This is a genomic window from Rhizobium sp. CNPSo 3670, assembly GCF_057784555.1.
Map to the genome: position 1 here is coordinate 55,693 of NZ_JBXSOL010000017.1, position 57,671 is coordinate 113,363.

Sequence of the window (57,671 nt, forward strand, 5' to 3'; positions counted from 1 at the left end):
CGGCACGTTGGCATCGCCATTGATCGTGGAGACCACGGCGGTCTTCTTGCCGGCCGAGCCGAATTCCTTGATCTTGGCGACCTCGGTCTGCCAGTCGGAGAAGCCGAACGGCGTGTAGTTGACGAGAATGTCTTCCTTCGGAATGCCCTTGGATTCGAGATACGCTGCCAGGATCTTGTTGGTCGTGCGCGGATAGACATAGTCGGTGCCTTCGAGCACGAAGCGCTTCACGCCTTCGGTCTTCATCAGATAGTCGACAGCCGGGATCGCCTGCTGGTTCGGAGCCGCACCGGTATAGAAGATGTTGCGCGAGGATTCCTCGCCTTCATACTGCACAGGGTAGAAGAGCAGCGAGTTCAGCTCTTCGAAAACCGGCAGGACGGACTTGCGCGAGGACGACGTCCAGCAGCCGAAGACCGCGGCGACCTTGTCCTTTTCGATCAGCTCACGCGCCTTTTCGGCAAAGAGCGGCCAATCGGACGCCGGATCGACGACGACAGCTTCGAGCTTCTTGCCGAGAAGGCCGCCCTTCTTGTTCTGCTCGTCGATGAGCATCAGCATGGCGTCTTTCAGCGTGGTTTCGGAAATTGCCATCGTGCCCGAGAGCGAATGCAGCACGCCGACCTTGATCGTATCGTCGGCGGCAATCGCGCTGCTGAAGGCAGCCGAAGCTGTCATGATGGCGCCGAGCGCGGCACCCGTAATCGTGGATTTGAGATTCATATGGTTGATCCCCTCTCTTGTTCCGCAACAGGCCGGAAACGGAGTTAACTGTTGCCGAGAGGACTATCGGGTGCTGCAGCGCAAAAACACATACGCAAAATGACGTAGGCGCGGGGGTCGAATGCGCAGTCATGACGAGGAGGGCATCCCCGCCGCAGGGGTGCCCGGTCGGTTCGATATTAGCCGTCGATCGTCAAGGTGACCGAGCTCGGGCCGTAAGACAGGGTCGCCCCGTGGCCGGAGATGGTGAACTTGCCGAAGGTGCCGGTAATGGCGGCAGCCTTCAGGATTTCGATCTTCGTTCCCGGCGCCGGCGCAAAGCCATGGGCGAGCGCCACGTCAAGATCGCCGGCAAGCGTCGCCTTGCCTGCAACGACCAGCGTGCCGGCGCCATTCGCGCCGAGAGTCGGCTTCGCCGTCGCACTGGCGAGCTGCTGATAGTCGCCGCCCACGGCTAAGGGCCTGTCGGCGGCCACGATGAGCGAACCGCCATTGACCATCAACCCGCCGGCGCCGAGGGCCGAGGGAGAGCCGGCAACCAGCACGCCCTCTTCCAGGACGGTGCCGCCGGCATAGCTGTTGGCGCCGGAAAGACCGAGAATGCCGCTGCCGCGCTTCACCAGTCTGCCCTTGCCGCCGATGTCGTTGCGCCAGGTATCGGTCGCATTGAAGCCGCCCTTTGCCGCATCCATCGTCACGGTCACGTCCTGTTCGAAGGCGCCGTAACCGTCGGCGGCGGCAAACAGGTTGAGGCGGCCGTAGCCTTCCGCGTCGTCGAGCAGCGGATAGCCCGAGGCGATTTCCGTTGTAGCAAGCACCTCGCGGCGCTGTTCACCATCAAGATAGGGCAGACGGGTTTGCAGAAGCGCTTCGGCGCCCTCCGGCACGCGGGCCGGCTGATCGGTCGCATGGATCGTCGGCAGCCCATAGCTCAGGCGCTGCAGCACATAGGCACGATTGGCTTCGTGATCGGCGAAACGGTCCGCCGAAAGCGGCGCCGCATGGGCGGCGACTTCGAGCGCGCCCGCATCCGCAACACCCGACTTGGCGATCAGCCATGACTGCGCCTGGGCGTAGGCAGCGCTCTTCAGCGCTGAATTGTCGGACTTGTTCAGGTTATAGACGACCGTGGCCGTGCCGAGCATGCGGCCGCCCATCACGTCGAGCGGAGAGTGCATGCCTGCAAGGATGCGGTCTTCACCCATTTCGCTGGCGCGCGCGATCATTTCCTGGAATCGCTGCGGCACCAAATAGGCCATGGCGAGCGCATCCCACCAGGCTTCCGCCGTATGTCCGCTGGGGAAGCCACCGTCCTCGACCGGCTTGCTGCTTTTGGCGGGCTCGAGTGTCGGGACGACCGAGACGTCCGGGCTCCAGCGATAGGGACGGGCATATTTGAAATAGCGCTTGGCGGGCTCCGTCGAGCCATCGCCGCTTGCGGCATTGATGAAGTCGATGGCGAGGCCCATGTCCGGGTTGGCGTCGGTCTTGTTTTCCGTTCCGCTTTGCTGCCGGCGCCGCGATTGTTGCCCTTGTCGTCATATTTGACCGTCGTCGCGTCGGCCGCCACCTCAGTGATCGTGGTGATCTGCTTGGAACCGGCCTTCCAGGCATCCGTCAGCGGACCGAGACCATCGACGATGCTGGCATTCTTGCCGCGCCGATCGTCAAGATAGGCGGCCACCGCCTGCTCGGCCGTTCGCGCCTGCGTCGCCTTCACGACATAGCCGATATTAGCATCATGGATCGGCCTGTTGACGATCTGGCCGTCGGTCTTGCTGAAGGGAATGCCGTCCCAATCTGTCTTGGCGACTGCAGGGCAATTGTCCCTGGCTGCGGCTTCCACACCGGCATCGACGAAAGGCGTGCGCGGGGTCCAGACTTCGAGGAAGCCGGAGAGAAGATGGACGGCGGCGTTGGTGTCGGCCGTCGAGAAGCAAGGGTCACCGCGCTTGTTGGTGTTTCCGGTCTCGGCATAGGGCGCTTTCGCACTTGTGGCTTGCTCTGCGGCGGCAAGCGAGGGCACGACCGAAAGAAGGCTGACGAGAGCGGTGCTCAGGCGGCAAAGTTTTGAAACAGACATGAGTATACCCGAAATGGTTTAACGAGTGGCGGCAGGGTTAGAGCGGATATGTGACAGAGCCGTTTCAAAAATATGACTGTTCTGCAAATCCGCCAGTGCTCACCCCTTGCCTTTCCCGTCCATCCCGCCAAAACTGCCGCGGAAACGATGAGCCCAACGAGAGTGCCGGAAAGAGGGCATGACAGCGCGCCAACGCATCATTCCGGTGAGACGCGAATATAATCGCTGGGTCGCCAACCAGACGCTTGAAGACTATGCGCTGCGCTTCACCGCAAAGAGCGCCCGCCATTTTTCGTCTGAGCGCATCTCGCAGACGGCAATCGGCGCGATCTCCTTCCTGGCGCTCGAAGCGATCGGCGGGGCGATCACCCTCTCCTACGGCACCACCAACGCCTTCTACGCCATCATCGTCGCCTCGATCGTCATGCTGGCAATCGGCCTGCCGATCAGCCGCTACGCCATCCGCCACGGCGTCGACATCGATCTTCTGACGCGCGGCGCCGGCTTCGGCTACATCGGCTCGACCATCACCTCGCTGATCTATGCGAGCTTCACCTTCATGCTGTTTGCGATAGAGGCCTCGATCATGTCCGGGGCCCTGGAGCTCACCCTCGGCATTCCGCTCTGGATCGGCTACATCATCAGCGCCGTCATGGTGATCCCGCTAGTGACGCACGGCGTGCGGCTGATCAGCAAGTTCCAGCTGATCACCCAGCCCTTCTGGATCGTGCTGAACATCCTGCCCTTCATCTTCATCGCCTTCATGGACTGGGAGAAATTCGATCTCTGGCGCGCCTTTTCAGGCATCCGCCACGCTTCCGGCCCGCCCGGTACCATCGCCGACTTCGATCTGATGGAGTTCGGCGCCGCCTCCGCCGTCATTCTGGCGCTGATGTCGCAGATCGGCGAGCAGGCCGATTTCCTCCGCTTCCTGCCGCCGGCGCTACAGCGCAAATGGCGCCATCGCCTAGCCGTCTTCCTTGCCGGACCCGGCTGGGTTATCATCGGCGCGCCGAAGCTGCTTGCCGGCTCCTTCCTGGTCGTGCTCACCTTCACTTCCGGCGTTCCCCTGGACCGCGCCGCCGATCCCGCGCAGATGTACCTCACCGCCTTCGGCTACATGGTTCCCTGGCACAATGCTGCGCTGCTGCTTATGGCCGCCTTCGTTGTCGTCTCGCAGCTCAAGATCAACGTGATGAACGCCTATGCCGGCTCGCTCGCCTGGTCGAATTTCTTCTCCCGGCTGACCCACAGCCATCCCGGCCGCGTTATTTGGCTTGTCTTCAATGTTGCGATCGCCCTGCTGTTGATGGAACTCGGCATCTACCGGCTGCTGGAGGAGACGCTCGGCATCTTCTCGATCATCGCGATGGCCTGGCTCTGCACGATCTCCGCCGATCTCTTCATCAACAAGCCGCTGGGGCTCGCGCCTGCCGGCATCGAGTTCAAGCGCGCCCATCTCTACGACATCAACCCGGTCGGCCTCGGCGCCATGACGCTGTCGGCGACGATATCGCTGATCGCGCACTTTGGCGCTTTCGGCGAGATGGCCGCGTCGCTTGCTCCCTATATCACCCTCGTCATCGCGCTGTCTGCCTCGCCTGCCATTGCCTGGGCGACCAGGGGCAAGTTCTATCTCGCCCGCAAGCCGCGCCAGAGCTGGAAGAATCTGACCAGCATCACCTGCTCTGTCTGCGAGCATCCCTTCGAGCCGGAGGATATGGCCTGGTGCCCGGCCTATGCAGCCCCTATCTGCTCGCTCTGCTGTTCGCTCGACAGCCGGTGCCACGACATGTGCAAGCCGGCCGCGCGTTTCAACGCACAGGTCGGAACCGTCGCGAGGACGCTGCTGCCGGAGAGCGTTCTGGGCAAGCTGACGACACGCCTTGGCCGCTACGGCATCGCCGTGGCGCTGGCGCTGACCGCCATCGGCGCGATCCTGGCGATGATCGCCCATCAGGTCGCCTCCGCCTCGCCGGAGACGGCAGAGGTGGTCAATCGCACCATTCTGATCGTCTTCTTCGTCTTCTCTGTGATATCAGGCGTCGTCTGCTGGTTCTATGTGCTCGCCCATGATAGTCGCGTCGTCGCCGAGGAGGAATCCTCGCGCCAGAACACGCTGCTGCTCAAAGAAATCGCCGCCCACAAGAAAACCGATGCGGCCCTTCAGAACGCCAAGGAGACGGCCGAGGCCGCCAACCGCGCCAAGAGCCGCTATGTCGTCGGCCTCAGCCACGAGCTGCGCACACCTTTGAACGCCGTGCTCGGCTATGCCCAGATCCTCGAACGCGACGAAACGATCCCGGCGCCGCGCCAATCCTCGATCAAGCTCATCCGCCGCAGCGCCGAACATCTCTCGGGGCTGATCGATGGCCTGCTCGATATTTCGAAGATCGAGGCCGGCCGCCTGCAGGTCTATTCCAACGAGATCAATATCCATGACTTCCTCGACCAGATCGTCGAGCTGTTCCGCCCGCAGGCGCAGGCCAAGGGACTTGTCTTTCTACATGACCGTTCGCCTGTTTTGCCGCAATTCGTCCGCACCGACGAAAAGCGCCTGCGCCAGATCCTCGTCAACCTGCTCTCCAATGCCATCAAGTTCACCGACGAAGGCAGCGTCGCCTTCGATGTCGCCTATCGCAGCCAGGTCGCGACCTTCACCGTCACCGATACCGGCCGCGGCATTGCCGAAAAAGACCTGACACGCATCTACGAACCTTTCCAGCGGGGCGAGGCAGACAGCGTGCGGCCGATGCCTGGCCTCGGCCTCGGCCTCACCATCACCCGGCTTCTGACCAACACGCTCGGCGGCGAGATTGCGGTATCCAGCGTCAAGGACGAAGGTTCGACATTCCGTGTGCGGCTCATGCTGTCCGCCGTCATGCGCGCCGCCGCGCCGCCGCAGGAAAAACGCATCGTCGGTTACGACGGTCCGCGCCGCACCATCGTCGTCGTCGACGATAATGAGGATCACCGCGAGATGATGCGTGAAATCCTGGCGCCGCTCGATTTCATCGTGCTGACGGCGGCAGGCGGCGCCGAGTGCCTGACACTGATCGACGGCATCCAGCCCGATCTGTTCCTCGTGGATATACTGATGCCCGGCATGAGCGGCTGGCAGCTCGTCTCGCGTCTGCGTGAGGCCGGCCAGACGGCACCGATGCTGATGCTTTCGGCCAATATTGGCGATGCGACGGTTCTGAGCGACAGCGACGACAGCCACAATGACGCTATCGGCAAACCGATCGACATTCGCCAACTGCGTGACAAGCTTGCCCTGCATCTCGGCCTGAATTGGGTCTATGCCGATGATGCGCCCGCCGCTCCTGCAAAGATCGAGGCGCAGCTGCTAGGCCCGGGTGCAGCCCATGTGCAGGAATTGCTACGGCTCGGCGAGATCGGTTACATCAAGGGCATCGAAGCTAAGCTTTCGGACCTTGCCAAGGTAGAGGCAAATCGGCCATTCACGGAGGCTCTTCGACCCTATGTGGCCGCCTTCGATCTGGCCGGCTTCATGTCCTTCCTGCACGACTTCGACGAAAAGGTGGAATCCATTGGCTGAGCCGGCCCTCCCCCGCGACATCGTTTTGCTGGTCGACGACTCGCCGGAGGCACTCGGTTTCCTGACGGATGCGCTCGAACAGTCCGGCTTCTCCGTTCTCATCGCCACCTCGGGCACGGCAGCGCTTGGCATCGTCGAGCGCATCACGCCTGATCTGATCCTGCTCGACGCTGTGATGCCTGTGATGGATGGCTTTGAGACCTGCCGCAGGCTGAAGGCAAATGCCGCCGTCGGCCAGGTGCCGGTGATTTTCATGACCGGCCTGACGGAGACCGAGCATGTCGTGCACGCGTTGGAATCCGGCGGCGTCGATTACCTCACCAAACCGATCAACATCGACGAACTGCGCGCCCGCATCCGCGTCCATCTGCGCAATGCCCGCTCGGCCCAGAGCGCCCGCGTTGCGCTGGACGCTGCCGGCCGTCACCTGCTGGCGGTCAAGGGCGATGGTGCGATCCACTGGTCGACGCCGCAGGCAACGCGGCTCGTCAATGCCGCCATGGGCAGTGACGACGGCATTGAGATCGTCGTCCGTCATATTGCCGGCTGGATGCGCGACCGCGCAGGCGCGGGACGAGACGGCATCATCTCAATCACCCATGCCGGCCAGGCAGCGCTGCAGCTTGCCTTCCTTGGCGCGATCGGCCCGGATGAATATCTCTTCCGCCTCACCGCCGCCAGCCACCGTAGCGATGACGAGATGCTGCGCCAACGTTTTTCACTCACCCAACGAGAATCCGAAGTGCTGCTCTGGATCGCCAAGGGCAAGGCCAACCGTGACATCGGCGAAATACTGGGTTTGTCGGCGCGCACCGTGAATAAGCACCTCGAACAGATCTACGTGAAACTCGGGGTAGAGAACCGCGCATCGGCCGCCGTGAAGGCGACTCATGTGCTGCATGAGATGTGATGGATAGCGGAAGGCGTTCCGTGGATCACGCCTCCTCCACCGCACCGCTGACAAGCGGCAGCAGTACCACTTTCTCCATCCGGCCAAGCCAGCGCCGCTTCACCGGCTGACCGCCCGGTGGATGAAGCGCCGTCAAAAAAGAAGCCCGGTGAACCGGGCTTCAATGATCATATTCCTAGAGAGGAAGCTAAGCTTACTTGGTCTCCTGCGGGACGTAGGTGTACTTGCCGTCCGCGCCCTTCTTCCATTCGTACATGATGTAGCCAGGAATCTTCGGGTCGCCCTTTTCGTCGAACGAAATGTCGCCGAGCACCGTCGGGAACGGACCCTTTTCCTTCATGGCCGTGGCAACGGCTTCAGGGTCCACCGAACCGGCAGCCTTGGCAGCGCCGGCAATCGCCTGCATCGCAGCGTAGGAGTAGAGCGTATAGGCTTCCGGGTTGAAACCAGCAGCCTTGAACTTTTCGACGAGCTCCTTGTTCGCCGGGTTCAGCGTCGGATCGGGGCCGAAGGTGTTCAGAGTACCGGCGACAGCGTCACCAGCGATCGAGGCCAGCTCGTTCGAAACGATGCCGTCACCGGAAACCAGCGTTGCCTTCAGGCCCTGGTCTGCGGCCTGACGGATGATGAGACCGGCTTCGGTGTGCAGACCGCCCCAATAGATGATCGAGACGCCGGCTTCCTTCATCTTGGCGATGAGGGCCGAGAAGTCCTTGTCGCCGACGTTGATGCCTTCGTACATGACTTCCGTCAGGCCGGCGGCATTCATCGCCTTCTTGGTTTCGTCTGCAAGGCCCTGACCGTATGGGGTCTTGTCGTGAATGACGGCGATCTTGGCGTCCTTGAAGTGGTCGGCGAGATACTTGCCGGCGATGGCGCCCTGCTGGTCGTCACGGCCGCAGGTGCGGAACGTGTTCCAGAGGCCCCGTTCCGTGAACTTCGGGTTCGTAGCGGCCGGGGTGATTTCGAGGATGCCGTTTTCGGCATAGACTTCCGAAGCCGGGATTGAAACGCCCGAGTTGAAGTGGCCGATGACGAACTTGACGCCGTCGGCAACGAATTTATTGGCAACCGAAATGCCCTGCTTCGGGTCGGAAACGTCGTCGCCGAGCTCGATCTTGATCTGCTCGCCATTGATGCCGCCAGCAGCGTTGATGTCGGCGGCTGCCTGCTCGGCACCCTTCTGAAGCTGAGCGCCGAAAGCGGCGTTCGGGCCGGTCAGCGGACCAGCGACAGCGATGAGGACGTCGGCCCAAGCGTTGCCGCTGAAGGCGACCATCGCCGTCAGAGCCACTGCCGACAGAAGAGACTTCTTCATATTGTTACTCCCAATTTTTGGGCGGGTTCCGGTCCAAGGCCCGACGCATTACCCACCATAGACTGCGCCAGGAAAGCTGTTCCGCTCCGAAGGCAATTCATGCCTAGTTTCAACGGACTGTCAATGTTTGTCCTTCCACGAAAACGCGGAAGTTTTTTCGTACAGCCAGTAATAGTTGTTGACCATCTGATTGGTACGGCGAAAGCGAAAGCCCGCCGTCGAGAAGACAAGCAAGGTCACGAAGTCGATGCCATAGTAGAGGGCGCTGAGCATCGGCCCATTGAACAGGGCGTGGTGTAGAAACTGCATCGCCCAGGCAAGGAGGAAGGTGTAGACGACGGCCAGTGGATAATTGTTCCAGCCGTCAGCAACCGCCTTGCCGGCTCGCCAGGCCGTCCAGAAGCCGATCAGAACCACGAGGGCGCGAATGACGACGCGAACGCCGTCGTCACTTTCGAAGAAAAGTCCCTGCATGTTAAACTCTCCCTTCGACTAGTGTCTTCCGCCTTCGAGATAGGCGGCGCGGACTTCCGGATTGGCGAGCAGTTCCTTGCCGGAGCCGCTCATCGTCACCTTGCCGTTCACCATCACATAAGCGCGGTGCGAAAGCCTCAGTGCCGCGAATGCGTTCTGCTCGACGAGGAACACGGTGAGGCCTTCCTGCTCGTTGAGCTTCCGGATCGCTTCGAAAATCCCCTTAACGATCAGCGGCGCCAGGCCGAGCGAAGGTTCGTCCAGCAGCAAGAGCTTCGGACGCGCCATCAGCGCGCGGCCGATCGACAGCATCTGCTGCTCGCCGCCCGAAAGCGTGCCGCCGCGCTGGGCATGGCGTTCCTTGAGACGCGGGAAGAGCGTGAAGATCTTCTCGACGTCCTCAGCAAAATATTTGAGATTGTCGAGACCCGCGCCCATCTGGAGGTTTTCCATGACCGTCATGCGCGGGAAGATGCGACGCCCTTCCGGCGACTGCGCGATGCGCAGGCGTGCGATTTCATGGGTCGGCATACGGGTGATCTCGCGACCCTCGAAGACGACCGATCCCTTACGGGCCTGAGGGCTGCCACAGATCGTCATCATCAGAGTTGACTTTCCGGCGCCATTCGCGCCGATCAGACTGACGATCTCGCCCTTGTTGACCTCGACATCGATGCCGGCCAGCGCGCGGATATTGCCGTAATAAGTTTCGACGCCATTCACCTGAAGAAGCGGTTGACCCGTCATGACTGCATCGCCCATCAGTTTGCGCCTCCTTCGAGCTGCTCGACGGTTGCGATCACCTCTTCCACTTCTTCATCCTCGACGCCGAGATAGGCCGCAATGACCTTTGGATCGTGCTTCACATGATCCGGCGTGCCGTCGGAAATCTTCTGGCCATATTCGAGGACGACGACGTGATCGGAGATTTCCATAACCACAGACATGTCATGCTCGATAAGGAGAATGGAGGTTCCGGTATCGGCGCGAATGCCCTGCAGAAGCTCGTTGAGCTTAGCGGATTCGCGTGGGTTGAGGCCTGCGGCCGGTTCGTCCAGGCAGAGCAATTCCGGGCCCGTGCACATTGCACGTGCGATCTCGAGACGGCGCTGGGCGCCGTAAGGCAGATCGCCTGCCGGATCGTCTGCACGCTCGATCAGATCGGCCTTTTCAAGCCAATGACGCGCCAACTCGACGGCTGCGGCGGCTTCTCGCCGGTAAGGGCCGATGCCGATGAGGCCGAGAATGGTATAACCCGACGCCTGCATCAGCTTGTTGTGCTGGGCGACGAGCAGATTTTCCAGAACCGTCAGGCCGGAAAACAGCCGGATGTTCTGGAAGGTGCGCGCCACCTTGGCTTCCTTGGTGATACGAAAGTCCGGGAGACGCTCCAGCAGGTACTGCTTGCCGCTTCTCTGATTAAGCGTGATCATCCCCATCGTCGGCTTATAGAAGCCGGTGATGCAGTTGAAGACGGTGGTCTTGCCGGCGCCGTTCGGACCGATCAACGCGGTGATGTCGCCGCGCTTGGCCTCGAAGGAGAAGTCGTTGATGGCCATCAGGCCGCCGAACTTCATCGACAGGTGCTCGACCTTGAGAAGCGTGTCGCTCGACATCGTATTGGTGACGGGGCTCATCAACCGTGGCCCTCCTTGGTGAAGCTTCCGGATACGGCCTTGCGTGTCTTGAGGAAGGCGGTTGGTTCACGCGATCCGACGAAACCGCGCGGTTTGAACAGCATGACGACCACCATTGCGAGACCGAAGAGCAGCATGCGGTAGAGTTCCGGCGTGAAGTCGGGCCCGAAGACTGCTTTCAGGAAATCCATTTCGCGCAACGCTTCGGTACCGCCCACCATGACGATCGCGGCGATCGCAATGCCGGTCAGCGAGCCCATGCCGCCGAGAACGACGATAGCGAGAACGACGGCCGATTCCAGGAAGATGAAGGATTCCGGCGAGACGAAGCCCTGGCGAGCGGCGAAGAACGAACCCGCGAAGCCGCCGAACATGGCTCCGGTCGCGAACGCCGTCAGCTTGGTCGTCACCGTATTGATGCCGAGCGAACGACAAGCGATCTCGTCTTCACGCAGCGCTTCCCAGGCACGCCCGATCGGCATGCGCCGCAGGCGGATGGTGACGTAAGCCGTCAACATGCACAGCGCCAGGATCAGGTAAAAGAGGAAAATCTTGTAGTAGGCGGAAGACATCGGCAGGTGAAAGAGCTTGGCAAAGCCGCCGGCCGTCGCATCGAAGGGAATGCCGAAGAGCGTCGCCTTTGGAATGCTTGAGATACCGAAGGTTCCCTTGGTCACGTCGGTCCAGTTGATCAGCACGAGGCGGATGATTTCACCGAAGGCGAGCGTGACGATGGCGAGATAGTCGCCGCGCAGACGCAGCACCGGGAAGCCGAGAATGACGCCCCAGAGCGCGGCCAGGATGCCGGAAAGCGGCAGGAGCAACCAGAAGGACAGGCCGAAATAGCTCGACAGCAGAGCATAGGAATAGGCGCCGACCGCATAGAAGGCGACATAGCCGAGATCGAGAAGGCCCGCGAGGCCGACGACGATGTTCAGCCCCCAGGCGAGCATCACGTAGATCAGGATCTGGATGCCGAAATTGTCGACCCATTTCAATGAGCCCTGAGCGCCGACTGCCGCCACGATCACCATCGGATAGAGCAGCAGCGCAATCAGTGCGATCTTCAGGAAATGCCGATGGAAGAAGCTCTTCTCGGTCGAAATGTCGAGATCGCCCTCCCGCGCCTTCCGCAATTTGCGGCGGTCGATATTCGGCTTGATGAAAACGACCATGGCGAAACGGCCGATCGCCGCGATGGCGACGAAAATCGCCAGCAGACCCCAGCGCTGGATGATGATCAGCTCGTTATTGATGTTCTGATCGGTCTTCAGACCGACATAAAGAACAAACATGCCGAGCGACAGGACGGCGGCGAAAAGGGCTTCGATAAGACCTTTGCGGACAAGTCCGGCATCGGGCTTGCCTGCAGAATTCTCGATGTTTGCCATGACGTTATACCTTCTCGACTTCCGGCCGTCCGAGGATGCCCGTCGGCTTGAAGATCAGCACGAAAGCGAGGATGGCGAAGGTCGCCACATCCTTATACGCGATGGTGAAATAGGCCGACCACAGCGATTCGATCAGGCCGATCATCAACCCGCCGAGAACGGCGCCCGGCAACGAGCCGATGCCGCCGAGAACGGCTGCGGTAAATGCCTTCACACCCGGCGTGAAACCATCGGCGAACGAAGCAACGCCATAATACATCAGATACATCGTCCCGGCGACGGCAGCCAGCGCCGCCCCCATGACGAAAGTGATCGAGATCGTCTGGTCGACATTGACCCCGAGCAGCGCCGCCATCTTGCGATCCTGCTCCGTGGCGCGCTGGGCGCGGCCAAGCGCGGTATGATTGACGATATACCAGAAGACGGTCAGCAGCACCGCCGTGATCAGGATGATGATGATCTGCTTCAGCGACACCGAGATGTTGCCGAACTGGTAAACCGAGCTCACCATTGGCGGGATCGGCTTGTTGCGCGGTCCCTGCGTCACCTGGATGAAGTTGGACAGCACGATCGACATGCCGATTGCGGTGATCAACGGTGCAAGGCGGAAGGATCCGCGCAGCGGACGGTAGGCAACACGCTCGATCGTCCAATTCCACAAGCTCGTCATCAGCATCGCAACGACAAGCATGGCCAGCAGCAAAATTGCCACCGGGAGACCTGCGAAGATGGATGTAAGGACGAGAAAGACGATAAGAGCGGCGAAACCACCGAGCATGAAGATGTCGCCATGGGCGAAATTGATCATGCCGATAATGCCATAAACCATCGTATAGCCGATAGCCACGAGGCCATAGATGGATCCGAGCGTCAGCCCATTGAAGAGCTGCTGGACGAAATACTCCATATGTCGTTTTCCCCTGGATGCGAGCCGAAGATGCTGCATCTCTTTTTGGTTATTCGGCTCCCCGTTCAAGGAACCTCATAGGCCGCATCCATACCGGTTTCGTTGAAAATGTGAAGACAAAAAGGGTCTACTCCAGCAGATTCTTGTTCGAACAGGCCTAAATGGCGCATTTTGAACCAGAATCCACAGAAAATCGGCAAAGCCCGACCCATTTTTAGCCAAAATCCTCTGCCGGCTTAACCATCCGGCAAGCGCGCCTTCGATTTCCTGCGTCGCTTCCCGCGTAAGCCATTCCGCAAGGCTGGAAGAAAGCGCAAATTCAACCCTTGAGCCCGCAGTTTTTGCGAATGGTTTTTCACATGCAAATGCCGCCATCCTCGCCTGACAGCTGCGTGAACTTATGGTAGCATCAACTATCTGCGTTATCGGGGGTGCGGGGCGCGGCGAGAACCACCATATCGATATCTGGTGCGACAGGGATGGTTGACGACGAGCGACAGCGGGCGCTCGCGGTGCGGCGAACGGCAAAGGACAATGCTGACCACATTTGAAAAGGCGGCGCTCGAAGCCGGCAAGGCCATCATCGCGGTTTTGCGCGAAGGCTTTCCCATCGCCATGAAGGCGGACGCAAGTCCGGTTACGGTTGCCGACGAGGAGGCCGAACGCATCATCCTGGCCCATCTCTCCAGGGATTATCCCGACATACCCGTCGTGGCGGAAGAGTCGGTTGCCGCTGGCAACGTGCCCGACATCAGCGGCCGGGGCTTCTTCCTCGTCGACCCGCTCGACGGCACACGTGAATTCGTCGACGGACGGCAGGAATTCACCGTCAACATCGCCTATATCGAGAACGGCGCCCCGGTCGCCGGGATCGTCTACGCGCCGGCGCTCGGGCTCGCCTTCTCAGGAGAACGCGGCCGTGCCGAAAGGCTTGATGTCACCGAGGACTTCACCATTGGGGCACGCACCGCAATTGCCGTGCGCGAGCAGCCGGACGATCGGCTGGCACTTGCAAGCCTTCGTCACAACAGCCCGGAGACAGGAACCTTCCTCGCCGATCATGCGATCTCCAAATGCACCAATATGGGCTCTTCGCTGAAATTCTGCCTGTTGGCGGAAGGCAAGGCCGACGTCTATCCACGCTTCACCCGCACGATGGAGTGGGACACCGCGGCCGGCGACGCGGTGCTGCGCGCCGCCGGAGGGTCGACAGTGACGCTCGACGGGGCGCTGCTGACCTATGGCAAGACGGGGGCGGCGGCCGATTTCGACTTTGCAAACCCGAACTTCATCTCCTGGGGCGGCAGGAAACGCGTCCTCGAACCCGCGTGACCATCCAGGCATTCGGCAAATGCCGTGATAGCGCGATGCCGCCCTTTATGATGTTCTGCGCCTGCCGCGGCATTCCCTACCGCGTTCGATCGCACAGCACACCCTCGCACAAACTGGGAAGTGATTTGGCCGGGGCGGTCGCGTGATTCCCGGCCGGCTTAACTCTCCATCGCTCACAGTTTGGAGCTTGTCGATTCGGCCTTGATTTTGTCATATTCTGACACAGTTTGAGAACGGCCGAACATATCCGGCAAAAAAATTCACGTCGGAATTCGTTAAAAAAGCGGTCAGCCAACCGTCGGTCGCGTGTCGAAACAACACGAGGACAGCCCCATGGAAGCCATGGCCAAAGGCCTAGAAACCTTGACGAAATTGTAATTCTTAACGAAATATCATGAGCTTGCCTCAACTTAACGCAGGTGCGAAAGATTTGTTGCGATGCGATATTTCTCTGGACACCATTACACAATTGTCGCATTTTTCCGTTTTAGTAGGGTTACCTACACCTGAGTGCAGCCCTGGTCACAGGGCAAACCATTGATCGCCTATTGCCGCCGCGCCCCTCGAAGACAACAGAGTACGATCCTTGAGCATCACGGAATTAAACAACACCATTTCGACTGATTCCTTCCGGCCGAGCCGCCGCCAGCAGCCGAGCTTGAAGATTCAGAGCCCTGTTATCCATAGCGATGCCTCCCAGGCGCCGTGGATGGACCTCGCCCTGAAGCGGGCGTTCGACATAGTTTCGTCGTTGAGCGCCCTCCTCGTCCTCGCTCCTTTCCTTCTCCTTATAGCCCTGCTGATCAAGCTCGACAGCCCGGGACCGGTGCTGTTCAAGCAGACCCGCTGGGGTAAGAACTGCAAGGCCATCAAGGTCTACAAGTTCCGTTCAATGCGCACCGATCTTTGCGATGTCTCGGGCGTTGCCCAGACGGTGAAGAACGACCCGCGCATCACCCGCATCGGCGCTATTCTGCGCCGCACGAATATCGATGAGTTGCCGCAGCTGTTGAACGTGCTGTTGGGCGACATGTCGGTCGTCGGTCCTCGCTGCCATGCAATCGGCATGCGCGCCGGCGGCATGCTCTATGAAGAGCTCGTACCCGAATATCATCAGCGCCACGCGATGCGCCCCGGCATGACCGGTCTTGCCCAGATGCGTGGCCTGCGCGGTCCGACCGATCGTCCCGCCAAGGCGCGCGCCCGCATCGCTTGTGATCTTTATTATGTCGGGAATTTCTCGATTTTGATGGATATGCGCATTATCGCCGGGACCGTCGTATCCGAACTGACCGGCGGAAAAGGTTTCTAAGCTTTTTGTGAGAAAGGACCGGCTGCCTCAGGGCGGCCGGTGCCGTTCTGGCGATCTCCTGCGTGCGGTTGACCGTATATGGCTTGGACATCGCGCTCTTCAGATAACCATCGACGGCGTCCGACGAGAGATCGAGAATGATCGTAATCTCATCGCTGCTCGCGCGTTTCGCTGACAACGCAGCTCTTCGAGCTGGCGCCGGCTAGACGTTTCCGGCGAGCCATCTTCCGGATTGCGGTTAGTGAGAGGCGGTCCAGAATCTCACGCAGCCATAGCGCATTGCCACAGAGTGCTCCCGTGCCCACATCGCCGCCCGAGTAGCGAAAATGTACTTGCTTCCGGTGAGTGTCGTGCAATGCGAAGGGATGTTCAGGCCGGACACCTGGAAGAGCGCGTCGAGGCGGCAATTTTCCTGATCGGCAGCACCGCCCGCAATCGATCCATCCTCGCAGAAGATCGGCGGAACCGTACGCTTCATCGGCGTCACCGGTCTGATGCCATAGAAGAGATCGACGTGCTCGTGAGAGCCGGCAGGATTTTTTTCGCTCGTTCACCGGCCACTCTGGCACGTAAATTTGTTATCAAAGTCTTACGTTGGGCTTAGGCAATTTTTAAATGTGGCAGGCTAGAGTGGCGCTCGTGGTCTTGCGTTGTGTAGAGAGTCCAATGACCGAAATGATACGTCCCCGAGTGAAATATGTCATCGGCCCCGATGGCAGCCCCCTGACCATCGCGGACCTTCCGCCGCCCAATACGCGGCGCTGGGTAATCCGCCGCAAGGCAGAGGTTGTCGCGGCTGTTCGCGGTGGCCTGTTGAGCTTGGAAGAGGCCTGCGAGCGTTACACGCTCACGGTCGAAGAATTCCTTTCCTGGCAGTCGTCGATCAACAGCCACGGCCTCGCCGGGCTGCGCACCACCCGCATCCAGCAGTATCGCCACTGATCACGCGCCATTCGTCGCCACTTATTTCGGGCCGGACGCATCTCCCATCAGGGAATGAAGAAGGCCCGAAATCATTGACGAGGCCGCGTAGCACCAGAGGCCGGGCTGCGTGAAGGCATCCGCCAACCCCGTTGTCTTCGCCGCAGCAATGACGATCGCGACCAGCAACACGTCCATCATTGACCACTTGGACAGATGCGGCACGACGCGACGATAGAAGAGGCTCCCGGCCCCGCTGCCGGCAGCCGTCGCTTCCGCCGCAATCCCGATCATCTTCAGAAACGGAAGCACGATCGAGACCAGCGCGACGATCAGCGCCAGCAGCCTATCTCCGCCTTGCCAGAGCGAGACGACGACTTCGATGAGCGACGGAGTCTGATCGAAGAAGTACAGCGTCTCGAAACGGACCAGCGGCAAGATCAGACCGAGCGCCAGGAGGAACGGCGCTGCTACGAGAAGAGCAGGGCGGACGATCGAAAGCGCGCTCATTCCCAAAGACCTCGCGCCGATCCGACATTTTTCATGAACACTGCGTCTCCCTGAGGAACTGTTCCACCCGCTTGGCACGACCGCGCCGCCGTGTCACCGTCGGCTGCGATAAATATCTGTGTACGAGGAAAGACGATGGATATCCGAAATGAGGAAGGCGCATCCGGCGGCCGTTATGCCGTGGATGTCGAGGGGCACGAGGCGGAGATGACCTATTCACGTGCGTCGCCGAAGCTCGTCATCATCGATCACACGGCCGTTCCCGACGCTTTACGTGGCAAGGGTGTCGGCCAGGCATTGGCGCTTCACGGGGTGGAAGCGGCCCGCGCCGGCGGTTGGAAGATCATTCCGCTCTGCCCGTTCTTCAAGGCGCAGGCAGAACGTCATCCGGAATGGCAAGATGTCGTGAACTGATTCGCGACGCTTGAAGCGGTCGTCGCGTGGAGCGGCGGCGTGCGGACGCAAAACAAGGGAAACACCAAAAGCCATGTATGACGGACGGCACGCCCAGTCATACATGGCTTCTCTCTGGCGATTCCCGGGGCGCCGACGCCGGCGCCCGCATTTTCTCTTAGGCCCTGGCGGCGCGGGCGCCGCTGTCACGTTCTTCCAGCGCCGTCGCCCTTGCAAATTCCGCCTGCATCTCCTCAAGCGCCAATTCCAGCGCCTCTTCCTGCATCTTCAGTTCCTTGATTGAAACCTGCAGGTTGTCGGCCCGCTGACGCGCGGCCTTGGCGAAGGTCGGATAAGCAAAGTGATTCGGGTCGGATATACCGGACTTCTTTTCCTCGACGACGATCTGGCTCTCCAGATCCTTCGTCATCCGTTCGAATTCGGACATCATCATCTGCAATTGCTGCAATTGACGTCGTTTTTCGTTCACCTGAAACTCTTTCAGGCGAACGAGACTTTCTCGCGACTTCATACGCATTACTCCCGTGATGCGAGACCCCGGCTCAACTTGAAACCGCCCTGCGCGCCGCTTTGACACGGTTTGCTAAAAAATTTCCTGCGATATTAACAAAAACCTACCGCTGGTAACCTTTCGTTTACGGGCATCGTTAATGATAGGCCCGATGATTTAAGGGTCGGTAAATGCCACGGCATGAAGTTCGAACCTTTTCATTGGCGAGTCGGATGAATCACTTAGCGCTGTTTCCTAATGTTGAAGTTGAGGAACGCCTTTTTGAGATTCCTATTGGAAAACAGAGAAATGGAAAAATTATTTAATAAATTCGATACTCCTTGCCAGAGTGAATTAGAATTTGTTAACCATTTCGTGGCAGCTTCCAAATCACGTAGCTTGTTCGGGTAGCGTGTTGGGGGCCAGACCACCTTTCGGCGGCGGTAAAGGGGATAATTATGCGGGTACTTCTAATCGAGGATGACAGCGCTACGGCGCAGAGCATCGAATTGATGCTCAAATCAGAGAGTTTTAATGTTTACACCACCGATCTCGGTGAAGAAGGCGTCGATCTGGGCAAGCTGTATGATTACGACATCATCCTTCTCGATCTGAACCTGCCCGACATGTCCGGATATGAAGTGCTCCGCACTCTCCGGCTTTCCAAGGTCAAGACACCGATCCTCATTCTGTCGGGCATGGCAGGCATCGAGGACAAGGTTCGCGGCCTCGGCTTCGGCGCCGACGACTACATGACCAAGCCGTTCCACAAGGACGAACTGGTCGCACGCATCCACGCTATCGTTCGCCGCTCCAAGGGTCACGCCCAGTCGGTCATCATGACCGGCGAGTTGATCGTCAATCTTGACGCCAAGACCGTCGAAGTCGGAGGCCAGCGCGTCCACCTGACGGGCAAGGAATATCAGATGCTGGAGCTGCTGTCGCTTCGCAAGGGCACCACGCTCACCAAGGAAATGTTCCTGAACCACCTTTACGGCGGTATGGACGAGCCGGAACTTAAGATCATCGACGTCTTCATCTGCAAGCTGCGCAAGAAGCTCGCCAACGCCGCCGGCGGCGCCAACTACATCGAAACCGTTTGGGGCCGTGGTTACGTTCTTCGCGAGCCGGATGGCACGGAATATGCGGAAACCGCTTGATCTTCCGATCCCCCTTATCGGATGATGAAATCCCGCCCTTTCGGCGGGATTTTTCGTTTGTACCGCCGGCGCTGCCGTCGCATTAGAGGAAGCCCGCTTGATCTGGTCGAATAGGCTGTTGTCAAGGAAAAGCGCAGCGTCAGCCGGAGCCCGGCGGCGCTTTCGGCACTATGCTCAGGGACTGCCGATGCGGCCGGGAAGAAAGCTGCTGTCAGGCAGCAATCGCGCGGTTTCCGAAAACCGCGGTTAGGATCTTACGATCGAACGGCTTCAGCAGGAAATCGGTGGCGCCGGCTCGTTTACCCGCCATCAGCTTCTTTAGATCCGCCTCGATAACGCAGTAATAGATCTTGACCTCTTTGCCGCCGTCCATGGCGCGGATGGCCGCGATGAGCTCGAGCGCACCTTCCATGCCGGAATCGACGATCAGGTATTCCGGCAACTCTGTCTGGCAGCGCTGCAGCGCCTCGGCGGCATTGGAGGCCTCGCTGACGAGAAAGTCGAGTTCGGAGAGAATGCGCTTGCCGACCTTACGGACAATATCCGAATTATCGGTGATCATGAACCTTTGCATGACTACTCCTTTCCCCGCATTCGTCGTAACGAGGGGTCTTCCACAACCTAAGAGAATAGGTCCATCAGGCTAAGGAATCGTTACCAGACGGGCGAGTGCATGCTGCTGCACCCGAAAATCAGACCGCAGCAACCGTCGCCGTAAACACCAGTTCGTCCGGGCTTGCGCTGTGGTCAAGCGTCATTCCGCACTCCTCGGCCAGAAGCACGGCGTAGTACGGCTGGATCGAATGGGCGTCGATCGCTTCCTCGATCGTGCCCGTCGATATCTCGACGAATTTCGGCGGCAGACGCATCAACTTGCCTTTCGCCGTCAGCGTGAACTTGGCGTCGAATTCGGGATTTTCGAGCGTTACCTCGAGCACCCCGCCGCGCGGAATCGCCGAATAGGCGACGAGGAAGAGGTTGAGCAGCAGCTTGACGCGGTTCTTGGCGACGATGGCACGCGGTCCATTCCAGATCACCTCGGTCTTCTTCTCGGCGAGTGCAAAATCCTTCGCGGCCCGCTCGGCCTCGCCGGTATCGATCGAGGCGCCGACGGAACCGGAGGCGCCGAAGGCGAGGCGCGCGAATTTCAAACGGACCGAGGCGTTGAGCGCACTGGTGCGGATCAGATCCATTGCATCGGAATCAGCGCCGCCTTCATCCAAGAGTTCCAGGCCGTTGTTGATCGCGCCGACGGGCGAGATGACGTCGTGGCAAACGCGGCTGCAGAGAAGCGCGGCCAGATCCGGGCCGGACAGGGTGAGGTTCGGGTTCTTGGACATCATCGTCTCCTGAAAGGCGGCAATCTCATCGCGCCCGCAAATATGCTTCATCAAAATTGCGCGAAGTTTGCGATCGTATTCGGTGCCATAATGACACCATATTTGGTAAACCGATTGTTAAGATCATCGGCGCAAAATGCAGCAATCGACGCGAGCGGGTGCCCGCTCCAGCCAAACGACGAACGGATGACATCATGCGCCCTCGATTTCCGCACCGATTCATTGGCTTCTGGAGGTTGCTTTCGGCCCTCGTCTTCTCCTCGCTGGTGATTGCCGCGCCGGCCGCCGCCCAGAACAACGGGCAGTATACGATGCAGGAAATCATCGATACCGGCCACTCCTTCTTCGGCTCCGCCAGTGGCGGCCTTGCCAAGGTGGTCGAGAGCGCCTTCCAGAAATACGGCCTGCCGAACGGTTATATTCTCGGGCAGGAAGGCGGCGGCGCCTTCATCGCCGGTCTCACCTACGGCGAGGGCCAACTCAACACCAAGAACGCCGGCGAGCATCCGCTCTACTGGCAGGGCCCGTCTCTCGGCATCGATTACGGCGGCCAGGGTTCGCGCGTCATGATGCTGGTTTACGACCTGCCCTCCATCGACGGCATCTATGCCCGCTTCGGCGGCGTCAGCGGCTCGGCCTATGTGATCGCCGGCTTCGGCATGACGGTGCTGAAAAACAATGACGTGCTGGTTGTGCCGATCCGCACCGGCGTCGGCGCCCGCCTCGGGGTCAATGTGGGTTATCTCAAGATCACCCAAGCGCCGACCTGGAACCCCTTCTGAGGCCGTAAAGCGGCAGGAATCGGCAGGCGCCGGCATCGGCGGCCTTGCCATGCGTGCCATGCCTCTTTAATCATCGCGGCTGACCCCGCATTAACTGTCGAACCGATGGTCGCGCCGTGATCGAATACGCTCTCTTGTTCGGATTGGGCTTCCTGACTGCGGCCTTCCTCGTCTTTCTGGTTTCACCGGCCGTTCACCGCCGCATTGTCTGGTATACCGAGAACCGCCTGAAGGCGACAATGCCCCTGAGCCCGCAGGAGGTTCGCGCCCAGAAGGATATGGTGCGCGCGCTTCATGCCGCCGAAAATGCCCGCACCACCCAGGACCTTCTGCGTGAGCGCGAGAAATCCCTGTCTCTCCAGCTGCGCCACGACGCGCTCGCCGTCGATGCCGGCAGGCTCGCCGCCGAGATTGGCGAATTGCAGGCCCAGATCGGCGAGATGCACGTCGAGGCGGCCGAGCAGCGCTCGCACCTGCGCAAGGATGAGAGCTATATCAGCCAGCTGAAGACCAATCTGCATATTGCCGAACAATCCGCCGCCAACAAGGAGGCCGAACTGACGGCAATGCGGACGCGGCTGAGCAAACTCAGCGAACAGGCCGACGGGCTGAGAATCGATCTCGCCGCGCGTGAGACCGAAGCGGAAAGCCTGAAATTCCGCGCCAACGCGCTGCGCGACGAACGCGACACCTTGCGCCAGGACGTCAACTTGCTGCAGAAGCGGGCTAGGGATGTCGAGCAGAAACTGACGCAGCAGCAGCATTTGGTGATCCGCCTGGAGGACAAGGCTGCGCGCGAAAGTGCTTCCGCCTCCGAGAAGGAAACGCAGCTCGCCCGCCGTCAGCAGGAGATCGCCAAGTTGAAGGAGCAGTTGAAAGCCGCCAATGCCGAGATCCGCAAGATCAACCGGGTGCTGCGCGACGCCGGCCTGGCCAAGATAGCTGCGGAACTACCGACGGAACTGACAGTCGAAGACACGACCACATCCGTGCTCGACATGGCCGCTGTGGCGGCTGAGATAGGCGAGGATGTCCGCAAGCGCAGCGCCGCCCTTGCCGAACGCTTGCAGAAGGCAAAATCCGTCACCGGACGCGATGGCGCGATCCGCGAGGAGATCGCCTCGATCGCCGCCAACATGGTGGCGCTGACCGCACTCAACGAAGGCCCTTCGTCGCCGATCCGCGCGCTACTGCCGGATGCCGGCAACAAAAATCCGAGCGATCGCGTCAGTCTTGCAGACAGGGCGGCCGCCATCATCGCCAATCCGCTGCGTTAAAGCTCATAGCCGCCCCATGGCGGAGGCCATGGAAAACAATGCGATCCCTGTCGCAGTTGCCGCGTTGAGACTATCGAGCTCGTCCGATTGGGGAATGCGCGCGCTCTGAAAACGCGCCAGCAGCGCCTCCGGCAAGCCCTCCCCCTCCGTGCCGATGACGAGCGCCATGCGTGCCGCAGCGGGAATGGCGCGGATGTCGGTCTTTCCGTGCGGCGAAAGCGTCCAGATGGCAAAGCCCCGTTGGGCAAGCGTCAGGAGCAGGTCCAGCGCCTTGCCGCCGCGCCGGTGCGGAACGCTAAGCACCGAGCCGACCGACACACGTAACGCCTTGCGATAGAGCGGATCGCAGCAGGTTTCGTCGAGCAACACGGCATCTGCCCGGAAGGCAGCAGCATTGCGAAACATCGAGCCGGCATTGTCGTGGTTGGAAATGCCGCAGCCGACCAGCACCAGCGCCCGTTCCGGCAATGCGTCGAGAAGTGCCGCCTCGCCACAGTCCTCTCGCTTTCCAAGGGCGAGAACGCCGCGATGCAGATGAAAGCCGACGACAGCGTCGAGCACTTCGGCCTCGGCGACATAAACCGGCACACTAGCCGGAAACCGTTCCAGGATGGATTGCAGGCCGTCGACGCGATTGCGCAGCAGCAGGATTTTCTCGGCCGAGAAGCCGCGACGTGCCGCATGCGCCTCGGCGAGCATGCGCAGCACGACAGTGCCTTCGGCGATAAAGCGGTTTTCCCGGCCCGTCAGGTCACGCTCTCTTATATCGCGAAACTCGGCGATGCGTGGATCGTTGGCGCTGTCGATGACGATCGGGGCGACCATCCCGCCTCAATTTCCCCCGACGGTGACGTCGGCGACCGTGCGGCCGGTCCTCAGATCGAATACCAGGGCCTTCCTCGTGCCTTCAACCGTTTCTCCATAGAACAGCATCTGTCCCGCCGAAAACGAGGTGGACTGCACCTTGAACCCGATAGGCAGGGAGAGGCTCGCCGCAAGCGGTGCATCCGCAGGCACGCCGGAGGCTGCGGCAGCGGACGCGGTCTCCTTGGGCTCGCGCATCGTCTTGTAGACAACAGCGCCGAAGACCGCCATAAGGCTGACGAACATGATGGCGCCGGAAACAATCTGCAGGCGGACCATCTTGCGCCGGACACTTTCCATCGCCGGATCAAGGGGCTTCTCTTCCTGGTCGTCTGGCTCGATTGCTGTCATCTGTGCGTTCCGTTCTAAAAATGCGTCGGAGAAGAAGCGTCTTGAGCGACCCCTTTAAACAAGCAGCCGGCATTAGAAAAGTCCTGACCGCCGATGAAACCGCCGAAGGCCGGCTCGACGCCTGGCTGACGGCGCAGGTCGGTGAGGATTTTTCCCGTAGCCGCATCAAGGCGCTGATCAAGGAGGGGCTGGTTTCTTTGAGAGGCGAGCAGGTTACCGATCCGCAGCGCAAGGTGCGCGTCGGCGACAGTTTCGAGATCACCCTGCCCGAGCCTGAAGACCCGACCCCAAAGGGCGAAGATATCCCGCTCGACATCCTGCATGAAGACGATGACCTTATCGTCATATCGAAACCGGCAGGTCTGGTCGTCCATCCCGGCTCTGGCAACTGGACAGGAACGCTGGTCAACGCGCTGATCCATCATTGCGGCGATACGCTCTCAGGCATCGGCGGCGTGCGCCGCCCCGGCATTGTCCATCGTCTCGACAAGGACACGACAGGCGTTATGGTCGTCGCCAAGAACGACGTCGCCCATCGCCACCTCTCGCTTCAATTTGCCGACCACGGCCGCACCATGCCGCTGGAGCGGGCCTATCGGGCAGTCGTCTGGGGCCGTCCCCGCACTCTGTCGGGAACAATCGATGCGCCTCTCGGCCGCGCCACCGGCGACCGCACCCGCCGGGCCGTCAAGCGCCCCGACAGCCAGGATGCGGACGCGGCGATCACCCACTACGAAGTAATCGAGCGCTTCCAGGAAAACCCTGACGCGACCGCGCTCGCTTCGCTGGTCGAGTGCCACTTGGAAACCGGTCGCACCCATCAGATCCGCGTGCACATGGCCCATATCGGTCATCCGCTCGTTGGCGACACCGTTTATGGCGCCGGCTTCAGGACCAAGGCCAATCTTCTGCCCGAAGAAATCCGCAAGATCGTCAACGGTTTCGGCCGTCAGGCACTGCATGCCTTCATGCTGCAATTCGAGCATCCCCGCACCGGCGAACTCATGCATTTCGAGGTACCGCTGCCGGACGATATGATGAAGCTGGTCGAAGCTTTGCGACGATAAAGGCGGTCCGGGATACCGCTCTCGCCGCCTCACACCTGCGTGAGCAGCACCTTGAACCGCCGTTTCGCCATACTTATCTGTATATAGACTTAGTGCGGGCTTGGAACAAAAGCCGCACGTCCCGGTTCGCCTTTTAACGCGGGGGCGCGTTTCCATCGGGAACCGGAATTCACTTTAGGAGGGTGCAATATGGCCCGAAATACCTTGCCGTCCATTACCGCCGGCGAAGCCGGTCTCAACCGTTATCTGGACGAAATCCGCAAGTTCCCCATGCTGGAGCCGCAGCAGGAATATATGCTGGCCAAGCGTTATGCCGAGCATGGCGACCGCGACGCTGCCCATAAGCTCGTCACCAGCCATCTTCGCCTCGTCGCGAAGATCGCGATGGGCTATCGCGGCTACGGCCTGCCGATTGGCGAAGTCGTCTCCGAAGGCAACGTCGGTCTGATGCAGGCCGTCAAGAAATTCGATCCCGAACGCGGCTTCCGCCTCGCCACCTACGCCATGTGGTGGATCAAGGCCTCGATCCAGGAATATATCCTGCGGTCGTGGTCGCTGGTGAAAATGGGCACGACGGCCAACCAGAAGCGCCTGTTCTTCAACCTGCGCCGGCTGAAGGGCCGCATCCAGGCGATCGACGACGGCGACCTGAAGCCGGAGCACGTCTCGGAAATCGCCACCAAGCTGAACGTCTCGGAGGAGGAGGTCATCTCGATGAACCGCCGTCTCTCCGGCGACGCTTCGCTGAACGCGCCGATCAAGGCGGCCGAAGGCGACAGCGGTCAATGGCAGGACTGGCTTGTGGACGACCACGACAGTCAGGAAGACGTGCTGATCGAACAGGATGAGCTCGAAACCCGCCGGCGCATGCTGGCGAAAGCGATGAGTGTTCTGAACGAACGCGAGCGCCGCATCTTCGAAGCCCGCCGCCTTGCCGAGGATCCGGTGACGCTGGAGGATCTCTCGGCCGAGTTCGACATCAGTCGCGAACGCGTCCGCCAGATCGAAGTCCGCGCCTTTGAAAAGGTGCAGGATGCTGTCCGTAAGGAAGCGCTGGAACGCGCCAAGGCCATTCGCGTCGTCGAAGCCACGGCCTGATAGAACTGAACTGACAGTTGGAAACGCCACCTTCCGGATGCGGGAGGTGGCGTTTTTGTTTTGTGGCGGGCGATGCCGGCAGGAAGGACGTTGAAGGGCGTGCCGTGCAGCCCCCTCATCCGACTCTTCGGGCCACCTTCTCCCTCTGGGGAGAAGAGGAGAAGCAAGCTGCTCGCCCTCATTTCCAAAAGGAATGCATTAAGCAGACAGGATGCTGCCACGACTCCCTTCTCCCCCGCGGCGAGGTGCCGGCAGGCGGATGAGAGGGGCCGGTGGCACAACGCACTGAGAACCCACTCACTGGCTCGTCGAGACATCCCCGAGTGCAGTCCATTCCTTGATGGCTGTATTGAAGGCATCCGTTCCCGTACCACCCTTCTCCATCGTCAGCAGCGCACGGCGGCCGTTGCGGTAGGTGATCGGAATATCGATCCAGTTGCGGGTCGACAGCAGATCGAGATTGGCCTTGCGCGCATCGGGATAGTCGTTGAGCGCGATCATGTGAAAATCATCCGTGATCTTGGCCGGAACCGCGATCAGCGCATCGCCGCGATCCTGCTCGGTGCGCTTCATCGAGATGCGCTGGACGCTTTCGATGCTGCCGCCTTCAAAATTGGGCGGCACCGAAAAGACGATCTCGACGAGATGGCTCGCCGGAAGCGACGGATCGGAATTGCGCTTGAAGGTGACGAGAGCCGAGAGGTTGCGCTCGGGAACGGTGACATTGCCTTGTACCGTCGCCTCCTGCCGGCCTTCCTGGCCAGCCTCGTGCTGGACGGTCCAGACGACCGTTCCCTCGATCGCCGTCGGCGAGCTCTGGCCGATACGCTCCTCATAGAGGAACATTTTTTCCGACGAACCAACCGGCGCAGCCTGCTGCGGCGATGCCGCAGGACCGTTCGGCGTCAGCGTTTCGGGCGGGGCCGCATCGCCTTGCGCACTGGCCGCCGGCGTATCCGCCGCCGCGACGTTCTGCTCGGCCACCGATTTTCCTTCAGCCGTCGGCGTTCCCGGCACCGTCGCCGGGCCGCTGTCGACTTCGGTCCCGTCGGAAAGCAGTCGTTGCGTGAATTTGGAATTGGCCGCCGCGCCGTCATTGTTCAAGGACGCCACTTGCTGGTTAGGCTGTGCCGGCGCCGGCGGCGTATTCTGTGCTTCCGGTGCGGCTGGCTGGGCTGGCGTCGGCGCGGGCTGAGCCGGCGTCTCGGAGCCCGCCGGCGTCGTTGCCGCCTCGTTCCTCGTAGCCTGCGACGGTGCCGAACTGACAAGCCCATCGACCATCGCCACCAGCGCTTCTCTGTTCACCCAGCCGGCATAGGCGCCGCCACCGATCAGGATAAGCGCAAAGAGAAGAGTAATGATCGTGCCGATGCCGAAGCGGCGGCGCTTCGGTTCCATGCGGAAATTCTTGCCCTGCAGCTTCGAGGCGACGATCTGATCGATATCCATCGCCGGGTTGGCGTCGTCATCGTCAGTGGCGATCGGGCCGCGGCGGTCATAGCCGCGCAGCGCCTTCGCTTCGCGCCATGCCTCGCTCGGCGCGCCGGCGGGGGGCGTAGGTTTACCGTCGTGCACCTCCGCAAAAATATCAACGTCGTCGAAATGCGAGGACACCGGCGTCTTCTTGTCGGTGCCCGCCTCGATCGGCGGCAGATCGTCGAAGGCAGCCTTCTCCCAGGAAAAAGCTTCCTTAGCGGCCGGCATGACAGCGGCGGGCGCCATTTTTTCGAGGCTCGATATCACGTCTTCGAAGGCACGCGCCGAAGCGTCGGCGGTAACCGGCACCGTTTCCGAATATTGCCGGAGCTCCTCTTCGGCCCATTCGGTCTCCGCATCCTTGGGCGCCGGAGCCGGCGTCTCGACGGCAGGCTCGGCCCAGACAGGATCGAAATGTCCCGCAGCATCCGCCTGCAGCGGCTCCTCGCGGCTGTGTTCGACGAATTCCTGGGCACGATTGAAATCGGCGACCGGCTCCACGAGCCGGTTGGATGCATGCTCTAGGCCGCGTGTGATCGGCTGAAACGACTCGATGGGCTCGTAAGCCGCCTCGGCCTTGGGCTCATGGCTTTCCGCCATCGCCGGTTCGGCCGCGATCTCCTCGCCCTCCACGGGATGCTCTTCATCGGCACGATGCTCGTCGGCTTCCTCGTAGGAATGATCGGCAGGTGGCGTTTCGAAGCCGTGATGTTCCGGCTGCATTTCTTCGGAGGCGACGTCACGCGCCTCGCCGGCATGCCATTCCTCGGCCGGAGCCTCCTCCTCATGCGAGGGATGCCAATAGGTCTCGACGGGTGCAGCTGTCTCAGCGGAAACAGGTGTTTGTTCGGGCTCAGGTTCGGCGAAAGGGGCTTCCTCGGCCGCGACCTCTTCCTCAGTTTCCTGCAGTGTGTCGGCTTCCAAGTGATCGGGCTCGTGGACGGCCTCGGCCGTCGGCGATACCGCATCGACTTCACCGGTCGGCTCGCCCACAGCCGCCTGGGGCGTAGGCGGCAAGGTGCTTTCGTCAGGAACCGCTTGTTCTTCCAAGGTTTCCGGCGCAGCACCGGCGCCGACCGTCTCCTCGAGGGGCAGCGCTTCGGAGTGTTCAGCCTCCACTTCGCGGATGGCGGCCTCGAGCTTTTCGAGCTGGCGTTGCAGCATGGCTTCCGGCGGACGCGGCTTCATGTTCTCGAGCTGCCGCTGCACTGCGCCGCGAGCACGTTCGTAGACTTTCACCCGCATCTCGGGGGTGTTTTCAGCCAGGCCGTCGACGGCCCGCCGAATAACTGCAATAAAATCCGCCATTCTTACTTTCTCAAGAAGTCCGGCCTTCTGCCGAACTGTCCTCCACAGTGGGCCGTGACCTTAATCCTCAAACGGATCGGTCACAAGTATCGTGTCGTCCCGCTCCGGGCTGGTGGAAAGGAGCGCGACCGGCGCCCCGATCAGTTCCTCGACTTGGCGAACATATTTGATCGCCTGTGCCGGAAGATCCGCCCAGCTGCGGGCGCCGACGGTCGATTCCTTCCATCCCTCAAGCGTGACATAGATCGGTTCGACCCGAGCTTGCGCTCCCTGGCTTGCGGGAAGATGATCAATCTGTTCGCCGTCGAGCATATAACCGACGCAGATCTTCAGTTCCTCGAGACCGTCGAGCACATCGAGCTTCGTAAGCGCGATGCCAGTAATGCCGTTGGTCGCAACCGACTGACGCACCAGTGCCGCGTCAAACCAGCCGCAGCGGCGCTTGCGCCCTGTCACGGTACCGAACTCATGCCCCTTCTCACCCAGGAACTGGCCAATTTCGTCGGTCAGCTCCGTCGGGAACGGGCCTTCGCCGACGCGTGTCGTATAGGCCTTGGTGATGCCGAGGATATAGCCGAGCGAGCCTGGCCCCATGCCGGAACCGGCCGCCGCCTGGCCGGCCACGGTGTTGGAGGAGGTCACGAAAGGATAGGTGCCGTGATCGATGTCGAGCAGGCTGCCCTGCGCACCTTCGAACAGGATGCGGGCGCCCTTGCGGCGCTCCCTATCAAGCAAAAGCCAGACCGTGTCGCGGAACGGCAGCACCCGATCGGCGATCGAGGTGAGCTCGTCCATGATCGCCTGGTGGCTGATCTCGGCGACGCCGAGGCCGCGGCGAAGCGCATTGTGATGCGTCAGGATACGGTCGACCTTGCCGGAAAGACTGTCGAGATCGGCGAGATCCATGACCCGGATGGCGCGGCGGCCGACCTTGTCCTCATAGGCCGGACCGATGCCGCGGCGCGTCGTGCCAATCTTGGTGCCGCTGTTGGACGCGGCATCCTCGCGCATCGCGTCGAGCTCGCGATGCAGCGACAGGATGAGCGTCGCATTGTCGGCGATGCGCAGATTGTCAGGCGTAACCGTCACGCCCTGCGCCTCCAGTCGGCCGATCTCAGCGATCAGCGCATGCGGATCGACGACGACGCCGTTGCCGATCACCGCCATCTTGCCGGGACGCACGACGCCGGAGGGCAACAGCGAGAGCTTATAGCTCGTGCCGTCGATGACGAGCGTATGGCCGGCATTGTGGCCGCCCTGATAGCGCACGACAATATCCGCACGTTCCGAAAGCCAATCGACAATCTTGCCCTTGCCTTCGTCACCCCATTGCGAACCGACCACGACTACGTTCGTCATCCAACTCTTCCTGTTACCGGCGGAAAACCGCGCACCTGCTCAAACCCGCGCATCTATAAAGCTTTGTTTTTGGGAAAGCGACCCTGTTGTCACAGACGATTGGGCTTTTTACGTGACAAATCAGCAGCCGGCAGTCTATTTCCCCTGGGAAAAATCCGAACTTCGATCGCAAGAAGACGAGGAAGAACGCTCTTGCAAGCCACGGCCTATATCTGCCTCGTCATCGCCACCCTCTGCTGGGGCGGCAACTCCGTCGCCGGCAAACTCGCGGTCGGCCATATCAGCCCAATGATGCTGACCTTTCTGCGCTGGTTCCTCGCCGTCGCGTTCATCGCCATTATATCTGTGCCGCAACTGAAGAAGGATTGGCCTGTGGCGAGGAAAAACCTGCCGCTGCTTCTTTGCTACGGCGCCATTGGCTATACACTCTTCAACGCCATGCTCTATTCGGCGGTGCAATATACAACGGCGATCAACGTCGCCATCGAGCAAGCCGGCATTCCGATGCTGATCTTCCTGTTGAATTTTTTCTTTTTCCGCACTGGCATCTCGCTGGCGCAATGTCTCGGCTTCGGCATGACGCTGATGGGCGTGGCGCTGACCGCCGCCCATGGCGACCTCGCCACGCTGCTGCAGCTGCAGCTTAACCGCGGCGACGGGCTGATGCTGATCGCTATTGCCGCCTATTCGCTCTACACGATTTTCCTGCGCTGGAAACCGCCGGTCGACTGGCGCACGCTAATGGCCTTCCCCGCCCTCGCCGCCATGCTGACCTCGCTGCCGCTGCTTCTCTGGGAGATCGGCCGCGGCGCTGCGCAGTGGCCTGACCAGGCCGGCTGGAGCATCACCTTCTATACCGCGATCTTTCCCTCATTGCTGGCGCAGATCCTTTATATCAAAGGCGTTGAGGCTATTGGCGCCAACCGCGCCGGTCTCTTCATCAATCTCGTGCCGGTATTCGGAACACTGCTTTCCGTCGTACTGATCGGAGAAAGGCTTCAGTCCTTCCATATGGTAGCGCTGATGCTGACGCTCGGCGGCATCGCAATCGCCGAAAAGGGCCGGCCGAAAGCGTCCGCTCCAACCGTGCCCGCCTCCCCCGTGGATTAGGCTTAACCAAGCTCCAGCGTCGTCACGCCGAAGACGTGTTTCAGCGGGATCGCCGGGGCGGGTCCTCGATACATCCGCATGGTCTCGAACACCGGCTGAAGACCCATGCCTTCGGCAAGTGCAATCGCCTCGCGATTGTCGGCGGGGATATCGATGAAGATCTGAGCGCCCTTTGCCTCGGGGATCAATCCGGCAAGCAGTGCCGCGGCGCTGTCTGCATCGTTGGCGAAAAGCGGGCCGATCTTGTAGCCCTCGTAACAGCGGCGAATCGTGCCGTAACCGCGGATCTTGTGGCTTTTGCGGACTACGGCCGTACGCCGCCCCTTGCGGCTGGTGCACCAGGCGGCGAGGAAGGCATCCCGCGGCTGCGGAAAGATCGCCGCATCATAACGCTGCAGCCCTTCCAGGCGTGAATCCAGCACCGGCTGCGCGACAAGCGTGGAGGCCGGCAAAGAGGAGGCAACACCGCCGTAACGAATGGTGGAATAGGCGGGCTCGAAGCCGGCCTTGCGATAGTTCCCCTGCTGCGCGGCAACGCCGTCGAGACCGATCGTCCGGCCTTCCGCCGTGGCAATTCCCGCTTCCCAGATCGCCTTGCCGTAACCCTTGCCGCGGAAATCCGGGTGGACGATGTAGAGGCCTAGAAAGGCGAAGCTGTCGCCATATTTGACGACCGAGATCGAGCCGACGGGGACTTCACCGATAGAGCCGACGAAAAATCCCGACGGATCGGCTTCGAGGAATGCAAGCGAATCGTCGAGACCCGGATTCCACCCCTCCTGACGCGCCCATTCGAGCACGAGTTCCAATTCGCCGGGCCGCATCGAACGAACGGCAAATTCCGAATTCATGCGACCTTCCCAGATTGAATGTCCCGCAAGTCGATCCCGCCAACGGCAAAGCAATTTTCAGATCACCGCCACCGATCGCACCGGACGAACGATGGAGAAGCCGCGCCGATGGTCTTGACCACGCGTATAATCGTTTTCGATGCAATGCAGTAAGCTTCGTTTCCGCATTACCATGAAACAATGCCGTTGCAAGCTCAAGAAAATTACTTGGCGCCCAATAACTTCCGGCGCGGATAAATGTCGCGCCGAAATCTCTCGCGTACTCAACCCGGAGGACAGGAAGCATTTCAGCGGAAATTAGCCACTATCGCTGCCCTGCGCCAGAATCAATGGTTGTGCCGTGGCGGGTTTTTCGCGATCTGGCGAAACTCCGACGCACCTTCCAGAACCGCGCCATCCGACAGCTGCGTCACCGAGCGGCGGTAGATCTGCTGCCACGGCGTGGCATCCGCCGGCACCGGCGGAATACCGTCGCTCCTGCGCCGCTCGATCTCCGCGTCGTCGACCAACATGTCGCAGCGCCCCTGGTTGAAGTCGATGCGGATGATATCGCCGGTGCGAAGCCAGGCGAGGCCGCCCCCGGCAGCGCTTTCCGGTGATGCATTGAGGATCGACGGACTGTCGGCGGTGCCCGACTGACGCCCGTCGCCGATTGTCGGCAGGCTGCGAATGCCACGCTTCAACAGATGATCCGGCGGCTGCATATTGACGACCTCGGCCGATCCCGGCCAGCCGAGCGGCCCCGCGCCGCGGATGACGAGGATGGTATCCTCGTCGATGCCGAGTTCGGGGTCGTTGATGCGCTTGTGATAATCCTCGGAACCGTCGAAAACCACCGCCTTGCCCTCGAAGACACCTTCCCGCCCGGGTTCCAGAAGATAGCGCTGGCGGAAATCCTCCGAGACGACGCTCATCTTCATGATCGCGAAATCGAAGAGATTGCCCTTGAGAACGAGGAAGCCCGCCCGCTCCTTCAGCGGTTGGTCGAATGGCCGAATGACCTCGCGGTCGCTGGCCTGCCGACCGTCGAGGTTCTCGGCCATCGTCCTCCCCGTCACCGTGCGACAATCGCCGTCGAGTTTTCCGGCCTGCAGCAGCTCCCACATGATCGCCGGCGTGCCGCCGGCGCGGTGGTAGCGCTCACCGAGATAGGCGCCCGCTGGCTGGACATTGGCCAAAAGCGGGATATCGAAGCCGTACACCTGCCAATCATCGGGATAAAGTTCGACGCCGGCATGCTTGGCCATCGCAGCCAGATGCGGCTGCGCATTGGTCGAGCCGCCGATCGCCGAATTGGTGCGGATCGCATTGAGGAAAGCAGCCCGCGTCAGGATATCCGATGGCTTCAGATCCTCGAACACGATCTCGACGGCGCGCCGTCCGGTGCGGTAGGCCATCTGCCCCCGCTCGCGGTAGGCGGCCGGGATGGCGCCACAGCCGGTGAGCGACAGGCCGAGTGCTTCCGCCAGCGCATTCATCGTTGAGGCTGTGCCCATCGTGTTGCAGTGGCCAACGGACGGAGCCGAGTCGAGCGCTGCCTGCAGGAACTCCTCCCGATCGATCTCGCCTGCCGCATATTTCCGCCGCATCCGCCAGATGACGGTGCCGGAACCGGCCAGTTCGCCTTCGTGCCAGCCATCGAGCATCGGACCGCCGGAAAGCACGATAGCCGGAATATCGACCGTCGAAGCAGCCATGATCGCCGAAGGCGTGGTCTTGTCGCAGCCGGTGGTCAACACGACACCGTCGAGTGGATAGCCGTAGAGGATTTCGACGAGGCCGAGATAGGCAAGATTGCGATCGAGGGCGGCGGTCGGACGCTTGCAGTTCTCGAAGATCGGATGTGTCGGAAACTCGATCGGTATTCCGCCTGCGTCGCGAATGCCGTCGCGCACGCGCTTGGCGAGCTCGATATGCACTCTGTTGCAGGGCGTTAGATCGCTGCCGCTTTGGGCAATCCCGATGATCGGCTTGCCCGAGCGCAGCTCTTCCGGGGTGATGCCGTAATTCATGAAACGCTCGAGATAGAGCGCCGCCATGTCGATATGATCGGGATTGTCGAACCAATCCTGCGAACGCAGGCGGCGTTTCTTCGTTTGGCGGTCCGTCATCATTATCCTCCCGATCGGCCACTCTTCTCTTCGAAATTTAGAAGCGAAGCGCTGCAGTCCGCCTCAGCAACTTCCGCAAGCGCGCCGGCTTTGCCGGTCTCGCTTATCCGGACAGCGGGGCCCGCGCCGATCCTCCCAGCTGCTATCCGCCTTTGATAGTCCCCTCCTCCACGGTTGCAACCGTTTTGATGAACGTAACGCATTTTCATCGGGTGCCAGAAAAACGATACGGGCGAGAACCGAAGTTCCCGCCCGATTTACTCGACAAAGGAAGGTTGAATTCCGCTTATTCCGCCGCGAGCCGAATGACCTCGGCCTCTTCCTCCTTGTGTTCGTCCGGCTTGTGCTGGATGAGCGGGCGATTGCCCGTCAACCGCCGCAGCAGCACGTAGAACACCGGCGTCATGAAGATGCCGAAGAAAGTCACGCCGATCATGCCCGAGAACACCGCAACGCCCATCGCCGCACGCATTTCCGCGCCGGCGCCGGTCGAGACGACGAGCGGCACGACGCCCATGATGAAGGCCATGGAAGTCATGAGGATCGGGCGAAGGCGCAGGCGGCTGGCTTCGACCGCGGCTTCGCGCGGCGTCCGGCCCTCGAACTCCAGTTCGCGAGCGAATTCCACGATGAGGATCGCGTTCTTCGCCGATAGGCCGACAAGGACGACCAGGCCGATCTGGGTGAAGATGTTGTTATCTCCGCCGGTGAGCCAGACGCCTGTCAGAGCGGCCAGGACACCCATAGGTACGATCATGATGATCGCCAACGGCAGGGTCAGGCTTTCATACTGGGCGGCAAGCACCAGGAACACCAGCAACAGCGCGAGCGGGAAGACGACGACGCTCGAATTGCCGGCAAGGATCTGCTGATAGGTCAGGTCCGTCCATTCGAAGTCGATGCCAGCAGGCAGCGTCTCGTGTAGGATCTTCTCGATCGCCGCCTGTGCCTGGCCGGACGAGAAGCCCGGCGCCGGCCCGCCGTTGATATCGGCGGCGAGGAAGCCGTTATAGCGGTTCGCCCGCTCCGGACCCGTGCTCGGCTCCACCTTCAGAAGTGCCGAAAGCGGGATCATCTGGCCCGACGCCGAACGAACCTTCAGCTGTCCGATATCTTCCGGCTGAGCGCGGAATTTCGCGTCGGCCTGCACACGGACGCTGTAGGTGCGGCCGAAGGCGTTGAAGTCGTTCACATAGAGCGAGCCGAGATAGATCTGCAGCGTCTGGAAGACGTCGGTGACGGACACTCCGAGCTGCTCGGCCTTGGCGCGGTCGAGATCGGCATAGAGCTGCGGCACGTTGATCTGGAAGCTGGAGAACAGCCCGGCGAGCTCAGGCGTCTGATAGGCCTTGGCAAGCACTGCCTTGGTCGCTTCGTCGAGCGCCTGGTTGCCCAAGCCTGCGCGATCCTCGATCTGCAGCTTGAAACCGCCCGTCGTGCCGAGACCGTTGACCGGCGGCGGCGGGAACATGGCGATGAAGGCATCCTGGATTGCGCCGAATTTCTGGTTCAGCGCCATGGCGATGGCGCCGCCAGAAAGATCCGGCGTCTTGCGCTCCTCGAAATCCTTCAGCGTCACGAAGACGATGCCGGCATTCGAAGAGTTGGTGAAGCCGTTGATCGACAGGCCGGGGAAGGCGATTGCATTGGCGACGCCGGGCTGCGCGAGCGCGATATCGGTCATGCGCTTGATGACGTCTTCCGTGCGATCGAGGCTTGCGGCATCCGGCAGCTGAGCGAAGCCGATCAGATATTGCTTGTCCTGCGACGGCACGAAGCCGCCGGGAACCGTGGTGAACATGCTGTAGGTCGCGCCGACCAGCGCCAGGTAGACCACCATGACGATGCTCTTGCGCGACACCAGGCCGCCAACACCTTTGCCATAGGCATTCGAGCCTGCGCCGAAGACGCGGTTGAAGCCACGGAAGAACCAACCGAAGATCGCGTCCATGAAGCGCGTGAGCCAGTCCTTGGGCGCGTCGTGGCCCTTCAGCAGAAGGGCGGCAAGCGCCGGTGACAGGGTCAGCGAGTTGAAGGCCGAGATGACGGTCGAGATCGCGATCGTCAGCGCGAACTGACGATAGAACTGACCCGACAGGCCAGAGATGAAGGCGAGCGGCACAAAGACCGCGACGAGCACCAACGCGATCGCGATGATCGGACCGGACACTTCCTTCATCGCCTTATAAGTGGCCGCGCGCGGCGACAGGCCATGCTCGATATTGCGCTCGACGTTTTCCACCACCACGATGGCGTCGTCCACCACGATACCGATCGCAAGCACCAACCCGAACAGACTGAGCGCGTTGATCGAGAAGCCGAAGACATACATGACCGCGAAGGTGCCGATGATCGAGACCGGAACCGCGATCAGCGGAATGATCGACGCGCGCCATGTCTGCAGGAAGACGATGACGACGAGGACGACGAGCGCGATGGCTTCGAGCAGCGTGTCGATGACCTTCTCGATCGAGGAGCGCACGAATTTCGTCGTATCGTAGACGATCTCGTATTTGACGCCCTCAGGCATGGCCAATTGCAGCTGATCCATGGTTGCGCGCACATTGTCGGCGATTTCGATCGCATTCGAACCGGGCGCCTGAAGGGCGGCAACGGCAACGGCCGGCTTACCGTCGAGCAGCGACCTGAGCGTATAGTCGGCGGCGCCAAGCTCGATGCGGGCGACGTCGCGAAGGCGGGTGATCTCCCCATTGGCGCCCGTCTTGACGATGATGTTGCCGAACTCCTCGGGCGTGCGCAGGCGGCCCTGTGCATTCACGTTGAGCTGCAGGTCGACGCCCGGCTGACTCGGCGACGCGCCGATAATGCCGGCGGCGGCCTGGACGTTCTGCGAGCTGATCGCGTTGCTGATGTCGCTGGCGGCGAGTTCATGCTCGGCGGCCTTCTGCGGGTCGATCCAGACACGCATCGAATAATCGCCGGCGCCGAAGACCTGCACCTGGCCGACGCCGGGGATGCGGGCGAGCCGATCCTTGATGTTCAAGGTCGCGTAGTTGCGAAGATAGGTGATGTCGTGGCTGTTCCCGTCGGAGACGAGGTTGACGACCATGATGAAGTCGGGCGAACTCTTGACTGTGGTGATCCCGAGCGCGCGCACTTCCGCCGGCAGGCGCGGTTCGGCCTGCGAAACGCGGTTCTGCACGAGCTGCTGCGCCTTGTCGGGGTCGGTGCCGAGCTTGAAGGTGACGGTGACGTTGAGCACGCCGTCCGACGTCGCCTGGCTCGACATGTAGAGCATGTCCTCAACGCCGTTGATCTGCTCTTCGAGCGGTGTCGCCACCGTTTCGGCAATGACGCTCGGATTGGCGCCGGGATAGGTGGCGCGCACGACGACCGACGGCGGCACGACGTTGGGATATTCGGAAATCGGCAGCGCGCGCAGGCCGATCAGGCCGGCAACCACGATGAGGACCGAAAGAACGCCGGCAAAGACCGGCCGGTCAACAAAGAATCTGGAGATGTTCATATCAAAGCCCTCTCCGGGGTGAACTTGGATGCAACGTCCCTTGCCGGCGGTTTGGGAGCCGCCGGTGGGTCCTGTCATTTCGGAAATTGGCCTTCCCCGAGAGGGGAAGGCTGCGTCTTACTGCGCGGTCGCGACTTTCTCTTCCATCTGCGGAATGACGACGGCGCCCGGACGGATGCGCTGCAAGCCGTTGACGACGATCTTTTCGCCGGCGGTGAGGCCGCTTTCAACCACCCGCTGCCCCTCAGCCAGAGCGCCGAGCTGCACCTGCCGGTATGCGACCTTGTTGTCGCCGTGGACGACGAAGACGAACTTCTTGTCCTGGTCCGTGCCGACGGCGCGGTCGCTGATGACGATCTTGTTCTCAGCTTTCGGCTGGCCCATGCGCACGCGCACGAACTGGCCGGGGATAAGGCGTCCGCCCGGATTATCGAAGACGGCGCGCACGCCGATGGTGCCGCTCGATGCGTCGACCTCGTTGTCGATCAGCTGCAGCTTGCCCTTGATCGGCGTGCCTTCGTCGGCGAGCGTGCCGACCTCGACCGGAATCTCTTCGACGGGCGGCAGAGCGCCGTCCGTCTGCGGCAACTGGGCGAGAGCGCGGGTCACCATCTCTTCGCTGGCGTTGAAGCTCGCATAGATCGGATCGACCGAAACGAGTGTCGTCAGCGCAGGCGAAGCCGATCCGGCCGCAACCAGGTTGCCTGTCGTCACCTCGATCTTGCCGATGCGGCCGGAAACCGGCGCCCGCACCTGAGTGTAATCGAGATTGAGCTGAGCCGACTGCAACGCAGCCTGCGCTGATCGCAGTCCTGCCTGCGCCTCGGCCAGCGCGCTCTGGCGCTGATCGAGATCGCTCTGGGAGATGGTGCGGTTGTCGGACAGCCTGCGGCCGCGGTCAAGCTCGGTCTGCGCCAGGCTGACCTTGGCTTCGGCCGAAGCGACCTGGCCTTGAGCCTGCGCCACGCTAGCCTGGTAAGGAGCCGGATCGATGGTGAAGAGCAGGTCACCCTGCTTCACCAGCGCCCCCTCACGGAAAGCCACCGAAAGGATGGCGCCTTCGACACGGGGACGGACCTGGACACGATCGACCGCTTCGAGACGGCCGGAAAAGGTCTCCCAGGCCGTCACGTCGCGGGCTTCGACCATGGCCACCGTCACCGGTACGGCGGGAGGCTGCGCGGGAGCGGAAGCTGCCGTAGCCGTCGTGCTCATCGGCAGCTCGAAAAACAATGCAGCGCCTGAAACGGACGCAATAAGTCCTATGCCGGCGCCCACGAGGGCCCAGCGCTTGCTTCTGGACGTCATCAGTACTCTCCTTGCGGCCCCAGGCCGCCGAAATATCAGATCTTCTTCAATGCAATTGCGGTTGGACGCTTACGTCCTGAAGGAAACTTCCGAAATGGCGGCTGACGTGTTCCTGCCAGTCGGGTGTCTCCCCAGATTTCCCACCATAAATCGAGGGCCAGCCCGTCCCGGCGGGAAGGACATGCTGGCGCACACCGACGCCGGCCTTTTTCAGGCGGGCACCGTAACCAAGTGTTTCGTCGTGCAGAGGATCATCCTCCGCGGTGAATATCAGCGCCGGCGCGACGCCTGAAAGACGCGAACAGAGGCAGGGGGCCGCGTAGGGGTGGCAGCCGCCACCGCTGAGATAATGGCTCCAGCCGTCCGCCCAGCGCTGCCGCATGCCGATCGCTTCGGCCTTGCGGATCGACGACGTGCCCATGAAGGGATCGAGCAGCGGTGAAATCAGTACCTGGCCGTCGAGCGCCTCCGGCATCTGATCGCGCGCCTTGAGCGCCACTCCGGCCGCGACATTGCCGCCCGCCTCCTCGCCGGCGACAAACAGCAGCGACTTCCGGTCGCCGAGACCGGCGGCGCGCTTGTTGGCGAGATAGGTGAAAACGGAGAAGGAGACTTCCAATGCCTTCGGAAAGAGGTTGCCGGACAGCGTGCTGTAGTCGACGGCGGCGACGATGGCGCCGGCTTTGGCGAGACTGACGGCAACCGGCCGGTCGACATTTGTTTCGCTGTCGAGAAATGCGCCCCCATGCAGGTAAAGCACGATGGGCGGACCCTTGCCGTAATCGGCGCCCTGGTAGACACGCGCGGAAACGGGGCCGATGGCCACCTTATCCAGCATCATGTCCTTCCATTCTACCGTCATCGGTCCGGTCTCTTTTGCACGCAACCGCAGGCACACAACACCTGCCGCTTGCATTTCGTATAAAAAAGATATTGTTATTCAGAACAGGGAATAAGAAGCAATATCACGATAACACTGTTCCGATTCTCGAATAATGGTGCAACGCAAACTGCGGACTTGAAACCGATGGATCAACTTTCGGCAATGCGCGTCTTCATCCGCGTCGTGGAGACGGGCAATTTCACCCGCGCCGCCGACATGCTCGCCATGCCCAAGGCGACGGTGACCAACCTCATTCAGGGTCTCGAAGCGCATCTGCGCACCAAGCTCCTGAACCGCACCACGCGCCGGGTCATGGTGACCACGGACGGCGCACTTTATTATGAACGCGCCGCCCAGATCATCTCCGAGCTGGAGGAACTCGATGGCAGCCTCTCCAATTCGCAAAGCCTGCCGAGCGGGCGGTTGCGCATCGAAATGAGCGGCGCTTTTGCCGACGCCATTATCGTTCCGGCACTTTGCGACTTCTACCAGCGCTATCCGGATATCCGTCTGGACCTAGGGGTCGGCGACCGCACGGTAGACTATCTGGTCGAAAACGTCGATTGCGCGCTGCGGGCCGGTACGCCCACCGATCAGTCACTGATCGCCCGGCGGGTTTCGGAGATGGAGCTGATCACCTGCGCTTCGCCGAGCTACATTCAGAAATTCGGCATGCCCGAACGGCCGGAGGATTTGGAGACCACGCACTACTCCGTCAATTATTTCCGCGCCCAGAACAACCGGACGCTGCCTTTCGAATTTCGCAGGGGCAACGAAATGGTCGAGACGACCCCACGCTGCATTGCCTCGGTCAATGACAGCCGCACCTATCTGACCGCGGCCCTGACGGGGCTCGGCGTCGCGCAGGTGCCGACCTTCATGGCGCGTGAACCGATGCGGCGGGGCGAACTCGTCCGCGTGCTGCCGGACTGGCGCCGTGACCCGGTGCCGCTCTATGTGGTCTATCCGCCGAACCGCCACCTCAGCAACAAAGTCCGCGTCTTCGTCGATTGGCTGGTCAAGCTCCTGGTCGAGGCCAAGCTGAACGATTTCTAGAACATGCCACGCGGTGGCAAAACAGAGACGGCCCGGAAGGCAGAGAAACCTTCGACGGGCCGTAAAATTTGAACATCGGACCTGTCGCGCCGCATACTGGGCGCGGCAGGCTCTGGAGGTTCGGGAGAGAGCGTCAGGGAACTCCACTCTCTCGCGATAAAACAACTATAGGCACTCTCCACACGATTGTAAGGGGGGAGACCTACAATCTTCAATCACATGATTGCGATGAGGGCGCCTTCATCAGATCACGCCGCCGTTGGCGCGCAGTGTCTGACCATTGATCCAGCCGCCGTCCGGGCCGGCGAGAAAGGCGACTGCGGAGGCAATGTCCTCGGGCGATCCGAGCCGTTCCAGCGGATTCATCTTCGACATGCGGGTAATGAGTTCCTCCGTCTTGCCGTTCAGGAAAAGATCGGTCGCCACCGGCCCGGGCGCAATGGCGTTGACGGTGATGTTACGGCCGCGCATCTCCTTGGCCATGATTGCCGTCAGCGTTTCGACGGCGGCTTTGGTGGCGGCGTAAACGCCGTAGGTTTCGAGCTTCAAGCCGACGACCGAAGTCGAAAAGTTGATGACCCTGCCGCCATCGCGCAGACGCCGGGCCGCTTCCCTGAGTGTATTGAACGTGCCCTTGAGATTGACGCCGATCTGGCTATCGAAGTTTTCGTCGTCAGTCTCGGCGAGCGGCGACAGCATCATGATGCCGGCATTGTTGACAAGCACATCAACGCCGCCAAAGGCGCCTTCCGCAGCGTCGAACATCCGCCGGACGGCTTCAGCATTGCTGACATCCGCCTTGGCCGTCAGCGCCCTGCCGCCAGCCTGTTCGATCTCCCGGGCGAGGTCCTCGGCCGCTGCCGCACTGCCGGCATAGTTGACGACGACGGTGAAACCCTCCCTGGCGAGGCGTCTGGCTACGGCCGCGCCGATACCGCGGGAAGCGCCGGTGACGAGTGCGACCTTGCTGTCTTTGTTGGAAGCCATTGTTCTTCTCCTTTTACGCCGCAGCGCGTTTTCGATGAGAAGATGATGCGCCTTTTCTTGCGCCGGTTAATCGTGCATTCTCCGGCATCACTATCCGGAGAACACGAACAAACAAGATGGACAGATTCGATGCCATGCGTGTGTTCTGCCGTGTTGTCGAGCGCCGCAGCTTCACCCTCGCAGCGGAAGACACGGGCCTGCCGCGCTCGACCGTTACCGACGCGGTCAAGCAGCTCGAGGCACGCCTCGGCGTGCGCCTGCTCCAGCGCACGACACGCCATGTCAGCCCGACGCTCGACGGCGAGGCCTACTACCAGCGCTGCCTGTCGATCCTCGCCGACATCGAGGATGCGGAAGGAGCCTTTGCAGGCGCCAGACCGAAAGGCCTGCTGCGCGTCGATCTGCACGGCACGCTCGCGCGCCATTTCGTGCTGCCGTGCCTGCCGTCCTTTCTGGAGACCTATCCCGAGATCGAGTTCTATATGAGCGAAGGCGATCGGCTGGTCGATCTGGTGCGCGAGGGCATCGATTGCGTGCTGCGCGTCGGCACGCCTGCCGACAGCGACATGGTCATCAGGCGCGTCGCCATGCTTGATGAGGTCACGCTCGCCTCTCCCGCCTATATCGCCGCCCGCGGCCCGCCGCAGCATCCTGACCGGCTTGCCGGCCATCGCATGGTCGGCTTCCACTCCAGCAGCACCTGCAGTCTGCTCCCGCTTGAATTCACCATCGGCGGTGCGGCACGTAACATAACCATTCCAGCGACGATCACGGTCAACGCCGCTGAAAGCTATGTTGCGGCAGCGAGGATGGGCCTCGGTCTGATCCAGATCCCGCGCTACCACGCCGAAAAAGATCTGTCCGACGGCACGCTGGTCCACGTGCTCCGGGATTTTCCACCGACCCCGACCCCGGCTTCCCTGCTCTACCCCCGCAACCGCCAGCTTTCGCCCCGCGTGCGCGTTTTCATCGATTGGCTGGTGAAGCTCTTCGCTCGACAAAATTCCAAAAACACGCTTTGCTAATATAAGCGTTTAGGGGAAGAGCCATGGCACTCAGCGATATCACCGTCTACCAGACGGAAGATGGCTTCGTCGTCGAATTCGGCGGTGAGGGCGAAGACAGCATTGCCGTAACGCTGCGAAGCGCACCCGAACTGACATTGGAAAACGCAATCCGGCGTGCAAAGGCCCTGCTTGCGGCAGCAATCGAACCGGCCCATGGTGACGGCGCGCGCAGTAAGGATCCGGCCCTGCTCGAAGAGGAACTGGAGGAAGGCCTGGAAGATTCCTTCCCCGCGAGCGATCCGGTCTCGATTACATCATCCTCGATCCCCATGCGTAATCCGAATGCCGGCCGCTGACGCGCTCGGCGCCATCAAATGGTTTTGGGATGACGGCGGCGGCAGCGAATGTTATCTGCCTCGGTTATGACGGATGGTGGTATGACAAAAGGCGCGATCGGCGACGGCGCGCTTGCCGGCGAAGGCCTCAGGGCGTTTTTCGAGCGCGATGCGATCACTGTCGCCCGCGACCTGCTCGGATGCCATCTGAGCGTGGACGGCGCCGGCGGCCGCATCACCGAGACCGAAGCCTATTTCCCCGATGACGAAGCCTCGCACAGTTTTCGCGGGCCCACCAGGCGCAATGGCGCCATGTTCGGCCGGCCCGGCAATGTCTACATCTACCGCATCTACGGCATGTACTGGTGCCTGAACTTCGTCTGTCATCCGGGCTCGGCCGTGCTGATCCGGGCGCTCGAGCCGGAAACGGGAATTGCCGCTATGACGGAGCGGCGCGGCACCGATATGCTGACGGCGCTCTGCAGCGGCCCGGGCAAGCTCTGCCAGGCGCTCGGCGTCGACATCGAAATCAATGACAGACTGCTCGACCGCCCGCCATATGCGTTGACGCCGTCCACGCCGGTGCCGATTGTTGTGGGAAAACGCATCGGCATCACGAGAAATGCCGAAGCACCGTGGCGCTTCGGCATTCAGGGATCGCGTTTTCTCAGCAAGCCGTTTCGCTGATCACTCCATGACCGCACTGTGGTCGACGGCAGGCGCGGCCTTCGGCTTGCGCAGCAATAGCACCAGCGGAATGACCGCGAGCGACATTAGCATCAAGAGCTTGAAATCGTCCATATAGGCGATGATCGTCGATTGCAGCGTGATCATCTCGTTGAGCGAAGCGCGGCCGGCGGCCGTGAGCGGGCTCAACCCCTGCGCCGCGACAGCATTGAAGGCGTGGTTGAAAGGCGTCACATAGGCCGCGATCGACTCGTGATTGCTCTGCGTGTTCTCGACGATCAGTGCCGAGACGATCGAGATGCCGACCGCCGAGCCGATGTTTCGCGACAGATTGTAGAGGCCGGTGCCGTCGCCACGCATTTGGGCGGGCAGCGTCGCGAAGGCGATGGTCGTCAGCGGCACGAAGAGAAAGCCGAGGCCGGCGCCCTGGATGAAGCCGACCGAGACGATCGTCCATTGCGAAACATCAGGCGTCCATCCCGTCATATCGTACATCGCCCAGGCAGTCAGGCCGAGACCGAGCACCAGCAGCAAGCGCGTATCGACCTTGCCGATCAGCCGCCCGACAATGAACATACAGAGCATGGTGCCGAGCCCGCGCGGCCCCATGACGATGCCGGCGGTAATGACGGGATAGCCCATCAGCGTCTGCAGATAGGGGGTCATCAGCGCCAGCGAGGCGAGGTAGGTCACGCCAACCACGAAGATGAAGATCATGCTCACCGTGAAGTTCTGGTCGAGAAACAGCTTCGGATTGACGAAGGATTTCTCTGCGGTCAGCGTGTGCACCAGAAGCAGATAGAAGGCGGCGGCGCAGACAATCGCTTCGACCACGATCTCGCCCGAAGAAAACCAGTCGAGCTGCTCGCCGCGATCGAGGAAGAGCTGCAGCGCGGCGATGAACAGGCTCATCATCCCGAAGCCGAACCAGTCGAGTTTGGCGAGCGCATCCCGCTTGGTCTCGGCAACGAAGACAACGATGCCCATAAAGGCGAGCGCGCCGATCGGCACGTTGATATAGAACACCCATCGCCAGCTGATATTGTCGGTCAGCCAGCCACCGATGACCGGGCCGAGCACCGGCCCGACCATGACCGAGACGCCGAAAAGCGCCATGGCCGAGCCGCGTTCCTCCACCGTATAGATGTCGAGGAGAATGCCCTGGGAAAGCGGCACCAGCGAGGCGCCGAACAGGCCCTGCAGCAGGCGGAAGGCAACGATCTGGTTCAGCGATTGCGCCAGGCCGCAGAGAACGGAGGCGGCCACGAAGCCAGCGATAGCGACGAGCAGCACGCGCTTGCGGCCGAATTTGGCGGCGAGGAAACCGGAGGGCGGCGTCATGATCGCCGCCGCAACGATGTAGGAGGTGAGCACCCAGTTGATCTGGTCGGCGGAGGCCGACACGCTGCCCTGGATATAGGGCAGCGCCACGTTGGCGATCGTCGTGTCCAGCGCCTGCATGATGACGGCGAGAATGACGCAGGCCGTGATCGCGCCGCGATTGGCGACCCGGGTCGCCGGAGATGCAGGAGCGTTACTCATGGTCCTTGCCCTGAGGCCAGCCCAGAAGCGTGTTGACGAAATCGGGCAGGCCGCGGGCATGGCCGGTATCGACATCGACGACCGTGCTCATGCCGACCCGCAACGGCGGCTTGCCTGCGGCATCCTCGATGCTGACGCGCATCGGAATACGCTGCACGACCTTCACCCAGTTGCCGGTGGTGTTCTGCGCCGGCAGCAGCGAGAAGCTGGAACCCGAAGCCGGGCTGATGCTCTCGACCTTGCCCTTCCAGGTCACGCCGGGATAAGTGTCGACATGGATCTCGGCCGACTGCCCAGGCTTGACATAAGTCAGCTCGGTTTCCTTCGGGCTGGCGGCGATCCACAAATGGTCGGTAGCGACGAGCGAGAAGGCCTGCTGCGAGGCCTGCAGGTAGGAGCCGACCTGCAGCGCGTTGACATTGGTGACGATGCCGTCGAAGGGCGCCTTGACGACACTGTGGTCGAACTCGCGCTGGGCGTTGTCGACCTGCGATTTGGCCTGCAGGTAGAGCGGGTTTTCCTCGACCGGCTGGTCGGCCCTGCCGCCGAGCTGGGCGAGCGTCGTTGCTGCTTCCGCCTTGGCGACGGCAACCTTCTGCTGAGCGGCCTCGAGATTGTGCTTGGCCTCGTCATAGGCGGATTGCGTCGCGCTGCCGTTGTTGACGAGGGCCTGCTGCCGGTCGAACTGATCCTGGTAATAGGGCAGATCGGCTTGCGCCTGCGTGATCTCGGCAAGCGACTGCTGATAGCTGGCCTTGAGGTTCATGATCTGATTGCGCTGCACGCCGAGCTGCGCCTTGGCGCCGTCGAGAGCGATCTTGAAGGAATCGGCCCTCAGGCTGAAGAGCACCTGCCCCGCCTTTACCGCCTCGTTTTCATGCACGTCGATCCGGTCGACGATGCCCGAGACATCCGTGGTGACCCCGACCATATCGGCCTGGATATAGGCGTTGTCGGTCGACATCACCTGACCGCCATTGACGTAATAATAACCGCCGACAACGAGCGCGACCGGCAGCAGGGCGAAGAGAACGGGCCGCGTGAGACTGCGCCGGCGGCGGACCTTGTTGCCGCCAGGCGCAGCCACGGCGACAACCGGCGCTGAACTGGATGAAGGCGCTTCGGCTACCGTTTTCTGCTGTTTCGCTTCATTTTCTTCAATAGGTGACTTTGCATTGGCGTCGGCAACGACGCGGAGGGGAGGTTGATCAGCCATCGTTCATCTCATTCTCGTCAACCGGGGTCCGGCATGCCTGGACCAGGTTGGTCTTCATTACGGACAGGATGTGGAAAAGCTGTTCACGCTGCTCGACTGACACACCTTCCAGCGCCTCTGCGCGGGTCACATCGCCAAGTTCGCGCATTTCGGCGAGCAGAGGATGCGCTTCGTCGCGCATGTAGAGCAGCCAGATCCGCCGGTCGGTCGGATGCTGGCGGCGCTCAATGAGCCCGCGTTCAGCGAGTTTGTCGAGAATACGCACCAGCGTGATCGGCTCGACTTCGAGAATTTCGGCAAGGCCGCTCTGGTGGATCCCCTCGTTATTCGAGAGATAGGCGAGCGTCTGCCATTGCGAACGTGTCAGCCCAAGACACTTGGCGCGTTGCTCGAAGCGCTTGCGCAGCAGTCGTGCGACATCGTGGAGAAGGAATCCGAGTGTGGGCGTGGCGTTCATGGAAACCTGTGCCGGATATTTATAAGCATCCTTATGATGTGCTCACATATATTGAGCGCAGACGCTCGCACAAGAGCTTAAGCCGCAGATTTTGCAACCGGAGCCAAAATGCCGCAGCCCGCAGCCGGCAGCTTGCCGTCCCTCACAGCTTTAGGCTCGAACAGTGGCCGTGGCATCGCCTGGCCCTAGGTTCTGGCAAGAACTATCCGCTGAAATGGTCTGGAGGGCCTATGGCGTTCTTCGAAAGCATGCTGACGCTGCTCTTGGTGGCGATCATCTTCCTGCAATTCTCCAGGAAGTTCCGTGTTCCTTATCCGACCATGCTGGCAATCGCCGGCATCATTGTCGCTGCCTTCCCATGGGCTCCGGAGGTGGCGATTGATCCCAGGCTGGCGCTGGCGCTTTTCATCGCACCCGTACTTTTCGACGCCGCCTACGATTTGCCGCCGAGGACGTTGAGGCGCAACTGGCTGCCGCTCTTTTCGCTTGCCGCAATCGCCGTCATTTTGACGGCCGCGTCCGTCGCCGCCGTCGGCGTTGCAATGGCCGGCCTGCCGCTTGCCGTGGCCGTCGCACTCGGCGCCATCGTGGCGCCGCCGGATGCGGTCGCGGCGACCGTCATGCTCGACCGCTTCAATCTGCCCCGTCAGACCTATGTAATTCTCAAGGGCGAGAGTCTGCTCAACGATGCCGTCGCCCTCCTCATCTTCAGCGCCGCAGTGGCGGCCGCCACCAACCCCGCCTTCCTCACCGGCATTCTGGCAGAATTGACGCTGGCAGCGCCGGGTGGTCTCATCCTCGGCTATCTTCTCGGCCGTCTCTACATGATCGTTGGTCTGAAGCTCGCCGGCACGCTCGGCGGCACATTGCTCGAGTTCGTCGCCACCTTCGGCACGTGGATCATCGCCGAGCGACTGCACCTTTCGGCGATCCTGGCGATCGTCGCATATGCCATGGTGATCGCCCGCTACATGCCGGAGCGGCAGACGGCCCGCCACCGCATTCATTCCTATTCGGTTTGGGAAGCCGCGGTTTTCCTGCTTAACGTGCTCGCCTTCCTGCTGATGGGCTTGCAGGTCCGCCAGATCGTCCTCGATCTCGATCCCGGCCGGCTGAGTTTTGCGATCACCTTGGCAACCGCGGTCTTTGTCACCGTCATCGTCGTGCGCCTAGCCTGGGTGCTCGTCTATAACCGCGCCATCACCTTTCTTGCCGAGCGCGGTCTCACGACACAAGCCCCTCCCTCATTTGCTGCGAGCCTGCTTGCCGGCTGGTGCGGCATGCGCGGTCTCGTCACGCTGGCAACTGCGCTCGCCCTGCCGATCGACTTCCATGATCGCGATATTATCCTGCTCAGCGCGCTGGCCGTCGTTCTAGGCACGCTCATCGTCCAGGGGCTGACGCTCGGGCCGCTGATCCGCTTCCTGAAATTCGATCCGGACAAATCCCTGAACCACGATCTCACCAAAGCCCGCGTGGCATTGATCGACGCGGCTCTTGCCGAGCTTGAAGGCGAGGACAAATCCACCCGAATCCTGCGCGACGTTTACACCTCGGAGCGTGAGATTGCTGCCGACGGAAGACACCCGCGCGAAGTCAGCAGGCTCGATAGGCAGCGCCGCAGCGTCATTGCCGCGAAACGCCGAAAACTGGCGGAGATGCGTCGTGCCGACGAGATTGATGACGATGTTTTCCATGCGCTGGAACAGGAGCTAGACTGGGCAGAGCTCGCCGTCCTGCCGCCCGGCCGCGACGAAATCGTCGAGAGCTGACGCCGCCCATGAGTTTTGACGGACTGCTGAACGGCAGCCAATTGGCATTTGCTATTTTTCGCCGCTGCCGTTTATATCCAGTTTCATAGCATTACGATTTTTCCGATTTGCATTGCATGCCGGCATTCCTTCCCAGAATTGAACGCCGGGGGAAATCACGGAGGCAAGGCCTTCGTTCAAAGCAGCAAGACATGAATAGCATCACTTCATCTTAAGTTCGGTGGCAGTCGATCGGCCACCGCGATTGGAGGGACCGATTATGACTTTCGCGCTTCGACGGATATTGATGCTCGGCTGCATCGCTACGTTCATGCCTCTGGTCGCGATGGCGCAGGGCGCACCGTCCGCCCCTCCCCCTGTCACGGTCGCAAAGCCGGTGGTGCGCGATGTCATCGACAATGACGAATTCATCGGCCGTTTCCAGCCGGTCGACGAAGTCTCCGTGCGTTCGCGCGTCGGGGGCTACCTACAGGAAGTCCATTTCGAGGACGGCGCCTTGGTCAAACAGGGCGACCTGCTCTTCGTCATCGACCAGCGGCCGTTCGTCACCGCGCTCAACCAGGCAAAGGCCACGCTCGAAGCGTCGCAGTCCACTCTTGTCTTCGCCGACGCTCAGTACAAGCGCGCCCAGTCTCTCGCTTCGAGCGGCAGCCAATCCGCGCAGACGCTGGATGATCGCCGCCGCGAATTCGATTCCGCTGAGGCCAATGTCCGCGGCGCTCAGGCCGCGGCCGACCGCGCGGCTCTCGATCTCGAATATACCGAGATCCGGGCGCCACTGAGCGGCCGTATCGACCGCCGCTTGCTCTCGACCGGCAATCTCGTGCAGGCCGACCAGACGGTGCTCACGACGATCGTCTCCCTCGATCCGATCGACTTCTATTTCGATGTCGACGAGCGCCGCCTGCTGAATTTCGCCGACACCGCACGCAAGCAGGGCAAAGACCTGCAGCTCGGAGGCGGCGGTGTCGACGTATCCGTCACGATCTCCGATCCGACCGCCAAACCTTTTATGGGGAAGCTCGATTTTGCCGAGAACCGGGTGGACAACGAGAGCGGCACCATCCGCATCCGCGCCCGCCTTGCAAATCCTGATCTCGTCCTGCAGCCGGGCCTGTTCGGCCGTGTGCAGGTCGCAGCCTCCAATACATACAAGGCCATCCTCGTCCCGGACGAGGCTATCGGCTCCGACCAGAATGAACGTGTCGTCTATGTGGTCGATGCGCAAGGCAAGGTTTCGACCAAGCCCGTGAGGCCCGGACCGCGGCTCTACGGCTATCGCGTCATCCGTGAAGGCCTCGACGGCAACGAGACGATCATCGTCAACGGGCTGATGCGCGCCCGGCCTGGCTCGACCATCACGCCGCAGATGAGCGAACTGCCGCAGGAGCGGCAGGACACTGCGCCCGAATCCGCGAATGCGGAGACCGGACAATGAGATTTGCGCACTTTTTCGTGGACCGGCCGATCTTCGCGGCCGTCATTTCCATCCTCTTTCTGGTCGTCGGCGGCATCGCCTATACGCAGCTGCCGGTCTCTCAATATCCGGAGATCGCGCCGCCCACCATCGTCGTGCGCACCTCCTATCCGGGCGCCGACCCGCAGACCATCGCCGACACTGTTTCGACCCCACTCGAGCAGCAGATCAACGGCGTCGAAGACATGCTTTACATGTCTTCCTATTCCAGCGCCGACGGCGCCATGTCGCTGACGATCACCTTCAAGCTCGGCACCGATCTAGATAAGGTGCAAGTCCTAGTCCAGAACCGCGTTTCCATCGCCCTTCCCCGCCTTCCCGAGGAAGTCCAGCGCCTCGGCGTGACCACGGACAAGAGCTCGCCCGACCTGATGATGGTGGTGCACCTCCTGTCGCCATCGCATCGCTACGACCAGCTCTACGTCTCCAACTACGCCCGCAACCGCATCCGCGACGTGCTCGTGCGTCTCGACGGCGTCGGCGACGTGCAGATCTTCGGCGAACGCCAGTATTCGATGCGCATCTGGCTCGATCCGGAAAAGCTCTCCGCCTACGGCATGACGTCCGACGACGTCGTTTCGTCCTTGAGGGACCAGAACGTCCAGGTATCGGGCGGCAAGATCGGCGCACCGCCGGTGACCGGCAGGAACGCGTTCGAATATACGGTGCGAACGGACGGGCGCTTTTCCGATGTGCGCGAGTTCCGCTATGTCATCGTCAAATCGACGGGAGCAGGCCGGCTCGTGCAACTGCAGGATGTAGCCCGCATCGAACTTGGCGCCCAGGACTACGTCACCAACAGCTATCTCAACAATGACCCTGCGGTCGCGCTCGGCATCTTCGCCCGGCCGGGAACCAATGCGCTCGACACGGCCCACCAGGTCCAGACGCTGATGAAGGATATCTCCCAGAATTTCCCGGAAGGCCTGGAATATCGCATCGTTTACGACACGACCGAATTCATCTCGGACTCGATCAACGAGGTCTATAGAACCATCGCCGAAGCGGCCATCCTGGTGGCAATCGTCGTTCTGGTTTTCCTGCAATCCTGGCGGACCGCGATCATACCCATCGTCGCCATTCCCGTATCGCTGATCGGCACCTTCGCGGTTCTGCTCGCCTTCGGCTTTTCGCTCAACATGCTGACGCTCTTCGGCCTCGTGCTGGCGATCGGCATCGTCGTCGACGATGCGATCGTGGTGGTGGAAAACGTCGAGCGAAATCTGGCGCGCGGAATGACGCCGAAGCAGGCGTCGCACGTGACGATGGACGAAGTCGGAACCGCTGTCGTGGCGATCTCGCTGGTCCTGATCGCGGTATTCGTGCCGACGGCTTTCATCCCCGGCATATCGGGCCAGTTCTACAGGCAGTTCGCCGTGACGATCTCCGTCACCACTGCCATATCGGCCTTGAACTCCCTGACGCTTTCGCCGGCCCTCGCGGGCATATTGCTGAAAGCCCATGATCACCAGACGAAGCGCAAGAGCATCGCCTCACGGCTGGGGACAGGTCTTGCAGGCGGCTTCAATCGCGGCTTCGACAGGATGAGTTCGGGCTACTCATGGATTGTCCGGCACCTTGTCAGAAGCTGGGTAGGCCTGACCTGCTCGATGCTCGCCTTTGCCGCCCTTCTGGGCGCAACATGGTACATGAGCACCAGGGTTCCCTCGGGCTTCATCCCCACTATGGACCAGGGTTACGCGATCATCGTCGTGCAGCTTCCCGACGGTGCCTCGCTTGCGCGTACCGATGCAGTCGTCAAAAAGGTGGGCGATATCGCCCGAACCGTGCCCGGCGTCGGCAACGCCGTGCAGTTTGCCGGCTTCAGCGGAGCGACGTTTACCAATGCTTCGAATTCGGGCGTTGTCTTCGTTCCGTTCAAATCCTTTGCCGAACGCGAGGAAGGCGGAGAGAACGCCAACAAGATCATCGGCGAACTCTTCGGCAAGCTGCAGAGCATCCAGGAAGCCTTCATCATTGCCATCCCGCCGCCGTCCGTGCGCGGGGTCGGCAACTCCGGCGGCTTCAAGATGCAGATTTCCGATCTTGAAAACCCTGATATGACGCGCGTGCTCGGCCTTGCCCGCCAGATGATGGGGGCGGCGGCTACGACCGAGGGTCTCACCGGTGTCTTTACGACGTTCTCCGATGCCAGTCCGCAATATTTCCTGTCGATCGACCGCGACAAGGCGCGCTTCCTGAACGTGCCGATCCCCAATATCTTCAATGCGCTTTCGATCAATCTCGGCGTCGCTTACGTCAATGATTTCAACGCGTTCGGCCGTGTCTACCAGGTCCGCGCCCAGGCCGACCGACAATACCGCATGGACAAGGAAGACATCCTCGCCCTGAAGGTGCGCTCGGCCACCGGTGCGCTCGTGCCCTTGGGAACGCTGATGGACATTCAGGATTCCAGCGGACCGGCGCTTGTCCAGCGCTATAACATGTATGTCTCGGTGCCGCTCCAAGGCAATCCGACGCCCGGCACCTCGACCGGCGATGCCATCAAAAAGATGGAGGAACTGGCCGCCAAGATCCTGCCGCCGGGAACGACTTTCGAATGGACGGAACTCGCCTATCAGGAGACTCATACCGGCAACACCGCCGTCTATATCTTCGCCCTCTCCGTCATTTTCGTCTTCCTGGCGCTGGCCGCCCAATATGAAAGCTGGGTTCTGCCCCTTGCGATCATTCTCATCGTTCCGCTTGCGGTACTCGCGGCGCTGATTGGAGTGTGGCTAAGAGGCATGGACAACAACGTCCTGACCCAGATCGGCCTGATCGTCCTGATCGGACTGGCGGCGAAGAACGCCATTCTGATCGTCGAATTTGCAAGACAGGCGGAAGAGGAAGGCAAATCGCCGGTAGAGGCCGCGATCGAGGCCAGCCATCTTCGCCTGCGCCCGATTCTGATGACGGCATTCGCCTTCATCTTCGGCGTTCTGCCGCTTGCCATCGCCACCGGCCCCGGCGCCGAAATGCGTCAGTCACTCGGAACAGCCGTTTTCTCGGGCATGCTCGGCGTGACGCTCTTCGGCCTGTTCCTGACGCCGGTCTTCTACGTCGTGCTGCGCGGCCGACGCCGCAGCCGCTTGGTTGAAAGGCCTGTCGAAGCCGTTCCGGCCGAAAGGGAGACAGTCTGATCACTCTAGCCTGTCGCGCAAAAGTGTTCAGCGGTTTTGCGGCAACGACATGTTTGAAAACTAAGACTCAAGCGCAGGGGAGAATCTGAAAGATTGCGACGCGCTTTATGACACAGCCTCGTGCTGGGACGATGTCAGGTGGAAAACAGATGCACCCGGCCCTGCCAGAACCGTGCGACGGTCAGCTTGCCGCTGCGAAAGGCGCGTGTATCGAGATTGAGCCGCCTCGGGCGAATGTCGGGCTCGTCGCTGGGCGTATGGCCGTGCACGACGAGCTTCGGCAAAGGAACCCTGCTTTCGAGAAAGCGGTGGCGGATAAGGACCAGATCCTCCTCCGTCTGCGCGGAGAGCGGCAGCAACGGATCGATGCCGGCATGCACGAACACCACGCTCGGTGTGTCCAGCATGATCGGCAGCGCCCGCATGAAATCGATATGCGTATGCGGCAGCGACTGCCGCAGAAAGGCGTCGAGCTGCGCGCCGGAGGGGAAGACGAGCGGCAGATGCTCCGGATCGAGCCCATAGGATTTAAGCGATTCCGCCGATCCCATCCGCATCCAGTCGTCATAAGGGAGCCAGCCGTCGACATAATCGAGCATGGCGATCTCGTGATTACCGGCAAGACAGATACGGTCGAAACCATCAGGCGGCGGCTCCATGAGGTGAGTGATGACCTGTGCCGATTCCGGGCCCCGGTCGATATAGTCACCCAGCGTCACGATCAGCTTTTGCCCGGGCAATCGCGCGCCATCTTGCAGAATCGCCTCCTCAGCTTTCAGAAGCAGGTCGTAGCGGCCGTGAATGTCGCCGATCGCATAAGTTGGCATCTCGGCGATATCCAGCGTCAGGCGCGGTCTCGGCTGGCGCCCCATTTTCCAAACCTCGCTATGGCGAGCAAGTGCTTCACCCATCATATTCCTCGATTGGATAGCCCGGTTAACCATAAGTAGAGTGCAAGGCGAGGCGATCAAGTTGGTGAGAAAATTCGAAGCTTTGGGTTTTTCTGGAAAAACCGTTCTTATCATCCGGAGGAAAATCCCTCACTCCTGTCACCCGTCGAGGAAAGAGTGAGCGATGGGAACAGTATCGCAGTTTCAAGACCGCATCCGGCCACCGGCACGCCGCATCGAAAACGAAGAGGAGGCGATATCCACGGCTCGCAACCTCGCCGACACATTCCGTCACCAGGCAAGCGAGCGCGATATCAACCGCATCCTGCCTTTTGCCGAGCTCGACGCGCTGTCGGTCTCGGGTTTGACGGCAATCTCTGTTCCGCCCGAACATGAAGGGCTCGACGTGCCGAACGCCCTGCTTGCCGAAATCATCGCGATCATTGCCGAGGCCGACGCCTCGATCGGCGAGACCATGGAAAATCACTTTTCCGTCCTGGAAACCCTCCGCACCCAGGCATCCGAGGATCTGAAGGCATCGCTCTTTACCCGTGTGCTGCTCGGCGACCGCTTCGCCGGCGCAACCGTTGCCGACGGCAGCGAGCTGTGGCCCGAAGGATCGGGGTACCGCCTGAGCGGACGGATGCGGCAGGCGCCCGGTATTCTCTACGCCGATTGGATTGCCGCTGACCTCACACTTCCGCCCGGCCGCCCTGTGACGCTTTACTTCAGCCGCAACAGCGAGGACGTGCAGGTGGTCGATGATTGGGACGGTTTCGGTCAGCGCACCAATGGGTCGGCAACGACGATCGCCGGCGCAGTGCATGTTGATGCCGGCACAATCGCGCCGGCCCCCTCGTCCGCATGTTCGACGGGCATTTCGCTCGGCCTGCTGCTTAAGGCGGGCGTAGGCCTCGGCATCGCGCGGGCCGCATGGGCCGACCTGATGACAGCTATTGGCGATCGCACCGTCTTCCCCTCCCGGCTCGGCGAACACGCTGTCGGCATCGAAATCACGGCGGCAGCTCTGGAGCGGGCGGGCCGCAAACTCGATATTGCACAGGTCAATCCTGTAGAGGCGGCGATGGCGGACGCCTATTTTTCTGCCTCGGCCGCCGCAATAACTGCCGGGGAAACGGCCCTTAGCGCCGCAAATGCGCTGTTCGAACTTGCGGGCGAAGCGTCAACCGGCATCGGCCTCAATCTCGACCGCCATTGGCGCAATGCACGTATCCACGCGCTGTCGCTGCCGCGCGATCGATTGCTGCACCGGGCCGGCGACCATATGTCAAGATGAGCGCTGAACGATCACAGCATGGCGCCCTGTGAGTAACGCAGACCACATGAAACGAAGCGTCTCAGCTGGCGGCGGAGATCGGCAGTTCATCCCCGGTGTCTTCAATGCGGCCACCGGCGGCGACGAATTGGTCGAGGGTCATATTGTCCAGAATGGCGGCGATCGCGTCCCGAACATCGGTCATCGAACGCCGCACTTGGCAGGTTTCCGGGTCGGCGCAGTCGTCGCACGCCTCGTAAGCCGTGCGGCTGGCGCAACGGATCGGCGCGAGCGGACCATCGAGCGTGCGGATGACATGGCCGATACGGATCTCGGATGCCGGCCGCGAGAGAGAATACCCGCCGCCAGGGCCTTTCTTTGAACGCAGGATACCGACATTGCGTAGTTCGAGCAGGATCGTGTCGAGAAACTTCTTCGGAATATTGTTCCGCGCTGCGACGTCATTGATGAAGGCGGTCTCGCCCGGCGCCAGACGCGCCAGATCGACCAGAGCCTTGAGGCCGTATTTTCCCTTCTTCGTCAGCATCGTCGTCGCCTTTTGGAAACCGAAATATTTGCCCGTCAATAGCAGCCAAATAACGTCGAAATCGTGAAGATACAACAAAATAGCTAATATTTATAGCTTGTATCGGCAACATTCCCGGCCGGCTCTTGGCGCAGCTTCGATCAAATTGTTTTCAGCATGCCGCCATCGACGAAATAGGTCGATCCGATACAATAGCTCGCCCGCTCCGAACTCAGAAAGACGAAGACATTCGCCAGTTCTTCCGGTGTGCCGAAGCGTTTGGAGGCGGCATGTTCATTGGCAACGCTCTGCAGGTAGCCTTCCCAGTTTCCGCCGCTTTCGGCCGTCAGCTGCTTGGCGGTCTTGATCCAGTCGGGCGTCAGGATCAAGCCGGCGTTGATGCAGTTGACGCGGATATTGTCCTGGATGAGCTCGGTCGAGAGTGTCTTCGAAAACATCATCAGCGCCGATTTGCTGACATTGTAAATCGGCTCGTACCAGAGCGGCTGGACGGCGCAGATCGAGGCATTGTGCAGGATCACCCCGCCGCCGCGTTTCTTCATCTGCGGTGCGATGCCGCGCGCAAGCCTGACGGCGGCCATCACATGCAGGTCCCAATAGGCCTGCCATTTCTCGTCAGGCGCCTCCATGACGGTCTCGTTCGATCCGGTGCCGGCATTGTTGATGAGGATATCGGCGCCTCCCTTTTCGGCAGCCGCCGCAATGATCGCCTCGGTTCCATCAACCGTCGCCACATCTGCGGCGACAGCGACGGCGCTGACGCCGAATTTCTCGGCGATGCGGACGGCTTCCGCCTCCAGCCGTTCGCCGCCGCGCGCCGCCAGAACGAGGTCTGCGCCCTCAGCCGCCAGCCCTTCGGCGATCGCGAGCCCGATGCCGACCGACGCGCCTGTTATGACGGCGATCTTTCCCTTCAATCCCAGATCCATATCTTCCTCCCGAAGCGGCCAGCGATCCCGGCCCTAGATTAGGGGATGAGTGTTCCGCCAATGAATCCGGGCGTCAAGCACCCAAACGCCTCTTGCGGCAGGCTCCGTTCTGTCGCAGCCTGCATCCGCACCGGGAGGAATTTTCATGCGACGTTATTCAGCCTGCATAGAATGGCTGTTTGCCGAAGAGGGCGACAGCTTTGCCGACCGCATCCGCCGCGCCCATGCCGGCGGCCTGACGGCGATCGAATTCTGGCGCTGGACCGACAAGGATCTGGATGCGATCGAGACAGCACTGAAGGAAACCGACCTTGCCGTCACCAGCCTCGTCGCCGAGCCGATGATCGCACTGACCGATGCCGCCAACCGGCAGGCCTGGCTGGCGGGCCTTGCGGAATCCGTCGCAGTCGCCAAACGCCTCGGCGCGCCGGTGCTCATCGCCCAGGCCGGCGACGATCTCGCCGGCGTCAGCCGTGATGAACAGCGCGTGGCCCTCACCGACACCCTGAAATCAGGTGCCGATATCCTGGAAGG

Annotated in this window: 49 protein-coding genes and 1 pseudogene (2 of these 50 only partly in view); 21 read left to right on the forward strand and 29 right to left on the reverse strand. The window is 61.2% G+C overall.

Going from position 1 to position 57,671, the window contains the following annotated elements:
* A protein-coding gene (gene urtA, locus AC13QO_RS18765; protein WP_097600669.1) for an urea ABC transporter substrate-binding protein crosses the window boundary here: on the reverse strand, positions 1–723 show its 5' portion. The gene continues 570 nt to the left of window position 1, outside the view; only the first 723 of its 1,293 coding nucleotides appear in the window; it begins with the start codon at positions 721–723; its stop codon lies off the left edge, out of view.
* A 179-nt stretch (positions 724–902) separates the two neighbouring features.
* A pseudogene (locus AC13QO_RS18770) lies at positions 903–2,806 on the reverse strand (acid phosphatase).
* A 178-nt stretch (positions 2,807–2,984) separates the two neighbouring features.
* Here AC13QO_RS18770 and AC13QO_RS18775 point away from each other — a divergent pair.
* Both AC13QO_RS18775 and AC13QO_RS18780 read left to right on the forward strand, forming a co-directional pair.
* Positions 2,985–6,368 (forward strand): hybrid sensor histidine kinase/response regulator, encoded by a 3,384-nt coding sequence (locus AC13QO_RS18775; RefSeq protein ID WP_488541498.1) that lies wholly within the window; start codon positions 2,985–2,987, stop codon positions 6,366–6,368.
* The gene (locus AC13QO_RS18780; protein ID WP_097600672.1) at positions 6,361–7,278 is read left to right on the forward strand and encodes a response regulator transcription factor; all 918 of its coding nucleotides are present in this window, start codon (positions 6,361–6,363) and stop codon (positions 7,276–7,278) included. Before AC13QO_RS18775 ends, AC13QO_RS18780 begins: the two co-directional genes overlap by 8 nt.
* A gap of 193 nt (positions 7,279–7,471) precedes the next feature.
* On the opposite strand, the gene AC13QO_RS18785 is transcribed toward AC13QO_RS18780, so the two are convergent.
* The 6 genes from AC13QO_RS18785 to AC13QO_RS18810 all read right to left on the reverse strand — a co-directional run bounded on the left by AC13QO_RS18785 (position 7,472) and on the right by AC13QO_RS18810 (position 13,005).
* A complete protein-coding gene (locus tag AC13QO_RS18785) occupies positions 7,472–8,596 on the reverse strand; it encodes a branched-chain amino acid ABC transporter substrate-binding protein (RefSeq protein WP_085779191.1) in 1,125 nt (374 codons plus the stop codon).
* A gap of 120 nt (positions 8,597–8,716) precedes the next feature.
* Positions 8,717–9,070, reverse strand: coding sequence for a DUF6867 family protein (locus tag AC13QO_RS18790; RefSeq protein ID WP_085779192.1), 354 nt, complete (start codon positions 9,068–9,070; stop codon positions 8,717–8,719).
* Positions 9,071–9,088: 18 nt separating this feature from the next.
* A complete protein-coding gene (locus tag AC13QO_RS18795; RefSeq protein ID WP_176536353.1) occupies positions 9,089–9,832 on the reverse strand; it encodes an ABC transporter ATP-binding protein in 744 nt (247 codons plus the stop codon).
* Positions 9,832–10,707 carry an ABC transporter ATP-binding protein gene (locus tag AC13QO_RS18800; RefSeq protein WP_064804536.1) on the reverse strand — a complete coding sequence of 292 codons (876 nt, stop codon included), beginning with the start codon at positions 10,705–10,707 and terminating at the stop codon, positions 9,832–9,834. The genes AC13QO_RS18795 and AC13QO_RS18800 overlap by 1 nt, the downstream gene beginning before the upstream one ends.
* Positions 10,707–12,098, reverse strand: a complete 1,392-nt coding sequence (gene livM, locus AC13QO_RS18805; protein WP_085779193.1) for a high-affinity branched-chain amino acid ABC transporter permease LivM — start codon at positions 12,096–12,098, stop codon at positions 10,707–10,709. The genes AC13QO_RS18800 and livM overlap by 1 nt, the downstream gene beginning before the upstream one ends.
* A 4-nt stretch (positions 12,099–12,102) precedes the next feature.
* Positions 12,103–13,005, reverse strand: a complete 903-nt coding sequence (locus AC13QO_RS18810) for a branched-chain amino acid ABC transporter permease (protein WP_064811172.1) — start codon at positions 13,003–13,005, stop codon at positions 12,103–12,105.
* Positions 13,006–13,539: 534 nt separating this feature from the next.
* Between AC13QO_RS18810 and cysQ the strand changes: the two genes are divergently transcribed.
* The gene (cysQ, locus tag AC13QO_RS18815; protein ID WP_488541499.1) at positions 13,540–14,337 is read left to right on the forward strand and encodes a 3'(2'),5'-bisphosphate nucleotidase CysQ; all 798 of its coding nucleotides are present in this window, start codon (positions 13,540–13,542) and stop codon (positions 14,335–14,337) included.
* A gap of 586 nt (positions 14,338–14,923) precedes the next feature.
* Positions 14,924–15,649 (forward strand): sugar transferase, encoded by a 726-nt coding sequence (locus AC13QO_RS18820; RefSeq protein ID WP_285194277.1) that lies wholly within the window; start codon positions 14,924–14,926, stop codon positions 15,647–15,649.
* 238 nt (positions 15,650–15,887) lie between these two features.
* Here AC13QO_RS18820 and AC13QO_RS18825 read toward each other — a convergent pair whose 3' ends face one another.
* Positions 15,888–16,127: a hypothetical protein gene (locus AC13QO_RS18825; protein ID WP_488541500.1), complete on the reverse strand. Its 240-nt coding sequence runs from the start codon at positions 16,125–16,127 to the stop codon at positions 15,888–15,890.
* Positions 16,128–16,315: 188 nt separating this feature from the next.
* On the opposite strand from AC13QO_RS18825, the gene sciP reads away from it, so the two are divergent.
* Positions 16,316–16,591 carry a CtrA inhibitor SciP gene (sciP, locus tag AC13QO_RS18830; RefSeq protein WP_007533628.1) on the forward strand — a complete coding sequence of 92 codons (276 nt, stop codon included), beginning with the start codon at positions 16,316–16,318 and terminating at the stop codon, positions 16,589–16,591.
* Between the two features lie 21 nt (positions 16,592–16,612).
* Here the strand turns inward: sciP and AC13QO_RS18835 are convergent, their stop codons facing one another.
* Positions 16,613–17,080: a paraquat-inducible protein A gene (locus AC13QO_RS18835; protein ID WP_488541501.1), complete on the reverse strand. Its 468-nt coding sequence runs from the start codon at positions 17,078–17,080 to the stop codon at positions 16,613–16,615.
* 135 nt (positions 17,081–17,215) lie between these two features.
* On the opposite strand from AC13QO_RS18835, the gene AC13QO_RS18840 reads away from it, so the two are divergent.
* Positions 17,216–17,494, forward strand: coding sequence for a GNAT family N-acetyltransferase (locus tag AC13QO_RS18840; protein WP_488541502.1), 279 nt, complete (start codon positions 17,216–17,218; stop codon positions 17,492–17,494).
* Between the two features lie 157 nt (positions 17,495–17,651).
* On the opposite strand, the gene AC13QO_RS18845 is transcribed toward AC13QO_RS18840, so the two are convergent.
* The gene (locus tag AC13QO_RS18845) at positions 17,652–18,005 is read right to left on the reverse strand and encodes a flagellar export protein FliJ (protein WP_085779199.1); all 354 of its coding nucleotides are present in this window, start codon (positions 18,003–18,005) and stop codon (positions 17,652–17,654) included.
* 437 nt (positions 18,006–18,442) lie between these two features.
* Here AC13QO_RS18845 and ctrA point away from each other — a divergent pair, with 437 nt between their 5' ends.
* Complete coding sequence (gene ctrA, locus AC13QO_RS18850) at positions 18,443–19,144, forward strand: response regulator transcription factor CtrA (RefSeq protein WP_007533606.1); 702 nt, start codon at positions 18,443–18,445, stop codon at positions 19,142–19,144.
* Between the two features lie 211 nt (positions 19,145–19,355).
* Here the strand turns inward: ctrA and AC13QO_RS18855 are convergent, their stop codons facing one another.
* Positions 19,356–19,718: a response regulator gene (locus AC13QO_RS18855; protein ID WP_285194137.1), complete on the reverse strand. Its 363-nt coding sequence runs from the start codon at positions 19,716–19,718 to the stop codon at positions 19,356–19,358.
* 118 nt (positions 19,719–19,836) lie between these two features.
* Positions 19,837–20,484, reverse strand: a complete 648-nt coding sequence (gene chpT, locus AC13QO_RS18860; protein WP_085780171.1) for a histidine phosphotransferase ChpT — start codon at positions 20,482–20,484, stop codon at positions 19,837–19,839.
* A 194-nt stretch (positions 20,485–20,678) separates the two neighbouring features.
* On the opposite strand from chpT, the gene AC13QO_RS18865 reads away from it, so the two are divergent.
* Positions 20,679–21,266 (forward strand): DUF1134 domain-containing protein, encoded by a 588-nt coding sequence (locus AC13QO_RS18865; RefSeq protein WP_285194135.1) that lies wholly within the window; start codon positions 20,679–20,681, stop codon positions 21,264–21,266.
* Positions 21,267–21,382: 116 nt separating this feature from the next.
* Positions 21,383–22,543: a hypothetical protein gene (locus AC13QO_RS18870; protein ID WP_488541503.1), complete on the forward strand. Its 1,161-nt coding sequence runs from the start codon at positions 21,383–21,385 to the stop codon at positions 22,541–22,543.
* A 3-nt stretch (positions 22,544–22,546) separates the two neighbouring features.
* Here the strand turns inward: AC13QO_RS18870 and AC13QO_RS18875 are convergent, their stop codons facing one another.
* Both AC13QO_RS18875 and AC13QO_RS18880 read right to left on the reverse strand, forming a co-directional pair.
* Complete coding sequence (locus AC13QO_RS18875; protein ID WP_488541504.1) at positions 22,547–23,368, reverse strand: TrmH family RNA methyltransferase; 822 nt, start codon at positions 23,366–23,368, stop codon at positions 22,547–22,549.
* Between the two features lie 6 nt (positions 23,369–23,374).
* The gene (locus AC13QO_RS18880) at positions 23,375–23,758 is read right to left on the reverse strand and encodes a hypothetical protein (RefSeq protein WP_488541505.1); all 384 of its coding nucleotides are present in this window, start codon (positions 23,756–23,758) and stop codon (positions 23,375–23,377) included.
* Between the two features lie 41 nt (positions 23,759–23,799).
* On the opposite strand from AC13QO_RS18880, the gene AC13QO_RS18885 reads away from it, so the two are divergent.
* Both AC13QO_RS18885 and rpoH read left to right on the forward strand, forming a co-directional pair.
* The gene (locus tag AC13QO_RS18885; RefSeq protein WP_285194132.1) at positions 23,800–24,825 is read left to right on the forward strand and encodes an RluA family pseudouridine synthase; all 1,026 of its coding nucleotides are present in this window, start codon (positions 23,800–23,802) and stop codon (positions 24,823–24,825) included.
* A gap of 189 nt (positions 24,826–25,014) precedes the next feature.
* Complete coding sequence (rpoH, locus tag AC13QO_RS18890) at positions 25,015–25,923, forward strand: RNA polymerase sigma factor RpoH (protein ID WP_085779205.1); 909 nt, start codon at positions 25,015–25,017, stop codon at positions 25,921–25,923.
* A gap of 297 nt (positions 25,924–26,220) precedes the next feature.
* On the opposite strand, the gene AC13QO_RS18895 is transcribed toward rpoH, so the two are convergent.
* Together AC13QO_RS18895 and AC13QO_RS18900 are read right to left on the reverse strand one after the other, a co-directional pair.
* Positions 26,221–28,707 carry a hypothetical protein gene (locus AC13QO_RS18895; RefSeq protein WP_488541506.1) on the reverse strand — a complete coding sequence of 829 codons (2,487 nt, stop codon included), beginning with the start codon at positions 28,705–28,707 and terminating at the stop codon, positions 26,221–26,223.
* Positions 28,708–28,767: 60 nt separating this feature from the next.
* Positions 28,768–30,066, reverse strand: a complete 1,299-nt coding sequence (locus AC13QO_RS18900; RefSeq protein ID WP_085779207.1) for an adenylosuccinate synthase — start codon at positions 30,064–30,066, stop codon at positions 28,768–28,770.
* Between the two features lie 192 nt (positions 30,067–30,258).
* Between AC13QO_RS18900 and AC13QO_RS18905 the strand changes: the two genes are divergently transcribed.
* The gene (locus AC13QO_RS18905) at positions 30,259–31,176 is read left to right on the forward strand and encodes a DMT family transporter (RefSeq protein ID WP_183699076.1); all 918 of its coding nucleotides are present in this window, start codon (positions 30,259–30,261) and stop codon (positions 31,174–31,176) included.
* A 2-nt stretch (positions 31,177–31,178) separates the two neighbouring features.
* On the opposite strand, the gene AC13QO_RS18910 is transcribed toward AC13QO_RS18905, so the two are convergent.
* The 5 genes from AC13QO_RS18910 to AC13QO_RS18930 form a co-directional block, all read right to left on the reverse strand.
* Positions 31,179–32,027, reverse strand: coding sequence for a GNAT family N-acetyltransferase (locus AC13QO_RS18910; RefSeq protein WP_085779209.1), 849 nt, complete (start codon positions 32,025–32,027; stop codon positions 31,179–31,181).
* Positions 32,028–32,353: 326 nt separating this feature from the next.
* Complete coding sequence (locus AC13QO_RS18915) at positions 32,354–34,138, reverse strand: IlvD/Edd family dehydratase (RefSeq protein ID WP_285194120.1); 1,785 nt, start codon at positions 34,136–34,138, stop codon at positions 32,354–32,356.
* Positions 34,139–34,424: 286 nt separating this feature from the next.
* Positions 34,425–37,625 (reverse strand): efflux RND transporter permease subunit, encoded by a 3,201-nt coding sequence (locus AC13QO_RS18920; protein WP_085779211.1) that lies wholly within the window; start codon positions 37,623–37,625, stop codon positions 34,425–34,427.
* Between the two features lie 117 nt (positions 37,626–37,742).
* Positions 37,743–38,933 carry an efflux RND transporter periplasmic adaptor subunit gene (locus AC13QO_RS18925; RefSeq protein ID WP_488541507.1) on the reverse strand — a complete coding sequence of 397 codons (1,191 nt, stop codon included), beginning with the start codon at positions 38,931–38,933 and terminating at the stop codon, positions 37,743–37,745.
* Positions 38,934–38,979: 46 nt separating this feature from the next.
* On the reverse strand, positions 38,980–39,795 hold the full coding sequence (locus AC13QO_RS18930; RefSeq protein WP_488541508.1) for an alpha/beta hydrolase fold domain-containing protein: 816 nt from the start codon (positions 39,793–39,795) through the stop codon (positions 38,980–38,982).
* A gap of 165 nt (positions 39,796–39,960) precedes the next feature.
* On the opposite strand from AC13QO_RS18930, the gene AC13QO_RS18935 reads away from it, so the two are divergent.
* Entirely contained in the window at positions 39,961–40,872 is a 912-nt protein-coding gene (locus AC13QO_RS18935) for a LysR family transcriptional regulator (RefSeq protein ID WP_097600688.1), read from the forward strand.
* 243 nt (positions 40,873–41,115) lie between these two features.
* On the opposite strand, the gene AC13QO_RS18940 is transcribed toward AC13QO_RS18935, so the two are convergent.
* Positions 41,116–41,859 carry an SDR family oxidoreductase gene (locus tag AC13QO_RS18940; protein ID WP_488541509.1) on the reverse strand — a complete coding sequence of 248 codons (744 nt, stop codon included), beginning with the start codon at positions 41,857–41,859 and terminating at the stop codon, positions 41,116–41,118.
* Between the two features lie 116 nt (positions 41,860–41,975).
* Here AC13QO_RS18940 and AC13QO_RS18945 point away from each other — a divergent pair, with 116 nt between their 5' ends.
* Genes AC13QO_RS18945 through AC13QO_RS18955 form a run of 3 tightly spaced genes read left to right on the forward strand, consistent with a single transcriptional unit; the run spans position 41,976 to position 43,888 of the window.
* Complete coding sequence (locus AC13QO_RS18945; RefSeq protein WP_488541510.1) at positions 41,976–42,884, forward strand: LysR family transcriptional regulator; 909 nt, start codon at positions 41,976–41,978, stop codon at positions 42,882–42,884.
* Positions 42,885–42,907: 23 nt separating this feature from the next.
* A complete protein-coding gene (locus tag AC13QO_RS18950; RefSeq protein ID WP_488541511.1) occupies positions 42,908–43,222 on the forward strand; it encodes a hypothetical protein in 315 nt (104 codons plus the stop codon).
* A 48-nt stretch (positions 43,223–43,270) separates the two neighbouring features.
* The gene (locus tag AC13QO_RS18955; RefSeq protein ID WP_488541512.1) at positions 43,271–43,888 is read left to right on the forward strand and encodes a DNA-3-methyladenine glycosylase; all 618 of its coding nucleotides are present in this window, start codon (positions 43,271–43,273) and stop codon (positions 43,886–43,888) included.
* Here the strand turns inward: AC13QO_RS18955 and AC13QO_RS18960 are convergent, their stop codons facing one another.
* Genes AC13QO_RS18960 through AC13QO_RS18970 form a run of 3 tightly spaced genes read right to left on the reverse strand, consistent with a single transcriptional unit; the run spans position 43,889 to position 47,103 of the window.
* A complete protein-coding gene (locus AC13QO_RS18960; protein ID WP_488541513.1) occupies positions 43,889–45,430 on the reverse strand; it encodes a DHA2 family efflux MFS transporter permease subunit in 1,542 nt (513 codons plus the stop codon).
* Positions 45,423–46,646, reverse strand: coding sequence for an HlyD family secretion protein (locus AC13QO_RS18965; RefSeq protein WP_488541514.1), 1,224 nt, complete (start codon positions 46,644–46,646; stop codon positions 45,423–45,425). The genes AC13QO_RS18960 and AC13QO_RS18965 overlap by 8 nt, the downstream gene beginning before the upstream one ends.
* Entirely contained in the window at positions 46,639–47,103 is a 465-nt protein-coding gene (locus tag AC13QO_RS18970) for a MarR family winged helix-turn-helix transcriptional regulator (RefSeq protein ID WP_020922126.1), read from the reverse strand. Before AC13QO_RS18970 ends, AC13QO_RS18965 begins: the two co-directional genes overlap by 8 nt.
* A gap of 230 nt (positions 47,104–47,333) precedes the next feature.
* Between AC13QO_RS18970 and AC13QO_RS18975 the strand changes: the two genes are divergently transcribed.
* From AC13QO_RS18975 to AC13QO_RS18985, 3 genes are all read left to right on the forward strand, one after another.
* Positions 47,334–48,875: a cation:proton antiporter gene (locus AC13QO_RS18975; RefSeq protein WP_488541515.1), complete on the forward strand. Its 1,542-nt coding sequence runs from the start codon at positions 47,334–47,336 to the stop codon at positions 48,873–48,875.
* Positions 48,876–49,134: 259 nt separating this feature from the next.
* The gene (locus AC13QO_RS18980; protein ID WP_183699049.1) at positions 49,135–50,313 is read left to right on the forward strand and encodes an efflux RND transporter periplasmic adaptor subunit; all 1,179 of its coding nucleotides are present in this window, start codon (positions 49,135–49,137) and stop codon (positions 50,311–50,313) included.
* Positions 50,310–53,495, forward strand: coding sequence for an efflux RND transporter permease subunit (locus AC13QO_RS18985; RefSeq protein WP_488541516.1), 3,186 nt, complete (start codon positions 50,310–50,312; stop codon positions 53,493–53,495). Before AC13QO_RS18980 ends, AC13QO_RS18985 begins: the two co-directional genes overlap by 4 nt.
* Positions 53,496–53,629: 134 nt before the next feature.
* Here the strand turns inward: AC13QO_RS18985 and AC13QO_RS18990 are convergent, their stop codons facing one another.
* Entirely contained in the window at positions 53,630–54,367 is a 738-nt protein-coding gene (locus AC13QO_RS18990) for a metallophosphoesterase family protein (RefSeq protein WP_488541527.1), read from the reverse strand.
* Positions 54,368–54,569: 202 nt separating this feature from the next.
* Between AC13QO_RS18990 and AC13QO_RS18995 the strand changes: the two genes are divergently transcribed.
* Positions 54,570–55,682, forward strand: coding sequence for an acyl-CoA dehydrogenase family protein (locus AC13QO_RS18995; protein ID WP_488541517.1), 1,113 nt, complete (start codon positions 54,570–54,572; stop codon positions 55,680–55,682).
* A gap of 61 nt (positions 55,683–55,743) precedes the next feature.
* Here the strand turns inward: AC13QO_RS18995 and AC13QO_RS19000 are convergent, their stop codons facing one another.
* Both AC13QO_RS19000 and AC13QO_RS19005 read right to left on the reverse strand, forming a co-directional pair.
* Positions 55,744–56,208: an RrF2 family transcriptional regulator gene (locus AC13QO_RS19000; RefSeq protein WP_085780172.1), complete on the reverse strand. Its 465-nt coding sequence runs from the start codon at positions 56,206–56,208 to the stop codon at positions 55,744–55,746.
* 140 nt (positions 56,209–56,348) lie between these two features.
* Positions 56,349–57,137 (reverse strand): SDR family NAD(P)-dependent oxidoreductase, encoded by a 789-nt coding sequence (locus AC13QO_RS19005; protein WP_488541518.1) that lies wholly within the window; start codon positions 57,135–57,137, stop codon positions 56,349–56,351.
* Positions 57,138–57,282: 145 nt separating this feature from the next.
* On the opposite strand from AC13QO_RS19005, the gene AC13QO_RS19010 reads away from it, so the two are divergent.
* Positions 57,283–57,671: the 5' portion of a TIM barrel protein gene (locus AC13QO_RS19010; protein WP_488541519.1), read on the forward strand. Its footprint extends 382 nt past the window's final position; only the first 389 of its 771 coding nucleotides appear in the window; its start codon is at positions 57,283–57,285; the stop codon falls past the right edge of the window.

Coding starts and splice junctions, on each gene's coding strand:
- AC13QO_RS18775 (WP_488541498.1), top strand. CDS start 2,985: ATGACAGCGCGCCAACGCATCATTCCGGTGAGACGCGAATATAATCGC.
- AC13QO_RS18785 (WP_085779191.1), bottom strand. CDS start 8,596: ATGAAGAAGTCTCTTCTGTCGGCAGTGGCTCTGACGGCGATGGTCGCC.
- AC13QO_RS18790 (WP_085779192.1), bottom strand. CDS start 9,070: ATGCAGGGACTTTTCTTCGAAAGTGACGACGGCGTTCGCGTCGTCATT.
- AC13QO_RS18795 (WP_176536353.1), bottom strand. CDS start 9,832: ATGGGCGATGCAGTCATGACGGGTCAACCGCTTCTTCAGGTGAATGGC.
- AC13QO_RS18800 (WP_064804536.1), bottom strand. CDS start 10,707: ATGAGCCCCGTCACCAATACGATGTCGAGCGACACGCTTCTCAAGGTC.
- livM (WP_085779193.1), bottom strand. CDS start 12,098: ATGGCAAACATCGAGAATTCTGCAGGCAAGCCCGATGCCGGACTTGTC.
- AC13QO_RS18810 (WP_064811172.1), bottom strand. CDS start 13,005: ATGGAGTATTTCGTCCAGCAGCTCTTCAATGGGCTGACGCTCGGATCC.
- cysQ (WP_488541499.1), top strand. CDS start 13,540: ATGCTGACCACATTTGAAAAGGCGGCGCTCGAAGCCGGCAAGGCCATC.
- AC13QO_RS18825 (WP_488541500.1), bottom strand. CDS start 16,127: ATGAAGCGTACGGTTCCGCCGATCTTCTGCGAGGATGGATCGATTGCG.
- sciP (WP_007533628.1), top strand. CDS start 16,316: ATGACCGAAATGATACGTCCCCGAGTGAAATATGTCATCGGCCCCGAT.
- AC13QO_RS18835 (WP_488541501.1), bottom strand. CDS start 17,080: ATGAGCGCGCTTTCGATCGTCCGCCCTGCTCTTCTCGTAGCAGCGCCG.
- AC13QO_RS18840 (WP_488541502.1), top strand. CDS start 17,216: ATGGATATCCGAAATGAGGAAGGCGCATCCGGCGGCCGTTATGCCGTG.
- AC13QO_RS18845 (WP_085779199.1), bottom strand. CDS start 18,005: ATGAAGTCGCGAGAAAGTCTCGTTCGCCTGAAAGAGTTTCAGGTGAAC.
- ctrA (WP_007533606.1), top strand. CDS start 18,443: ATGCGGGTACTTCTAATCGAGGATGACAGCGCTACGGCGCAGAGCATC.
- AC13QO_RS18855 (WP_285194137.1), bottom strand. CDS start 19,718: ATGCAAAGGTTCATGATCACCGATAATTCGGATATTGTCCGTAAGGTC.
- chpT (WP_085780171.1), bottom strand. CDS start 20,484: ATGTCCAAGAACCCGAACCTCACCCTGTCCGGCCCGGATCTGGCCGCG.
- AC13QO_RS18865 (WP_285194135.1), top strand. CDS start 20,679: ATGCGCCCTCGATTTCCGCACCGATTCATTGGCTTCTGGAGGTTGCTT.
- AC13QO_RS18875 (WP_488541504.1), bottom strand. CDS start 23,368: ATGGTCGCCCCGATCGTCATCGACAGCGCCAACGATCCACGCATCGCC.
- AC13QO_RS18880 (WP_488541505.1), bottom strand. CDS start 23,758: ATGACAGCAATCGAGCCAGACGACCAGGAAGAGAAGCCCCTTGATCCG.
- rpoH (WP_085779205.1), top strand. CDS start 25,015: ATGGCCCGAAATACCTTGCCGTCCATTACCGCCGGCGAAGCCGGTCTC.
- AC13QO_RS18895 (WP_488541506.1), bottom strand. CDS start 28,707: ATGGCGGATTTTATTGCAGTTATTCGGCGGGCCGTCGACGGCCTGGCT.
- AC13QO_RS18900 (WP_085779207.1), bottom strand. CDS start 30,066: ATGACGAACGTAGTCGTGGTCGGTTCGCAATGGGGTGACGAAGGCAAG.
- AC13QO_RS18910 (WP_085779209.1), bottom strand. CDS start 32,027: ATGAATTCGGAATTTGCCGTTCGTTCGATGCGGCCCGGCGAATTGGAA.
- AC13QO_RS18915 (WP_285194120.1), bottom strand. CDS start 34,138: ATGACGGACCGCCAAACGAAGAAACGCCGCCTGCGTTCGCAGGATTGG.
- AC13QO_RS18920 (WP_085779211.1), bottom strand. CDS start 37,625: ATGAACATCTCCAGATTCTTTGTTGACCGGCCGGTCTTTGCCGGCGTT.
- AC13QO_RS18925 (WP_488541507.1), bottom strand. CDS start 38,933: ATGACGTCCAGAAGCAAGCGCTGGGCCCTCGTGGGCGCCGGCATAGGA.
- AC13QO_RS18930 (WP_488541508.1), bottom strand. CDS start 39,795: ATGACGGTAGAATGGAAGGACATGATGCTGGATAAGGTGGCCATCGGC.
- AC13QO_RS18935 (WP_097600688.1), top strand. CDS start 39,961: ATGGATCAACTTTCGGCAATGCGCGTCTTCATCCGCGTCGTGGAGACG.
- AC13QO_RS18940 (WP_488541509.1), bottom strand. CDS start 41,859: ATGGCTTCCAACAAAGACAGCAAGGTCGCACTCGTCACCGGCGCTTCC.
- AC13QO_RS18945 (WP_488541510.1), top strand. CDS start 41,976: ATGGACAGATTCGATGCCATGCGTGTGTTCTGCCGTGTTGTCGAGCGC.
- AC13QO_RS18950 (WP_488541511.1), top strand. CDS start 42,908: ATGGCACTCAGCGATATCACCGTCTACCAGACGGAAGATGGCTTCGTC.
- AC13QO_RS18955 (WP_488541512.1), top strand. CDS start 43,271: ATGTTATCTGCCTCGGTTATGACGGATGGTGGTATGACAAAAGGCGCG.
- AC13QO_RS18960 (WP_488541513.1), bottom strand. CDS start 45,430: ATGAGTAACGCTCCTGCATCTCCGGCGACCCGGGTCGCCAATCGCGGC.
- AC13QO_RS18965 (WP_488541514.1), bottom strand. CDS start 46,646: ATGGCTGATCAACCTCCCCTCCGCGTCGTTGCCGACGCCAATGCAAAG.
- AC13QO_RS18970 (WP_020922126.1), bottom strand. CDS start 47,103: ATGAACGCCACGCCCACACTCGGATTCCTTCTCCACGATGTCGCACGA.
- AC13QO_RS18975 (WP_488541515.1), top strand. CDS start 47,334: ATGGCGTTCTTCGAAAGCATGCTGACGCTGCTCTTGGTGGCGATCATC.
- AC13QO_RS18980 (WP_183699049.1), top strand. CDS start 49,135: ATGACTTTCGCGCTTCGACGGATATTGATGCTCGGCTGCATCGCTACG.
- AC13QO_RS18985 (WP_488541516.1), top strand. CDS start 50,310: ATGAGATTTGCGCACTTTTTCGTGGACCGGCCGATCTTCGCGGCCGTC.
- AC13QO_RS18990 (WP_488541527.1), bottom strand. CDS start 54,367: ATGGGGCGCCAGCCGAGACCGCGCCTGACGCTGGATATCGCCGAGATG.
- AC13QO_RS18995 (WP_488541517.1), top strand. CDS start 54,570: ATGGGAACAGTATCGCAGTTTCAAGACCGCATCCGGCCACCGGCACGC.
- AC13QO_RS19000 (WP_085780172.1), bottom strand. CDS start 56,208: ATGCTGACGAAGAAGGGAAAATACGGCCTCAAGGCTCTGGTCGATCTG.
- AC13QO_RS19005 (WP_488541518.1), bottom strand. CDS start 57,137: ATGGATCTGGGATTGAAGGGAAAGATCGCCGTCATAACAGGCGCGTCG.